Below are 57,671 nucleotides of genomic sequence, written 5' to 3'. Positions count from 1 at the left end.
CCGACGAAGTGGTCGCCCGCCTGCACGACGCGTCAGCGCTGCTGGGCATCGATGTGGTGAGTGACGCGGTGTTGGTGGCGCGGCACGATATCGAAGACGCACTGGTGCCAGGGGCGCGGATTTGTTTCACCGGAACGGCTTTGGATCCGTCCGGGCGTGTGGTGGAGCGCGAGGAGATCGAGCGGCTGGCCGAGAGGGCCGGCCTGAAGCCGGTGCGGTCGGTGACCAAGACGCGGTGTGAGGTGCTGGTGACGGCCGAGGCGGGCACCCAGTCGGGTAAGGCGCGCAAGGCGCAGGAGTACGGCAAGCCGGTGTTCACCGCCGAGGAGTTCTTCACGTGGCTTGCTGATCGTTGACCGCACAAGTCTCCGTCGCACCATGCCCGCAACTGCACGGCGATCTCGTGCGCGTCGTCTATCGCGCCGGAGGCGGTGGCGATCATGAAGTCGAACCGGGCATCCTCGCCGGCGATGGCCGACAGTGCCACAGCTTGCATGGAACGCCCCTCGGTTTCAGCCTGTCGACGCACGCCTCGGCCTGCTGTTCGCTGGTACGGAGTGTCATACCCATGCAGGTGGTGATACCGCGCTGATACCAGAGTCGAACCCGTCGTGTCGGACCATCGACGTACGGTCGGCGCATGGTGGGCGGAGACGCACGAGTCAGACGTGCCGAGCAGGTACCGGATGCCACGAAGTGCTCCGAATGCGACGTCGCGGGTGAGGTTCTGCTCAGAACCAAGTCCGGCGCGGTGTGCCTCGACTGCGCCGGGCTTGGTCATTTGGAGTTCCTGCCCGCGGGCAGCGCCGCGCTCACCCGGCGCGCTGTGAAGTTCAGCCGATCGCCGGTCGTCGTGATGCAGAAGAGCCTTCGGCGCTTCCCCTATCGGGGGCAGAGCATGTACGAGAGGCAGGGCATCCTGGCCGAACCGGCCGCGATCGAGGCGGCCGCGCTGGCCAGCCTGGCTGACGCCGGTGTACCCGGCACTGACGGCATCGCTGAGCTGATTCGGGAACTGTTCCCCGGCTGTCCGACCGATCGCGCCGCCGCCATCGCGCTGCACACCGCCGCCAGTTTGCGTGGTCGAGGCCGCCAACGCTTGACGGCGCTCGAGATCGGAGCGGGCGCGGTCTGCCAGGCGGTTACGGCGTCGGTGCTCCACGTCGACACCGAGTACGACGAGTTGGTGGCGTCGGGCCTCGACCGCGAGACCGCGCGGGCGCGCGTGTTCAACCGTGTCAAGGAGGTGCTTCGCGCTTGGCGCGACGGCGTCTCACTGCTCGACACCTGATCATGACCGTCGACCCTGCGTTGAGGGCGCTCCAAACCGCGAATCCCGCGCCCTGACCGCAGGATCAACGGCGTCACGGGCTCAGGGTTCGACGGCGTCCCTGCGGTGGAAGTGCCGCCACAACCGCGCGCCGCCCGAAAGCGCCACCAGCACCCCGATGCCGCCGATCACGATGCCGGTGAACAGCGACAGGAACATCGGATCGACCGACTCCCCCACCGTCCCGGCTCCGATCATGCCGCCGACCAGAAAACCGAACAATGGCGCCAGGACGGCGACCGCCCCTCCCAGCAGCGCCCGCCACAGGCCGGGCGGGGTGGGCTCCAGGATCACGGGACGGCCATCGTCGACGGCACCGGCTTCGTCGACGGTCGCGGGTTCAGGTGTGTTGCTACTCATCGGATTTGACCCTCCTGATGTGCGGAATAGCGCCGCCGGGAACCGTCGAATCGTCGCGCGAACCCTCGAGGAATGGGCGCACAATGTCCATGGGAATCGGGAACACGACGGTCGAGTTCTGGTCGGCGCCGAGCTCGAGCAGCGTCTGCAGATAGCGCAGCTGCAACGAGGCGGGGCTCTCGCTGAGCGTGATCGCCGCGTCCCGCAGTTCCGTCGACGCCTGCAGCTCACCGCGCGCGCTGATCACCTTCGCCCGCCGCTCCCGTTCCGCCTCGGCCTCGCGGGCCATCGCGCGCTGCATCATCTCGGGGATCTCGACGTCCTTGATCTCGACGACCTCCACGACGATGCCCCACGGTTCGGTCTGTTTGGCGATCGAGGCCGCGAGATCCTCGTTGAGATCGGCGCGATGGGCGAGCAGGGTGTCCAGGTCCGCACGCCCGACGACCGAACGCAGCGTGGTCTGTGCGATCTGCGATGTCGCAATGGCGAAGTTCTCTACGGTCATCACCGATTTCGTCGGATCGGTCACCCTAAACAGCACGACGGCGTTGACCCGCGCGGTGACGTTGTCGCGGGTGATGACCTCCTGCGGCGGGATGGTCAGCGTCATTGTCCGCAGGTCGACCCGCACGAGCTTGTCGACACCGGGCACCACGACCACGATGCCCGGCCCAAGCGGCCCACGCAGCCTGCCGAGACGAAACGCCACACCCCGCTCGTACTCCTTGACCACCCGGATCGAGGCGACCGCCAATGCCGCCAGCACGATGGCCAAGAAGATGAGGACCACGATCCAGGGACTCATCAGCGCACCTCCCGGTGTTCGGTTCGCCGGTCGGAGGCATAGGAGCTTCGACGGCGAATCTCTGCCTCGGCCAACTGCTTCCGCTGTTCGATGTTGTCGTCGAGCGTCTGGAACACCACACCGTCCGGCACGGCTTGGGTGCGGCGCAGGTGCGACCACAGCGGCAGCGTCGCCAACCCGACCACGACGGCGGAGCCCAGAAGCAGCAGCGCCTCCGGCGCGGTGTCGGCCGCCAACGCCGTCGCCACCGGCAGGACGACGGCGATAACGCCGACGGCACAGGCGATTCCGCGGTGAAAACGGGCCGCCTCCGATGCCGGCCAACTGTCGATCGCCCGGCTCACCTCGCGGCCGTCGCGCGACGAGGTACAGGTGTGTTTGACCGGGCAGGCGTTGCAGATCGACGGGGTGCCCCGGTAGCGCATGACCCGGTTGTCGGGGTCAAACGACGTGGGCCACAACCATTGATCTTCCGGGCACTGCCAGGCGTCGTGGTCGTCGTGATATACGAATCCGCCCATCCGGTGTCCCTCGACCTTGGCCGCGGCCCGGCGGGCGAAGGTGTCGATGCCGTATGCCACCGCGACGAGTGCAACGGCATACCCGATGGTCAGCCATGCGGCGATGCCGATGCCGGCGATCACGGGCCCTCACCGCTCTCGTCGGGAGCCACCCTGCGGTCGGAGGCGTAGCGGCTGCGGCCGGGTACCGCCATCCCGGTGCGGTCCTCCTCCGCGTGCGCATGCTCCTCGACGAACAAGGTCTCGGCGGGCAGCGTGTGCGTGGTCGCCTTGATGCCGTGTCGCACGCCCAGCCATGCAATCCAGAGGAACGGGAGGACGCCGCCGATGATGAACAGGAAGTCGCCGGGCATGCGCAACCACTCCAGCACAGCGTTACTCGACTGCGTGATGTAGTTCAATGTCCGCGCCTCGTAGTAGCCGTCGTTCACCGAGTGCCACAACTGCAGGACACCGAGCGGGAGCAGGGTGGCGAACACCATCCACGCCAGGCCGATGTTGAGTGACCAGAACGACAGCTTGGCCAGCTTCTCCGGCCAGCGCTGCGGCGGGATGATGTAGCGCAAGGCGAACAGCGCCAGGCCGACGGCGAGCATTCCGTAGACGCCCATCATCGCCCCGTGCGCATGGTTGGCGGTTAGCGCGGTGCCGATCTGGTAGTACGACACGATCGGCAGGTTGATCAAGAAGCCGAAAATGCCTGCGCCGACGAAGTTCCAGAACCCGACAGAGACGAGGAACATCACCGCCCACCGGTGGGGGAACGGCGCGCTGCTGCGGGATTGTTGCCGCGAACCGAGTTGCAGGAACGTCCACGCCTCGACGGTCAGGAACGTCAGCGGGATCACTTCGAGAGCGGAGAAGAACGCACCAAGAGCCATGTGCTCCACCGGTGTTCCTGAGAAGTACAGGTGGTGCATCGTTCCGATGACGCCGCCCATCGAGTAGAGGATGACGTCGAGGAAGATCAATTGGATGGCGATCTTGCGCCGCACGACGCCCAGCATCACGAAGATGTAGGCGACCATGACCGTGGTGAACAGTTCGAGGAAGTCCTCCACCCACAGATGCACCACCCAGAATCGCCAGAACTCGGCGACGGTCAGATGCGTCTCCGTGCCGGCGAGCATGCCGACGGCGTAAAACGCGGGGATGGCAAGGCCGGCGTAGAAGAACAGCCACGGCATGTTGAGCTTGCTCTCGGTCTTCAGCCGCGACCTGATGGCGCGGAAGATGATCGCCATCCACAGGAACAGCCCGATGACGAGCAACGCCTGCCAGAACCTCGGCAGGTCGAGGTACTCCCACTGCTGGTCGAAGAAGATCGAGCCTTTTGCCCAGTCGACGCCGAACGTGCTCAGCGCAGTGCCCACCAGCGTGCCGGCGACGACGACGAACAGCGCGCCGAGCAGACCGTAGGTCAGCCACGACTGCCTGCGTGGTTCACGGCCGGAGATGATCGGCGCCAGGAAGATTCCGGCGGCGAGGAAGGATGCGGCCGTCCACAGCAGCGACAGCTGCACGTGCCAGGTCCGCGCCAGGTTGAACGGGAGGATCTGCGCCAGGTCGAGGCCGAAGAAGTCGCTCAATTCGGCACGGTAGTGCTCGATGGCGCCGCCCAATATCGCCTGGGCGAGGAAGAGCACCGCGACAACGAGAAAGAACCAGGCGGTCGCCTTTTGCGACGGGGTGATCGCCACCTCACCGGGTTGGCGGAACTTCAGCGATGGCGTTTCGGTTGCGTGCCAACCGATTTTGCGGCTCCATCGGCCGTAGAGGGCGAACAGCGCGCCGAGCCCGGCGAGCAGCGCGATGAGCGACATCGCCGACCAGACCAGGATGTCGGCGGTAGGCGTGTTGTTGACGCGCTCTTCCGGTGGCCAGTTGTTGGTGTAGGAGTAAGAGTGGCCGTCACGTTGCGCCGCACTGGCCCAGGCGGTCCAGCTGAAAAACGCTGTCAGCTCCTTGATTTCCTGCGGGTGGGTGATGACCTGCGGGATGAGGCCGTATTCGGTGGAGTCGGTGCCGAAGAGGTCGGCGTAGTAGTTACGGATCTCTTCGAATGCGCTTACCTGCTCGGCAGTGAACTGCAGGGTTCCTGTGGCCTCGTCGTAACGGTTGGTCCGCATCATCTCGACGACGGCGGCGGTCGGATCCTGCACTCCGGCGTCGCGCAGCTCCTGTCCGACATGGTCGGCGGACAGGCGAAGGTATTCGGCGGTGTAGTCCGGTCCGAGATAGCCGCCGTGGCCCATCACGGACCCGTACTGCTGCAGCCCGCGGCGCAGGAAGATCTGCTGGCCGGCGGTGATGTCCTGCGCGGTGAAGAGTGTCTGGCCGTCGGGGCCGACAACGCGCTGCGGCTGCGGCATCGAGTCGGAGTAGGTCCTGGCGGCCAGCATGCCCATGATCAGGAAGCCGAAGACCATGACCAGGGCGACGCCTTGGACCCAGCCCTTCGATATGGCGAGTTCGGCTTTGCTCGGAGCGGGCTCCAAGAACTGCTCGGTCATTGCCATGCCCTCCGACGAGATCGGGTTCATATTCGAAGCGTGTTGCCAAGGTAGCGAAACGCGGCTTCAAATTGGTGGAGGTTCGAAATTCCGCGTCGGCGTTCGTAGTTGAGTGAAGCCTTTCCAAACTTCCGGGACGACTCGGGCGTAGGGTGCGACTGTGCATGTCGACGTGATGACCACCCCGCAACCGCTGCAAGACATCGGTGACCTGGCCAGGCGTACTCAGGCGGCCGGATTCGACGGGTTGTTGTTCACCGAGACCGGCCGCACGCCGTACCTGAACGCGGCGGTGGCGGCGCAGGCCGCGCCGGGGCTGGAGTTGTCGACGGGTGTGGCGGTGGCTTTCCCGCGTAGCCCGTTCGTGACGGCGGCGACGGCGTGGGAGTTGCAGGAGGCCTCGGGCGGCCGGTTTCGTCTGGGCCTGGGTACGCAGGTGCGCACGCATGTGGTGCGCCGCTACGGGATGGAGTTCGAGCGTCCGGGTCCGCGGCTGCGCGATTATGTGCTGGCGGTGAAGGCGTGCTTCCATGCGTTTCGGACGGGCAAGCTGGAACACCGCGGGGACTTCTACAGCCTGGACTTCATCACCCCGCAGTGGAGCGCGGGACCGATCGACGCGCCGGATCCGATGGTGGATGTGGCCGCGGTGAACCCGTGGATGCTGAGGATGGCTGGCGAGGTGGCCGACGGGATCCATGTGCATCCGCTGGGCGAGCCGGGATATATCGCGCGACATGTGCTGCCGAATGTGACTGAGGGAGCTGCGAAGTCGAGTCGATCACCGGATGATGTGGCGGTAATCGTGCCGGTGATGACCATCGTCGGCGACACCGACGAGGAGCGTCACCGCGAGCGGGAGCTGGTGCGCACCAGCATGAGCTTCTACGGCAGCACGCCGAACTACGCGTTCATCTGGGACGAGGCGGGTTTCGAGGGCACGACGGCGCGCATCCGCGAAAAGCAGAAGGCTGGTGACCTCAAGGGCATGGCGGAGTGCATCACCGACGAGCACATCGCGACGTTCGCGACCGAGTCGACGTGGGATGGGTTGGCGGACACGCTCATCGAGAAGTACGGCCCGGTAGCGTCACGCGTCGTGCTGTACAACGCGCTGGCCGATCCGGAGCGATTCGAGCGTTACGGCGAGGTGGCGCAGCGCATTCGGGCCCGGTAGCGGATCACCACTCGCCGCCGCATTCGGTACAGGTCCAATCGTCGTTGAGACGGCGGGTACAGCCGCGGTAGTCGTCCCACGGCGGGAAGTCCAGATGGAAGACGTGCCCGAACTGCGCGCTCTGTGTCCGTTGGGCGCCGCAGTAGGGGCACCGCGGATGCTGGGAGAACAGGTAGTCGATCAGGCTCGTGAAGCCGCCGTCACGCATGGCGGTGTCGCAGCGCAGGCACAGTACGCCGGGCCAATCGGCGGGAAGCTCAGGCAGCCAACACTTGTCGGGTATCGGCCCGTAGAAGTAGGTCGGCACGTTGGTGGCTTCCATGATCACCGGCTGAGGTTGCGGGCGTTCGGGGAAGTCGACGGTGCGGATGCGGAAGGCGTCGCGGGCATGCTGGCCGAGCAGGTCGAGAACGGCGCCACATCCGGTGCACCTGCCGCGGCAATGGAGCAGGACGGCCGCCGCGGCCAAGGTGGAGTGGCCGAACCGGGTCGACCGCTTGGCCCCGGCGTCACAGTCGGTCAATGCGAGGGTCATGCGGGTGGCCGCGTCGCCGCGAAGCTGCCACACCTTGCGCGGGTCCTCGTCGTCGGCGAACCTCACGAGCCGTGCCACGGTGTCGAGATCCACCAGACCAGGGCTCGGCAGGCCCCAGGTGATTTCGGCGCGGTCGAAGCGGCCGTCGGGACCGATGCGGCCGAGGCGCGTCATGACCGACGGCGGATCGGTGTTCAAGACGATGGCCACAGGGTCGCCGACGTGGGCTTCGCCGAAGCCGTAGCGCCACGGCCGGTAGGGCGAGCGATCCTCCAGCAGAGTGATCACCGCGTCCTTCCAGTCGGCTCCTTCGATGATGTGCAGGCGTTCGGTTGCAGTTTGCGTCACTACACCATTATTCCAGGTGGGTATGACAATTCACTGTTTCGATAGTTTGCTGTCTGTGTTAGGTCACCACAGGACGGCGATGGCAGCGGCGGTGAACGACAGCACGCCGATCGACCAGAACATCGGGCGCGGGATCGGGTTGCCGGTGCGCTTCTGACGGGCGCTGCCCATGCCGAGCAGTCCGCCGAGGACCACCAGAATGACGAGCTTGATGCCGATCTTCGGATAGTTGAGCTCGATGCCGGCGGGCCACGGCGCGGCGAGGGCCAACCCGGTGAGAAGCGAGAGCAGCAAGCCGTAGTCCATGGCGCGGGTGGTTCGGAAGCGCTGGGCGAGGGCTTCGGCAACCCACCCGCCGAACGTGATCGCGAAGCCGACGATGTGCGACAGTACAACTACGTTGCGTAGTAGCTCCATGGGGAGAGCTTATCTTGGATGGCTTCGATAGCGCAGAATCGACGCAATGAGGCTGAGCGGCATCAGTCGCCAATCTCTGCACTCGAGAGAGTGACTGACGGCCCGGCTGGCCGACCAGAGCCGTCGAGCCGTCGCTCAGAGCCATCGCTCAGAGCCATCGCTCAGAGCCATCGCTCAGAGCCATCGACCGAATCAACGTTTTGCCCCGACTTCACCAATCCAGACGGCAGTCTCATCTATCCCGACGACAGCCTGCCCAGTAAGCCCTATGCGATCCCGGGCACTGTCGTGCCTGAGGTCGAACTCCCCGCAGGCACTGAGCTCGGACGCTTCGGCTACCCCGGGGGTACCTATTTGGCCCCAGAAGGAACGCCCTTCGCCGAACTGTCACTCCCACCAGACAGCGCCACGAAGCCATACTTCAGAAATGTCGTAGACGACCCCACCGCACTTCCGCCTGGCTGGCGCATTGAACAATCACAAGCAGCACCCTGGTTCAATCAACCCGGCGGCGGAACGCAGTACCGAGTCATCGCTCCACCAGGCATAGAGCCATCAGTAGAAGCTCTACGTCGATCGGGCTACCTGAAGGGATTAGGTGAATAGATGCCAGACTTCTCACGCCTCTCGAAGAACTGGACTGAATGGTCCGCCAAGATGGGGATGGCTAACGTCTCGGTCTCTCCATCCCTGGACCACACCGAGATTGGGTTCACATCCGATGATCAATCGTTCTACCTCCGGCAGGAGGACGGTTGGTGGACCGTCGACGTAGTAAACGACCGAGGCAGACGATATAACGACATCGCCAAACTATCCACGTTCGATCTCGCTGAAATATTCCTCGTTTGGAGATGGGGCTCGACGATGCGCGATGTGCTTGGCCGCAAGATGTTTGATCCCGAATTGTATTCGCTAGGCCGCAGCGAAGACGTCGTCGTTCTACCAACCGCTAACGAGTGGATATTCGAGCTACAGTCTGGCGCAGGCCGAGCTCATCTCGCCGAGCCAGATGCGACAATCTTCAGTCATTTGATGTCGAAGTCCGTCGATGAGGTTGAGCAGATGGTCGAGGAAGGTATCACGTAGTGCGCTCTGTCCAAAAGCTTTTCGCCGGGATTGTGATCATGACGAATAGCCACAACTGAGACTCGTGAGAGGAGGATTCGTGAGCCTATTTCGGAAGAAGAAGCAGTCCGAGTCACCTGCTCCCCCCGATGACCGGGTCTACTACTCCACTCCGTTCGGTGACACACCGGACGGAAGGACGATGTTGTTCTTGCTGGAGCGCGAGGGTGTTCGTTACATGCCCGCTTTTCGGAGCGTGGAGTCGATGAAAGAGTTCTACGGGCGCATGAACCGCGCCGCGTACATGGTCCTTGAGGGTGACGTACAGACTTTGATGGACTCGAACCGCTCAATTGAGCTGATGCGGGATGTCGGTCTCGTGATTGAACCTTTGAGTGACAATCCGGTCATCATCCCTCCCGACAATGACTGACGTTGAGACTGAACAGGGTTGGGGTGGTACGGCGACCACACGCCTAGGGTCGCGGGTCTAGAGTCGTCAGATCCGCACCGCTTTTCTCGCCAGCAGCCACGCTTCGCCGTCGCCTTCGCCCGCGGCGATAACCGTGAGTCCGGCGAACGCGGTGGCCAATTCCCCCGGCGCGACTCGAAACGCTCCCGGCTCCGCGCCGACAACGCTCAGCGCCGAGATCGCCAGTAGCCCACCGGGTGCCAGCCGCTCGATGATCGGTTGGTCAAGCCGAGAGTCTCGGAATCGGTGGCAGACAACGGCATCGGCGGACGGACCTGCGGGTAAACCCAGATCGAGATCGACGACGTCGAACCGGCATCGATCGCTAACACCGCTACGAACGGCGAGGTCCCGTGCACGCCGGATGGCCGTCGCCGAGATGTCCACTCCCCAAACATCCATGCCGCGGCGCGCGAGCCACAAGCTCGCTGAGCCCAACCCGCACGCCAAGTCCAGTGCACGTCCCTCGGTCGGAAACTCGTTCGCAAACGGAGCGAACACGGCAGGGAGCTCGGCCGCAACCGCTCGCGGTGCCTCGCGGTTCTGATACCGCTCCTCCCAGCGAATGCGGTCCTGCTCACTCACGCAGTTCAGCGTACGCAACGTCCCCACTTGAGGACGTGAAGCCCAATCGTCAATCCACGAAAGCTTGACGGCGTCATCCGATGTTGAGCCGACGCGCCAGATCCGGCCCACCGACGTCGCGGACGAACTCTGGGTCGCCGCACACGACAAGTCGGTCGCGTGCCCGCGATAATCCGACATAGAGCCGTTCGCGGGAGCGCTCGAATTGGCCAGAATCATTGACCACCAACACCACCGCGCGCCGCTCGAGACCCTTGAATCCGAGTACATGGCCGTAGAACACCTGGTCTGCATCCCAGAAGCTGTCCCAGTACGCCTTATGGCCGGCCTTCTGTCGTTCCGCCTGTTCGGGGTGTCGGCTGCCGGTCGTCAGCAACGCGAGATCCTCGGGCCGCCAACCTTCTTCGAGGAGCGCCTCGACCTGATCGTCGCCGACGCTCATCGCGTCGTCCCGGCTGCAGGCGACGAATTCGACGGCGGGCCCCTCTCCACCGAGAAACCGCATCGGGTGATCGACCAAGGGTTGGAACGCCTTGGCGATCTGGCGGGTGTTGCGCAAATTGTGGTCGAGGATCAGCGGCACCAACGGCACCGGAGGTGACCCGTACCGATTGAAGACGCGCTGGCCCTCGTCGGTGAACACGTACAGCCCACCCTCGTCGGGATCTCTCAGCGCGATCAGCAGCGGTTCCCACCACGAGTCCGCGAAGTCCTGCGCCTCGTCGACGACGATGGAATCGAATCGGTGTCCAGCTTCGAGTTGCATTGCCAGCTCGGCCATTTGCACGGGAAGGTCGTGCTCCCAGAACTTGACGGTCTCCTCGGTGCGCAGCGATTCGTCCGGGCCCGCGGGGGCGCCCCACAGCACGCCGAGGGCATGGAACTCGCCGACATAGCCGGGTCGCTGGCGCCGCGGCCAAGTGGCGGTGATGCGCTCCAGATACGACGCGAGTCCGTGCGAATAGCAGACGAGTGCGACGCGCTGGCCGCGCTGCGCCAGGCGACGAGCCTGTTCCATCGCAAGGAAGGTCTTGCCGCTGCCGGCGCCGCCGCGTACCTCGATGCGGTGGAGTAACCGTGTGGCGTCGAGAATGACCGCCTGGTGTTCGGTGAGCGCATCAGCGGCATCCTCGTTGGCCAGCGCTCGGGCGACGACGTCGCGCTGGGGCAGTCCCCGCCCGCTGAGCGCGGTGACGATCTGTTCGATGCCGTCTTGGTTGAGCAGCGGACGGACGAGTTCCTGGCTGATCAACACGTGCCGAAGTTTGCCGTCGATGTCCTTGAGGTCGTTGCGGTCGATCACCTTCCAGCGCGGGCAATCCGACAGCGCGAAGTCATCGGGTAGTTCGGTGTTGGGCAGCACGACGGCGTGATCCCAGCGCAGTCGGCCCTGTGTCCAGCGGGGGTCCTTCTCGATGTAGTCGCGCAGGGCGTAGCAGGCTTCGCGGGCCTGGCGGACGGGCTCGATGGTGCATTCGCGCCCACCGCGTTTCTGGCGCCACTGCTCGCCGTCGTGCCAGACTTCACCGCCCTTGACTTCCAGGCAGACGATGCCTGCGCCCTCGATGGCGACAACGAAGTCGACCTCATGGTCCTTGAGGTGGTCGGTGACGCGTTGGCCGGCGACGACGAGGTCGTTGGGTTGCAGTTGCTCGACGAGCGCCTGGTAGACGCGGCGCTCGGCGCGGTTGGCCAGCCGCGGGGTGTCGGTCGGCGTGATGGTCATCGGGCCATCAGCTCCACACTTCGATGCAACCACCGCATGTCATGCCCTCCCCCAGGAACCTCGTCTCGATGTTAGCCACAGGCTCCGTCACTCCGGTCAGACCCGTGCGGCGGATTTGTCGGTGGTGAGGTTTACCGTCAATCTCGAGCGCTAATTGAGGGGGAATCATGAGCGCACGTGGGGGAATTGCAGTCGCGCTCGCGGTGTGCGGGGCGGTGGCGTTGTCGAGTCCGGCACGCGCCGATCAGTACGACTTCATCGCGCAGCTCGACAGCATGGGGGTCTACTACAGCTCGATGCTCGACATGATCGACATCGGCAAGGAGTTGTGCCACGAACTGCGGTTCGGCGTGCCGCCACCGGCGGTGCTCGACAAGCTGCAACGGACGGGGTTCGCGCCCGCGGAGTCGGCGATCGTCCTGTTGTCGGCGGTCAACACGATGTGTCTGGACGCCAAGCCGGCGGTCGTCGAATGGGCGCGCGGCCTGGGTTATACCCAGCCGTTGTAGGGCACGAGATGTTCGCCATCGGACGAGGGCAGCCATGATGGCAAGCCGTGGCCCGGATTCCGGTGGTGCGGCCGGCGTCCTCGGCCTCTTGATCCTGATCTCAGTGGTCATCACCTACTACTGGGTCTTCATCGGGATAGGCGTGGCGATCGGATTGTCTTTCGCTGTCCGGGCGCTCGTACGTCGAGAACGAGAACGCCGGCTCGCCGCGGCCCGCGAAGCCGAGATCTTGGCGCACCGCGCCGACCGGCAGCATCGATGGGCTCGACGCGGCGACAACCGAGGCATCTACGGCGTCGAGGGGGCCGACCTGATGTGGTCGATCTCAGTTCCACCCGCGGCACCACCGACCGAGACCCCCGACGACGGACGTGTCGCTGCAATCGCCTACACCGCAGGGGACCTCGACATTCTGCTGAGGGAAAGGCCTACGGAGTGGCGGTTGGCGGCGTTCGTGTCGGTGTTGGTTCAACGCCTCGAAGAGGTGACACCGCGCATCCGCGATTGCCGGCTGCACTACCCGGCCGCGCGGGGCCACTATGCGCGAAACGGTAGGGAGGTAGCTTCTTTCGTCGAGGACTGTCTCGACGACCTGTCCGAACTCGGTGCCCGGCTGGGCGCTTTCATGGCGGCACCGGCCCTCATGGACGTGCTCGACGACAACGATGCCGACGCCGACGCCGTCGTGCACGTGGCCAACCGACTGATGGACTTCCACGAGCGGTTCCTCGAACTGGCCGAGCGATGTCGGGACGCCAGCGTGCCCTCGGCGTACACCGGGCTGCTCACGGACTGCGCTCAGCTGATGGCCATTCCGCTGGAGGGTTACCGGGTGTTCATCGACGAACTCGTGGAAATCGTCGACGAGATGCCTGCGGTCGTTCGTTATGCACCGGGGGATGTCGATTGGGGAACGGTGACACTCGAGATCGTTACCGACAACGCCCTTTTCAAGCGAATCGAGAAGCAGGTGCGCTCGGCCGCGAAAAGCTGGCGCCCGGGCGGCAGTTCGCGCGGACCACGATGTCCGCGGAGCTCACGCGCGCCTTCGCCGGTGAGTTCGCCGCGACCCTCGCCTCTCGTCACTGCGGATGCGTGTTCCGCACCGCCGCCGATCCGGCCATAGTGGTGTTCGTGATCGTCGTCTCGGACGGTCGTCGCCCATGCAGCGCCTGCCGCATCGGAAGCACCTTCGTCCACAACTTCTTCCATGTGGGTACTCACCTTGCGGGTGCGGCGCATCGAGAAGTGAATCTCCTCGGTCTCCTCGAGGATGTGCCGCACACCCCGCAGCGGCTTGGTGGTGGTGTCGATGGCGTTGGCGATGATCGGCGGCACCAGTGGACGAATCCAGCGCGCGGCGGCGCGGGTGACATCCGGGATAGCGGGAATCAGTGAGCGCCCGCCCTCGCCGGTGGGCTCCACCGAACGGTCGTCGTCGACCGGCGCGGGCAGGTTCTGGGGTGTGACAACCTCAGGCGTCTCGATGGAAGGCGCCTCGGCCGCGACGAGACTCGCCGCTTCGGCCTCCGCGGCGATCGGCAAGTACACATCCTGAGGCTCAATGATGCGCTCGGCGCGTGCGGAAACAGCCGGCTCGATCGCCTCGATCACCCGTCGGCGCTGCTGCTCCCGGTCGATCTCCAGTTGCGCCTCGACGGCCATCCGCGCACTGGCCAGCTGCTGCTCGGCCCACAAGTTCTCGATCGCGGCCCGGACCTCGGCCCGTTTCACCGCGACTGACGTGTCGGCCTGCAGCTCGGCGCGATCGCGCTCGACATCGGCGGCGATCCCCCGATCCTGCGACGTCTCGCCCCGCCACAGCCGCAGGATCAGCGGCAGCACGGCGAGCAGGACGAAGAACCCGTCCACGAGCAGCCGCAGCATCAGCGCACCAGCCTCGCCCAGCGTGTGGTCGTTCATGGCGACCCATCGCGCGCCCAGCCCGCGATCCGCTTCGCCCGCGGCGGCCTGCCGGGCGTGCGACAGCGCCTGCTCGCTGTCGGCGACCTGGGCGTCGAGCTCGGGAGCGCGACGGTCCCGCTCGGCCAGCGCGGCGTCGAGCGCGCGCTGAGCGTCGGCGAGGAAGTCGTTGGCCGTCCGGTTCTCGGGCCCGGCGCCGGGCACACCGGTGATGAACGTCTGGGGGCAGTCGGGCCTCGGGTTGAACTCACAGCGCGCCACGACGAGCGCTTCCTGACGGTGTTGCACGGCCCGCTCCACCGCCGCGTCGAGCTCATCGCGCGCCGCGCGGCTGCGGTCCAGGTCGGACGCGGCCCGCGTTACCGCCGACGTTCCGTCGGCCGCCATCGCCGCCCGCTCGTCCAGCAGCCGATCGACCGATCCGGAGAACACGACGACGGCCGCGAGTTCACCCACGACGATCCCGACGGCCACCGCCACGGCCGCACGTCCGACTACACCGGCACCCCGGACCGCCCCGGCCGCCAGCGCACGGCTCACCGCTCCGACCAGCAGCCCGAACGTCGAGGTCACCGCGGCGACGGCCGCCAGCGGCCAGGTGGTCGACGAGGCCAGTGCGGCGGCCGCCACCAGCCACGCCAGCAAGGCCGCGACCAGCACCACCACACCTGCGCTGACCAGCGTCGACTGCTCATGGCGGGCGCTCAGGTCACGCCGATCGCCTCCGGCGAGCCAAACGAGCGCAGACGCGACCGGTGAGACATCGTGATTCTGCCGAGAAACTCTGTGGGCGGACATGGAAACTCCAACATCTTCCGTGCTCTACCAGGCGTGATGAGGCGCAGACCGACGACCATGTCGGTGCTGTGCACCAGGCGGAACCCCCCGCGGATCGCACCATCACGCCGATGCGAATGCCGAAAGTCTCCCATACGCCACCGGCGCCTGTCCGTTCCGGAGGACGCCGCGTCGGCATCGCCTCGTATCGTGACCGAATGCGCAAGGATCGATTCCTCCACATCGCCAGGCAGGTCGCGGCGCTGGTGGTCACGGCGGTGACGGCGGCCTCGACGCTCAACGGCTACCGACCGTTGGCGCGTAAGGGCTACCCGTCGATCTTCTCGTTCGGCTTCGGTCTGGTGGTCAGCGAGTTCCCGCTGCAGACGCTGGTGAGCCAGCTCGGCGGACTGGCGTTGACGGCTCGGCGGCTGACCCGTCCGGTGCAGATCATCGCCTGGGTAACGGCCGCCATCTCGGCGGCTGGACTGCTGAACTTCAGCCGCGCGGGTCACAAGGCCGCCGCCCCGCTGACCGCGGCTCTCGACAAGGGCCTGGGGACGCGTCGCCGCACCGACTCCACAGGCCTGTGGCGCCGGCCGGCCGGCGGCGGCACCGCCAAGACGCCGGGCGCTGTGCGGATGCTGCGGATCTACCGCGACTACGCCCACGACGGCGACATCAGCTACGGCGAATACGGCGGCGCCAATAAACTCGACATCTGGCGGCGTTCCGATCTCGACCGAAACGGCAAGGCGCCGGTGCTGTTCCAGATCCCCGGCGGCGCGTGGGTCACCGGAAACAAACGCGGACAAGCGCATCCGTTGATGAGCCACCTCGCCGAGCTCGGCTGGATCTGCGTGGCAGTCAACTACCGGCACAGCCCGCGCAACACGTGGCCCGACCACATCGTCGACGTCAAGCGCGCGCTGGCGTGGGTCAAGACGCATATCGCCGAGTACGGGGGCGACCCGGAGTTCATCGCGATCACCGGCGGCTCGGCGGGCGGGCATCTGTCGTCGCTGGCGGCGCTGACGCCCAACGACTCGCGGTACCAGCCGGGCTTCGAAGACGTCGACACGCGGGTGCAGGCCGCCGTCCCGTTCTACGGGGTTTACGACTTCACCCGTTTTGAGGATGCAATGCACCCGTCGATGCCGGAGTTGCTCGAGCAGATGGTCATCAAGCAACCGCAGAAGACAAGCTTGGAGACGTATGCCGACGCGTCGCCGGTCAACCACGTCGCCGCCGACGCTCCGCCGTTCTTCATCCTGCACGGCACCAACGACTCGCTGGTTCCCGTCGAGCAGGCGCGGGCGTTCGTGTCGAAGCTGCGCGACGTCAGCACCCAGCCGGTCGTGTACGCGGAATTACCGTTCGCGCAGCACGCTTTCGACATGTTCGGTTCGGCGCGTGCCGCTCACGCCGCGGTGGCCGTCGAGCACTTCCTGGCCGAGATCTACGCGAACTGGCAGCAGACGACGCAGCCGGCGAGCCTCCGCTCGTCGTGAGGCAGGGGCCGCTGCTATTGCGCGGCGCGGACGACGAATGCGCGACGGCCACGATTCATGCGTCAAACAGGGCTGGGCCGGCGGTAGGCTCGCGAGCGTGGAGCCTGACAACCTCGAAGCCCGCGTGGAGGCGCTGGAAACCCAGGTCCGTGGGCTTGCGCAGCGGGTACAGGCCAGTGAGCAGGACGCCGCAGCTGCCCGCGTCCTCGCCGGCGCGGCCGACCGCGACGTCACCGAATTCCACAACGAGCTTCGCGACTTTCGTCGGGCCACTGTCTCCGGCTTCAACGCCTTGCGCGACGACATGACTGATTTGCGCAGCGAAATGCGCGGAAAACTCGACGTAGCGGCCGCAGGCCAACAGCACATCGTTGACCTCCTGGGAAGGCTCATCGCCGATCAGGGCTGAGGCTCGGCGAGTCGGCCGATCATGACGTCGCCATACAGCGTCCGATTACTGGTTTGTGCTGCGGAGCCAATACCATCGCTGACGCTATGACCGAGATTGCCGTGACGGCTGCTCCGAGTGCCGACGCCTCCCCACCTGGCCGTATCTCCGCCGAAGCGGGCCGGCGCAGGACCTTCGCCGTCATCAGCCACCCCGACGCCGGCAAGTCCACGCTGACCGAGGCGTTGGCGCTGCACGCCCGGGTGATCACCGAGGCGGGGGCGGTGCACGGCAAGGCGGGGCGTCGCGCGACGGTGTCAGACTGGATGGAGATGGAGAAGTCCAGGGGCATTTCGATCACGTCGACGGTGCTGCAGTTCCCGTACCGCGACTGCGTCATCAACCTGCTCGACACTCCCGGTCACGCCGACTTCTCCGAAGACACCTACCGGGTGCTGACGGCGGTCGACTGCGCGGTGATGCTCATCGACGCCGCCAAAGGCCTTGAGCCACAGACGCTGAAGCTGTTCCAGGTCTGTAAGCACCGCGGCATCCCGATCATCACGGTCATCAACAAGTGGGACCGCCCGGGCAGGCACGCCCTCGAGCTCGTCGACGAGATCCAGACCCGGATCGGGCTGCGCCCCACTCCCCTGACCTGGCCGGTCGGTATCGCTGGCGACTTCAAGGGCGTGCTGGATCGCCGTGGCGGCCAGTTCATCCGGTTCACCCGCACCGCGGGCGGTGCGACCGCTGCGCCCGAGGAGCACATCGCAGCCGACGATGCGCACGCGGTCGCCGGCGACGACTGGGACACCGCGGTCGAGGAGTCCGAGCTGCTGAGCGCCGACGGTGGCGACTACGACCGCGAGGAGTTTCTCGCCGGGACCGCCTCGCCGACGCTGTTCACCTCGGCGGCGTTGAACTTCGGCGTGAACCAACTCCTCGATGTGCTGGTCGAACTCGCACCGTCGCCGAGCGGAGCGGTCGATGTCAACGGGACTCGTCGTGCAGTCGAATCACCGTTCAGCGCTTTTGTTTTCAAGGTGCAGGCCGGTATGGACTCCGCGCACCGCGACCGCATCGCCTACGCGCGCGTCGTCTCGGGAACATTCGAGCGCGGCGACGTGCTTACCCACGCCGCCACCGGTAAGCCGTTCGTCACCAAGTACGCGCAGTCGGTGTTCGGCCAGCAGCGCGCCACGCTCGACGATGCCTGGCCCGGCGATGTGATCGGACTGGCCAACGCCGCCGCACTGCGACCCGGCGACACGCTGTATCGCGATGTGCCCGTGCAGTTCCCGCCGATCCCGAGCTTCTCCCCCGAGCACTTCGCTGTCGCGCGTGGCACCGATCCGAGCAAGCACAAGCAGTTCCGGCGCGGTATCGAACAGCTCGAGCAGGAGGGCGTGGTACAGGTGCTGCGTTCGGACAAGCGCGGCGAGCAGGCGCCGGTGTTCGCGGCGGTGGGCCCGATGCAGTTCGAGGTGGCGGTACACCGGATGGCCGCCGAGTTCAGCACGCCGATCGCGTTGGAGCCGCTGCCGTATCAGGTGGCGCGCGTCGTTGACCCCGCCGATGCGGAGTTCATGGACAGGCAGGTCTCGGCCGAGGTGCTCACCCGCAGTGACGGAGTCATGCTGGTGTTGTTCTCCACCCCGTGGCGGCTGGAGGGCTTCCAGCGGGACAACCCCGACGTCAAGCTCGGGTCGCTGGTGGCGGCGTAGGGATTCGGAGGGTCGCCTACGGGCTAGGGGTCAGACGCGGATTATCACGAGGCCGGCGATGCCCTCGAGGGCATCGAAGTCGCTGTCCTGCGTGACGACCGGCAAGTGCTTGGCAGCTGCGATGGCAGCGATCCATAGATCATTGACTCGGACGCGTCGCCCCGCCTCGGCCAAGCGGACACGTAGCAGCGCCCAAAGTTGGGCCGCCTCCTCGTCGACCGGCAACGCGGTCATATCAGCGATCGCATCCAACGTTCGGAGGCGACGCGCCCGGATCTCAGAGGTCTTCGCCGCGAGCACGCCTGCGTTCAGTTCGGCTAGTGTCACGACAGTCGTGGCGAGTTCATCAGGAATCAGCGACGTCTTCAGTTGATGCCCGCTCTCGTCGGCGATGAAGACCGAGGTGTCGAGGATGCCGGCCGGCGGCCGATCTGTTGTCACAACTCGTCGAGTTCGTCGGTCGTTTCGCCGGCGAGCTCCGCGAGGTCGTCACGCAAACCGGGGTCCGCCTGGCTGGCCTCGAGCCGTTTGACCAACTCTGTCTTTGATATCCAACGTCGACGCGTCGGCTGCACGGCGGCGATCACCGCGACGGCTCGCCCGTTCACCGTGATGGTCACCTCCTCGCCCCCCTGGACTCGACGAAGCACGCCTGCTGTGTCGTTTCGCAGTTCGCGAGACGCAACAGTGGACATGCTACGAGCGTAGCACAAATGTAGCACACCGTCGCCGCGCAATTTCGGTGCGCTCAAGCCGGCTGGAGTTATGCCGCTGAGCGGTCGTAACGGCCTTCGGGCACCCGGTTCTTTAGCAGCCGCTTGGGAGTTGGCCGTCGCTGTTCAGGAGACCGCTGCACCGAGCTCGGCGTAGACCGCGGCTTCGAAGCCGAGAATCGTCTCGACCATCTTGGCGTCGAAGAACGGCAGCACCTGCGTCGCAATCACGGCGCCGATCCCCGCTTTGCGATCGATCCAGAAGAAGCTGTTGAACAACCCGGACCAGTCGGCGGATCCAGCGCTGCGCATGCCGGGCAGATCGACCAGATACAAATGGAAGCCCAGACCCCATCCCTGCGGGACATCGAGCAGCTGAACAGGATTCGACAATTCGGGGACGGTCGGTTCCATCGACATCGGTAGGGGTGCTCCGTCGAGGTGGTCCCGCAATGCGAGCTGCACCGTCTCTTCCTTGAGGATGCGCGCACCATCGAGCTCGCCGCCGTTGAGCCAGGCGCGCACGAAGCGACCGTAGTCGATGATGGTCCCGTAGGAGCCGTGGCCGGCGGCGTCCCACTCCGGTTCGGCCGGCAGGTCCAGCTCAGTCTCCGAAAGGCTGCCGTCCGGCGCGCGGAAGCGGATCGGCAGCAACCGCGCGCGCTGCTCGTCGCTGGGAGCAAAGGTCGAGTCCGTCATCTTGAGTGGGCCGTAGACGTGCTCGGCCAGGTAGTCGGCCAGGGTCTGGCCGCTGACTGCCTCGACGACCAGACCGAGCCAGTCGGTGCTCACGCCGTACTCCCAGACCGTGCCGGGATCGTTGACCAGCGGCACGCGCAGGCCCTGCTTGACCCCGTCGAGCGGCGTGGGGAGGCCTTGCTCGGTGCAGTAGGTGTAGAGCTTGTCGTTGAGGAAGTGGTAGCCGCAGCCGGCTGTGTGGTTCATCAGCTGGCGGACGGTCGCCTGCGCCTTGGGTGCGCGCAGGACCGGCTCGCGGCCGTCGAAGCTGTCGAGGACCTGGAGTTCGCCGAACTCGGGCAGGATCGAGGCGACCGGCGCGTCGAGCTCGATGCGGCCTTGTTCGACGAGCTGCAGCGCCGCGGTGGTGGCGACAGCCTTGGTCATAGACGCATTGCGAAACATGCTGTCAGGCTTGGCATCTCCGGCGGCGCTCTGGTACAGGACGCCGTCGCGGCCGACCACTGTCGCGGCGACGCCGTGCAGTGACCCGTCGGCGGTCACACCGTTCAGCAACTCGTCGATTCGCTCGAACCCCATCTCAAGCTCCTTTGCTTTCGAGATATGCGAGCCATCATTGCACGGCTCGCGGGGTGTGCCGACGGGGCTGAACTGCTGCAGTCAGTCCGAGGCAAAGGCTTGCAACTTCTGTGCGAGTTCTGCGAGCTGCAGATCTCCCTCGGTCGCAACGGAATTCAAGAAGTTCTCCGCGTCGTCGACATCGAAGTCAGGGTCCAACTCGACGCCATTGAGGTACAGGAACGTCCATGCAGCGGCCCATGCCGTGCGCTTGTTGCCATCGACCAGCGCACGGTTGCGCGCGAGGGACCCTGAGCTCCACTCCTACGGCGGCAGCCCCGGCGACGAGAACATCGTCGCGGTCGAGGTATTCGGTCACGCCAGACGGTGATTGAGCTCTGCGCTGCGTTCGGCGACGATCCGCGCGCCTTCACGCACGCGGCGCTTGTGATCGCTCGCGGCATCAAGGGCCGCACGGTGCACGAACGCGCGCAGCGACAGCTCGCCCGCCGACGCCGCGGTACGTAGCTGCTCCATCTCCTCGTCACTGAAGGTGACGTTCAAGGCAGGCATAGTCCGAAGGTACCGGCATCAGTACCGACTTTGGTACCAACGCGTCTTTGCCTGCGTGACGAGATGGAATAGGGCACCGCCTCAACGCGGTGGGTCGAATGTGACGACCTCGCCGCGGTTGATCGAGACCCAGTCCCGAGCCTCGAGGTAGGGGCGGAACGTCTCGGTGATCGCCTGCTGGTCGGCGGGCGTCTTGGGGCGTTGCAGTTCGTAGAGGTGCGGGAACTCCGTCCAGGCGGCGACGGCGTCCCACAGCCGCAGCGCCGCCTCCCCGGTCGGCGGGTCGATGAGTACCGGCCCGAACAGGCACTGCCCGTCGGGGAAGAAAAGTGTCGGCACGCCGTAGCCGCCGGCGTCGACGACGCGCTGATGGTCGGCCATCACCTCGTCGTTGGTGGCCGGGTCGGCGATGGCCTGGTCGACGAGTCCGGGGTCGAAGCCGAGTTCCTCCAAAAGGGCTCGGGCGACGGCCTTTTCGTGCGGCTTCTGTCCGTCGACGTGCAGGGCCCGCGCTGCTCTTTCGTACCAGGCATCGAGGTCGGCCATCGAGTGCCGGCGCAGCAGGGCGCCGATGCGCATCATCGACCACCCGTAAGACCACTCCCGCTCCCACGGGTGCTTCTTGCCGTCCTGACGGTTGATCTCCTCGAGGCTGAAGAAGCGCCAATTCACCTCGAGGCCGGTCAGGTCCCGGACCTCGCGCATCCATCGCGACGTCTGATACGCGAACGGGCACATGACGTCGAAGTGGAAGTCAACGGAGACAGGACGATTGATCACATCGAAACCCCAGACTAGGCGTGAACGTGAGCGTCATCCTGCCAGTTGATACCACCGAAGTCGATGACCGTCACCGACCATCACCGATCCGGGGCGGAAGTTCCCGCGCGGTGGCGACCCGCGGCGGCGTTAGGGTTGATTCGCCACGGTCGTAGCTGTACGAGCCACTAAGAGGGGGACTCTTGCTTGTCGATCCTGAAGTACTTCGTGCCTTCGCAGGAGAGGTAAGTACAGCGTCTGAGGCCATCAAAAGCGCCGACGTGGGCTTCAAGGCGACGACATCAGCCGACGGTCTTGCCGGGTCCACTACACAGTGGGCAATGCGCCTCGTGGGCGAGCACTTGACGAAGAAGGCAGATGCGATCGCCAAGAATGTCGAGGACATGGGGGGCGCGGTTCGTGGGGCCGGAGATCGATACGAGGTAACCGACTGCTCCCTTGCGGGGACGTTCGACGGGCTCTTTTGATCCGTGCTGCCCTCACGCCCCCACTTACGAGGGTGGGATCCCGATTCACTGAATCCCGCCGCGTCGGCTCTAGCGACGGCGGGTCAGTCCGTTTACACATCGGTGCGCGATCTTGACGATGGAATCGACCGGATGTCAGCGGAGCAGACATGGTCGGGTCAGGCGCATGACGCGGCGACGGCGATGTTTCGCCGCGCGACCGATACGACTTCCGAGTTCGCTCACTACACCGAAGCGGTCGCGACAGCGCTGAGGAAGGGCAGCGGATCGATTGGAGGTGCCCGGGCAGCCTTGCTGGATCACGCGGAAGCAGTAGATGCCGGTGAGCTCCAAGTCACGGATATGTGGGTAGTGCTCATCAAGCCTGCCCGCGTCTCGGCCGAAAAGGCAGCCAGGCTATTGGCACAGGCCCGAGCAGAGCAGAAGGAGATCAACCGCCTACTGACCGCAGTCGGCGACGCGGACAACGCGACCGCAGAGTCGGTGCACGCTGCTGCTCAGAATCTCGGCTTCGCTCTGCCCGGGCCGAGTGAGCTTCCGGGTCTGGATCCCGCCTCGGGTGCTGCCCGACCCGCTGACGAAGTCCCGGATCCAATGACGCTCAACGGGCTTATCCAACAGGGGGTCGTTCGAGACAACGATACGGCCCAGACGGTTCGTGAGAGCCGCGAGTGGGTGACAGAAGACGGCCAGGTGCGAAAGACGCTAACGATGATGGACGGTAGCCGGCACGAGATATATGAGTGGAACGATTTCGCCCCGTGCGTCGAGGACACCTACTACGACAAGCACGGCAACGAAGTGTCCAGCACGTTCTCACAGGACCGGACCAACTACGACGGCACGAAGTACACATCGATCAGTTTCGCCGACGGCACCGAAGTCACCATGACGCAGACTCCGGATGGCAAGACCACGGGGGGCGTGACGGCGGCCGACGGCCGCCATGGCGTCCTACCCGACGAATTCTTCACCCACCCGATGCTCACGACTGTCGGGGGTGCACTCACGGGACTGGAAGAACAAGCCAAGCGCGGAATCCCCATGCTCTCACCGCAGTCGGTCGAAAACCTCGGCAAGGCGGCCAAGTACGGCGGTCCGACGCTGGGTATAGCCACAGCTCTTTACGACACGGTGACGGCGAAGACGTTTCACGACGCGTGTGTCGCTGCTATTTCAGGCAGCGCCGGCATTGTCGGTGGCTACGGGAGTGGCGCGGCAGGGGCTACAGCAATTTCGGCGCTTGGGCTTCCGCAGTTCGCACCCATTGTCGCCGCAGGCGGAAGCGTTGCCGGTACATGGGCCTTCGGCTATGTCGGGGGCGTCATCGGCAATATCGTGTGTCCCAAATGAAGGTTCTCCCTATCGCGTTGCTCTGCACGCTGCTCTTCGGACCCGTGGGCGTTATCGGCGCGGTTTGGGCAGTCATCAACGTTGCGCGCGGCGAGTACCTGACTGCCGTCGTATCGCTTGGGTTCGCAATGTTCTGTCTGGGCCTCATCATCCCGTTCGCCAAGGCCGTCCCTGGGAACCTGTCCCCCAGCGGTGAGTTCGACGACGAGGGGACGACCATTCGGCCGGATCGAGGCGTTGACATACCTGTCCAGATCTCGCTGCTTGGGCTAACGGTGTCCAGTGGCCTGTTCGCGGTATTCGGACCCGCTGGGATACTGGACATTCCAGTGCCCGAGCAGATGCGCCTATACCTTCCGTTCGTCAGCGGGGCAATCGCAATCATGGGTGCGCCAATCATGTGGCGAACGTTCCGCCGCGGCAGCTTGCAGTACCTGCGCTTGACTCCAAAAGGATTTTCTTTCGTGCAAGGGTGGAGACCGCAAAGTGGTGACTGGGCGCAGATCGTCGACGTCACTGACGCCTCACCGAATCAGTCGGCACCAACACCCAACTCGGTAATCGTAGTGATGTGCGACGAGGACGTGTTGACGATCCCAGGGGCCTCCTTCACTCCAGAGGGCCGAGCTCTGCGCGAGCTGGTCCGGTTCTATTGGCAGAATCCGAATTGCCGCGATGAACTGACCGATGGCCGGGCGCTGAAGCGCCTCGCGGAAAGCTCGCGGCGACACTGAGCTTGAGCAGTCTCACCGTCACACGGTCGGCGGTGTACGGATCCCCAGCCAACTGGGCGTGACTCAGCGACTCACTTCTCGATAGCGCTTGGGCGGGGCCATCAGGCCACGACGACGCAGCGACGGTGCTCACGCCCGCACGGTCGGCCAGAAGAGGTCGAACAATCGCGCTTCCCAGTCTTTGGCGACGCGGCCCGCGCGTGCACGCTCGGCGATGATCGTTCCGACCACGGCGTCGATGAGGGCGGCGTCGTTGATGTCGGCGCGAAACGATCCGTCGGCCTTAGCCGCGTCGATCACCGATTCCAGTTCGGTCCGCTGCTTGGCGAGGATGCGTCGGAAGAGCTTGGTGAAGTCGGGGTCCTCGTCGGTCAGCATGGCAGCGAGGCCGCCGAAGCCGATGCCGACGTCGATGGCCTTGACCGCTTCTCCGATGAGCCAGCGGAGCCGGTCCGGCGCTGGGGCATGCGCGCCGAGAGGTTCAGGAGAGGTCACCCGCGACAGCGCGGCGGAGAGCATGTCGCGGCGGTCGCGGTGACGGCGGTAGATGGTGGTCTTCGCGATGCCCGAACGCGCCGCCACCGCCTCGACGGTCACGGACTTGGGCCCTCTGATGCGCAGGAGCGCCAGGGTGGCCTCGGTAATGCCGTCGTCGACGTCGCTTCGCTGTGCCATAGCACCTCCCGTGCGCCGGGGAATATCGCCGGCCGGTAAAACGCTACACTAGACGTAGCGCTACGCTACGCGTATCGTAGTAGTCGAGCTTATGAGAGGTGGTAGCTATGTTGAAGGCATTAGGACGGATCCCGCCGACGTTGGTTGCGTACATCTGTCTGCTGCTGAGTTTCGCGGCATTGGGAACGTTCGTGTACGCGCTGGCCGCTCAGAGTGCGGTGGCCGGAATCATCGGGGCCGGCATGGTCGTCCTGATGGTGACGGCGGTGGCGGGCTTCCGCGTTGGTGCCCGAAAGCGCGCAGAGTCCAACGACAGTGGAATCGAGATCCCCAGCGAGAACATCTGGGCGCGACCGCTGCGCCGCGAGCAGATCGACCACTATCTGTCGACGTACCGCGGTGTGCGTGACAATCACGAGCAGTTGCTGGACGCCGCCACAGAGGTGCCCGCCGAGGCGAGGGAGATGGAGCGCCAAGCCGCGTGACGCGCGGCTTGCGCCTCACCGGTGCTGGCATATCGAGCAGATCCTCAAGGCGTGACCCAGCAGTGAAGCAGCGGCACGCCCTCCCAAGCGCCACCGCGGGCGACCGCGACGACGGCATGGGGCCGGTCGAAGGTGACCTCTACGCGGTGGATGGTGCGCTCGACGAGCTGCGGGGCGCCTGTGGCCATCGCGAGGGCTGTGATGGCGGCGGCCTCGAACCCGTACTCGTTGTATGCGGCCGTGGGCCCCTGCACGCATTCCAGTGACCCGTCCAGATTGGGGACCACCTCTCGCAGTGACGCGACGAGCTCCGCCACCCCGGGGGCGCCCGTCAGTGCGCTTTGCACGGTGGCGTCCCAGCGCGGCAGATGGCTGCGCCAGAGGTAGTCGCCGTCGTCGGGCGCATCCCACTCGAGAAAAGTCTCGGTTGTTTCGCGAACGGTCCAAGGTGACCGCTGGCGGGTAATTCACCGTGCCACAGTGCACCCTCGTTGAGCTTGGCGATGACCTCGTCGACGGCCCGCCACGCGTCGGTCGGCGGAACATCCGGTGCGGCAATGACACTGGCCACATCGACACCATACTCGCTGAAGGGCTTGGCGACGGCGACGAGTCCCGCGGTGCCTGTCGATGATTGTCTCAACACGCTCCCATTTTTCGTGGGCCACCGCGGCTGAAAAATTAGCGCGGTAGCCAGAACGAGCTCGGTCAACATGTCAACCTAGAGCGAGAACTGTTCGATGAGGCCACGGGTGTGCTCGGATGACCAGTAGTCCAGCCCGGTCTGGTCGGGCAGCTCTCGAGTGAGGCCGGCGGTGTAGCCGTCGACAGAGAGCGCGACCACGCGCGAGCGCCGAGGACGCGGTCAGGTGCGGCGCATCGAGCGATCCGGCGGCGTCCTCTCAGGACGCGCCTCTTCACGTGCGCGACCCGGCCGGAAGCGGAGGTCAACTTAGGAATCTTGTCGCAAAGGAGATTGCCCACCGCTTCCCCTGGTGGCTCGCAATAATGGCGCAGTGCACTTGTACCGCGATGGGGTGACACGGAATAGCCGCCATGTCAGATGACACCGTGGATCCGCTACTGCTTGGTCAGCGCGTCATTGCAATCCTGGAAACCGGACTACGTACCGCTACCTACAAGTTGGCGACGTTAATGGCGCTCCTCGAACACTGCATCGAGAATCTTCCTGATCGGCCCGCCGAGGCGCTCAAGGTGCCTCTGCCAGAACTTGCTCACCGGGTCTTTGACATCTATTGGCGGCAGGTACGGCCCTTCGATGGGCACGAACTACGTCAGTCGACGCAGCCACGCGCGCGGATCTTGATCGCCGTGAACACGTTGCGTGCTGCTTCCAGTCGTTCGACAGGGTCGGTGGATGTCGCGAGACTGCATGCGCCGTCCGCATACGAGGCTGCGATCGACGAGGTCGTCATGTGCCTTGCACAGCAGCCGTTGCATCGGCTTCAGAGACTGCCCGGCTCATCGACCAGCGACCCATTCTTGTATGACGACTCGTTCCTTCATGACCACGTATCGCGGTCGACGCTCCGCAGACACGACGATTCGATCGAGCTGAAGCCCGGAGTGGCGCACTCCCTGGCTCGTCTTGCCGGGCTGCTCAAACCGGCACTGGAGATCATGTGGGTCGAAGACGTGCGACGGATGAACAAGTTTCTCGACGCCGAGGTCCCAGATGTCGCTGGTCATCTATTTGGACGGGAGCGCACAGCTCTGGCTGCGGTACGAGAACCATTCAAAAAATCGTTCGGACCGCATTGTTTCTATTGCGGCGTCCATCTGCCGGCAAACAATCCGATCGACCACGTTTTGCCCTGGTCGCTCGTGGGGATCGATGGTTTATCGAATCTCGTCCTCGCATGCGCGCGGTGCAACGGTGACAAGAGCGGTGCATTACCAGCAGTGCGCTTCGTCGACCAAGTGCTGCAACGGGATAGGCAGGTTCTCGAGCAGATAGCCGCCGACCTCCAGTGGCCGACGCAGCACGACCGTGTCGTCGCCGCGGCGCGCGGGATCTATCGTGGTCAACCTGCCGGAGTGCCGACGTGGTCGGGGTTCAAAGCTGTTGAGCGGTTGGACATCAGCTTCCCACCGCCGTGGATTAATTCATGACCGCCCGCCGCAACTGTTTGAGCCGCCGACGGATTGGTGTCGGTGTCATGTGTTGCAAGTTCAGCGGTGGGTCAAGCTCAGCCAGCACATCGCGTTCGAGCCTTCCGAGCGAGTCCCTGTCGTCGTAGGGAATGGTGACGAGCCGTAGATGGCTGTGCATCCATCGAGTGAGGCCCTCTTCGTCGATCTGCGTGACGCCGTTGGAGTGCGCGACGATCGCACCAAGTGTGCGCCGGAATGTGGAGAACTCGTGGTTTCCTCCGAGGTGCATCGTCATGACGCGCAGCCACAGTGTGTTGTTGGAGCGCACACCGCTTGGCCAGCGGGTCGCGCCTGCAAGCCCTGCGTAGATGAGTCCCGGCCTAACCTCTAGGCCGAGACCACGGCTTAGGTCGTCGGCACCCTCCTTGTCGACCCACCAGCTGTATAGGCCGGGCGAGTCGCTTGACGTTCGGCCTCGATCAATGAACTGTTGCGGCGATAGTGCTGCGGTCACGTCGCTCAGCGCCTGCACGCACCGCTCGACATCGTCGGCGGCTCTATCTAGCTCGGTAGCGGTATTGCCGTACCAGGCAAGGCGCGGCCCCATCTGCAGACCGTCGAGCGGGTCGACGACGTGCGCCCCGCGATTCTCCAGCTCTGGTCGAACCACGTCGAGGTACGCTGACCCGGCATGGATCTCGATGATCTTGTCCTGCAGCGGTCCAGCGAGCAGCTCAAGTCTGGCCGCCACCCATATACCCCACGCCTTGCGGTAGGACGCTGGAGTTTCGGGTAGGTACCGCTCGTATGGCGCCAACCACTCGTCGGGCGCGACGAGTCCGTGTTCGGCGGAGAGTATGAACCACGGGACGCTTGCCTTCTCGGCGTATGCCCGCTGCTTCTTGAACAACGGCGAGGTGTAGAGATTCTTTGCAGTGGAAGGTCGAGGCGCCTTAGTTTTTACGCACGTGACCAGGATGATGTCCGCGACCGGGTTGTTGTCGATCATGCGACGGCAATCGTCGACGCTTGAAAGACCTCTGTTGGCATCGACCGATGCAACTGCCAGGTAATGGCCATCGGTCGGTCGCCTTCGTGAGATACGTAATCGGCGGGCCCGAGAAAAATGTAGGGCGATGCGCCCAAGGCATTCGTTTTGGCTTCACGGACGAATAGAAGGACGTGGGATCCTCGCTCGCGATGGTGAATATAGCGCTGTCCGGTCGGCGATGTGGACGAGGTTGTCGATTGCGACTCCCAATGAAACAGCTCTGGGCTCAACGCGAAGTCGCGGTACATCGTTGTCGGAGAGTAATCCCGATCGGATTTCTTCAAGGTGATGAGGAATGCGTCGGCATTAACAGACTGACACCAAGCCACACCCTCCCGCATCGTGCTTGGTGTCCGCTGCAGAGAAGCAAACCCCAGAGCGGCGAGAATTTCCTCACGAGAGTAGGTCGCGTGCACTTCTAGAGGCACATTTTCCAGCTCGGGCGCCAAGCTTCCTAGGTCGTACGTGGTTCGCCGCGCGGCGTCGAAAGCGATGTCGACGACTTGTCGCATCTCATCAGCTACCGGCTCATTCCGAAGGATGTCGAGACCCGTTGAAAAATTGTCGAATCCTCCGCCATTCGGGAACAGCGAGAAGAACAGCATCTCGGCTAGCCGCTTTTCACCGGGGCTTGAGGTGTCGAGGCGCCCGTCAAGCATCGACTTATAAGCCGCCCATCTTCGTCGATCGTCTACGTGTGCAAGCGCACGCACCCGCTTGACGAGGTCAGGTTCGCGCGCGCCGGTTGAGCGATCGATCTTGCCCGCTTCTCTGCAGAGAGTGGTCCAGGAGCGGTTGTTGCGCAGTATGTCTTCTAAGGATCGGGCAGATAAATTGAGGTAAGACGCCAATCTGTTGTCCGGATGAGCACGCACCTCCGAAATCAGCGCAGCCCATCTTGGCGCCACCTGCTGGCGGATGTTCTCAAGCACCAGTGTTTGCGCGACTCGATCTAAAATGATCTGGCTGCCTGACGGCAGGAATGGAAAGCCCTCTTCGACTTGACGCTGCAGTGCCTTTCCGCCCACGCCGCTCATGGCCCGGAACCGCTGGTCGAATCGGAATTCGCGGCGTTGATGACCAACGAAATCCAGTGCGGTCAGCACTGTCTTACCTCGGGTCAATCGAAGGCCGCGCCCCAACTGCTGCAGAAAGACGGTCGCGCTTTCGGTCGGGCGAAGGAAGAGGACGGTGTCGACCTCTGGGATATCGAGACCTTCGTTGAAGAGATCAACCGCGAACACAATGTTGATCTCGCGATTTCTCAGAGCTTGCAGCGCTTCTCGGCGATCAGTCGCTGAGGTCTCGGCTGAAATCGCCCGCGCAGATATACCGGCTTCCACGAAGCGTTGCGCCATATATCGCGCATGGCCGACGCTGACGCAAAAGCCCAAAGCGCGCATTTCTCCTATGTCGGACACCTTGTCGCGAAGCTCTTTGACGACGATCCGCGTGCGCGCATCATTGCCGGTGTACAGACTGTTCAGGTCTGAGAGGTCGTATCCTCCGCGCTTCCATTGGATGCCTTTGAGATCCGTCCCGTCGTGGATGCCGAAGTAGTGAAACGGACAGAGGAGGTTCTGTTCGAGGGCCTCCCATAGCCGCAGCTCTGCGGCGACACGCCCGCCGAAGAACTCCCGAACGTCGACACCGTCAGCTCTCTCCGGTGTTGCAGTGAGACCGAGGAGCTCCAAGGGCGCGACATGGTCTAACAAGCGCCTATAAGAGATCGCCTCGGCGTGATGAAACTCGTCGACCACGACCACATCGAAGTGCTCGGGTTCAATCTCTGAAAGCCGACGTGCAGAAAGCGATTGGATGCTCGCGAACACATGACGCCAGCGTGCCGGCTCCTGCCCATCGACCAACATCTCACCAAACGTCGCGTCGTTAATGACCTCCTGATACATCCGCCGTGCTTGCTGAAGAATCTCCTTACGGTGCGCGACGAAGAGCAGCTTCAAGTCACGGTTGTGAACATCACGAACCAGGCGTCGGTAGTCGAGGGCAGCGATGACGGTCTTGCCAGTACCCGTCGCGGCAACGATGAGATTGCGATGCCGATCGTGGATGGTCCGTTCGGCATCAAGCTGCTCTAGCATCTCGGCTTGATAGGCCTTCGGGTGTACCTCCAACCCCGAGAGCGTGATGGTCACACGATCGCTACTGCGGATCCCGGATGCTGTCTCAAGCGCCACGCGGAGGCGTTCGCCATCACTGCTCGGCGAATAAGGCTCGAATTCCCGGTTTTCCCAATAGGAATCGAATGTAGCGCGGAACTTTTCGAGAAGGTGTGGTGTTGAGATGGCGGACAACCGCACGTTCCATTCGAGGCCGTCGACGAGCGCGGCATGCGATAAGTTACTCGAGCCGACGTACGCAGTGTGGAATCCGGTCCTACGTCGAAGCAACCATGCTTTCGCGTGCAGGCGAGTGCGGTCGGTCTCGTAGTTGACCCGAACGTCGGCGCCGAACTCGTTCACCAGGGCGTCTAGCGCGCGTGCGTCCGTCGCGCCGAGGTAGGTCGTTGTGATAACCCGTAGCGGCACACCGCGTAGCTGTAATTCAAGGAGCTGATCTTCCAGTAGTCGGAGCCCCTGCCATTTCACGAAAGCGCACAGGAGGTCCACTTCATCGGCGCTGCCCATTTCGGCACGCAGTTCCGCCGCCAAGGTGGGCTCGTCGCGCGCATTCGTCATGAGGGCGGCGTCGGAGAAGGGCGTCGCGGGACGGGGTAAGCGAAGAGTGTCCCGTGCCGTTGCGGCGGCGACTTCATCGAGCCGGGTGATTTTTCCCGATTCAACGCCCTGAAGCGCTTCACCTTCCGCGAAGGTTTCTGAAAGCACATCGAGGACTCGACGAGCGATATCTGATCGATCCTCTGCCGTACGGGCTGCGCGCAGCGAACGTTCAATAATCGGGAAAAGATGGCGTGCGATCGCCAGGCTCTGTTCCGCGTCCTCCACGTTGCTGTACTCAGCGCGGGCGGCATCCTCCAGTGCCAGCTGCCGAACAAGGCGCTCTGTCAGCAGCGATTCATAAACCCCCAAGTCCACGGGGCGGAGGGTAGTCGACTCTCGCGCGAAATCGCGTCAGAACCATACGCACAGGAGCCGCGATGCATCAGAACTTCGCTTCGCGGATAACGGTCAGATGAACAGCCCTTTTGCTGGATTCACCGACGTCGGTGAACACAATTGAAGAACACTTTCGTCGATGAGATCCGCCACCCCTACAGCTTGAGCCCCGACCGCACCAACTGCACGCCCTCGGCGACGATCTGCCCGAGATCGCCAACGCAACCGTCCCGCCCCCAGTTCTCCACGGCCACAACTAAAGCCGCGGCCAGCACCGCGCCCGCCACCTCGGCCTTCAGCGAGATGCCGGGAACCTCCGCATAGCGCGTCCGCACGAAGTCGGTGATCACCGCCGCGAACGACGTCTGCACCACCCGCAGGTGACCGGCCGCCCGCTCACCGATCAGACTCGCCCGCAGCAGTGCCGCCTGGCGCACCACCTCCAGGTCGTGCGGGAAGCTCTCGACGCTCGCCATCACCGCATCGAACAGCGACTCCGACGCCGGTCGCCGCGCCAGCGCCTCGGCCAACCACTCCAAGTGCGTCTCGTAGTCCGCGAACAGCACCGCTTCCTTCGTGGGGAAGTGGCGGAAGAACGTCCGCTCGGTGACCCCGGCCTCCTCGGCCAGCTGCGACACCGTCACATTCGCGAACCCGTCCTTCGCGAACCGCGCCAACCCCACCCGCCGCAGCGCCTCTTTCGTCGCCTGACTGCGCTGCTGATGCAGGTTCACGGGCATGGCCATAGTCCCGCGATCGTATCGCAAAGATTCTGTCAGTACCGCCACAATTATGTCAGTACTGCCATACCCTGCGCGCATGAATAACTATGACGCGATCGTCGTCGGCGCCGGCCATAACGGCCTGACCGCCGCCGCGCTCCTCCAACGCGCCGGCCTGCGCACCCTGTGCCTCGAGGCCAACACCTACGCCGGCGGCATGGCCGCCACGGTCGAACTCATCGACGGCTTTCGCTACGAGATCGCCGGGTCCGTCCAGTTCCCCACCCCCAGCGAGATCACCAAGGACCTCGGCCTCGACACCCTGCCCACCGTCGACTCCGACGTCATGTCGGTCAACATCGGCGAGGCCGGCGAAGAAGCCATGGTCTTCTACCGCGACCCCATGCAACTGATGACCCACCTCGCCGACAAGCACGGCACCGACGCCGTCACCGGCATGGCCGAACTCATCGCCTGGAGCCAAGGTCCCGCCCGCGCGCTCGGCCGCTTCGACGTCCGCAAACCACCCAAGACCATCGACGAGATGTACGCCTGCGCCACAAACGAATCCGAGCGACGCGCCATCCATGAGACCCTGTTCGGCTCCGCGATGGACGTCATCGACCGCTACCTACCCGACCGCAAGCGCCACGCCGTCATGCGCGGCATGCTCGCCTTCCTCGCCATCAACTCCACCTACCGCGGGCCCTACACCCCCGGCAGCGCAACCTGTCTAGCCTTCGCCCTCGCCGTCCCCGACGAAGGCACCGCGATGATGACCAAACTCGAAGGCGGTATCGGCGCGCTGACCGAGCACTTGCGCGAGATGTTTGAAAGCCGCGGCGGCGAGATCCGCTACCGCACCAAGGTCGAGCAGATCCTCGTCGACAACGGCAAGGTCACCGGCGTCCGCTGCAAGGACGGCCACACCATCACCGCCCCGGTCGTCGTCTCTAATCTCTCCCCCGACACCACCCTCACCGAACTCGTTGAGCCCGAGCATCTCTCGGCCCAACTACTCGAACGGCTCCAGGGCCGCGACCACCGCGCCTCCTTCGTCCAGATGCACTTCGCCCTCGACGGCCTGCCCGAGTTCGCCCCGCCGTACGACCTGCTGAACGAACCCGGCATGCAACCCTCGGTCGGCATCTTCGGCTCACCCGAAGAACAGCAGCGGCAATGGGAGAACGCCTGCCGCGGCATCGTTCCCGACAACCCGTCACTCGGCATCCAGATCCCGTCCGGACACGACCCCAACATGGCGCCGCCCGGCAAGCATGCCGCCAGCGCCTACGCCTACGCGTTCCCCGTCGAGACGCCCCGCGAAAAACACGGCCAGCTGAAAAACGAGATGGCCCAACGCGTCATCGACAAGATCACCCGCTACGCACCGAACTTCAAAGACATCCAGATCCGGCACATCACCTTCGCGCCGTACCACATGAACACGATGTTCGGCGCTCCCGCCGGCGACTTCTGCCACGGCCTGCTGCACCCCGACCTCATGGGCCCGAACCGGCCCGGCCCGAAGGGTTTTCGCGATCTGCCAATCGGCATCGACGGCCTATACCTCGGCGGCGCCGGCTGCCACGGCGGGCCCGGCATCACCTTCATCCCCGGATACAACGGGGGTTACCAAGTCCTCGACGACCTCAGCGGTCAGGATCAGCGAAGATAGACCTGACCCTCTTGCGGAAATCCGCCGCCCGCCGTAGCGATGTGCACGTGGTCGTAATGGTTGGCCGTGTCCGAGCCGCGGTCCGACATGACATTCTTCGAGCCGTTGGAACGGTAGATGGTCTGCCGCCAGATGGCGTGCTCGAGTCCGAAGCGTTCCGCATTCGCCAGGACGTAGGCGAGGACCTTGTCCCCGAGTTCCCTCCCCGCCGCCGAACGGGCATCCGGGATCATCACATCGATCGCCAACCCATGCGGATGCCATTTCAAGGAGTCGGAGCGGACGCCGCCGATGGTGAGGATCTCGGGAAACGTCGCACTGACGGCACGGGCCACCAAGATGGTGTCCACCTGCAGCCCGTTTTCCGGCGCCTTGCCGTGCGGCAACGTGGGCGGGGGAATCGGAGCGCCCGGCGGGGCGGGCTCGTGCCCGGCCATCATGACCACCGGCGCGGGCGGGGCGCCCGGGACCATCGGCTGCTCAGGCGGCACCGGCAGGAACATGTGGTTGGTGAACTGGTCCTGGTAGGCGCCGCCGCCCCCGATCTTCACGCCGCCGCCCTCACCGGACGAGACGGGAGTGCCGTCGGGCAGGGTGGCCGCCGTGTGGCCGCTGTTCCAGCCGACGACCAGCGCGCCCGGCTGGGTGCCGTACTGGAACCCACGCTCGAGCAGCGCGCTTTCGATGTTTCCCGTGTTGAACCGGTCCCCGTACACGGGCCGACCGGTCGCTGCATTCGTCACCCAAGACACCAGGCCCGAGCAGTCCGTACCGGCAGGCGAGTCGCCGCCGGTGACGTACGGCGTGCCGGACACCTGGTTTACAAGCGTCAAAAGCGTGGCAATAGCAAACACGCGGTCGGACGCTACAAGTTTCCGGACAACGCCACCAAATTCTGTGATGGCCTTCACAGCCTGCGGTTTCTATTGCCTACTTCACGAATAGCATTGCGGAGTCACCCTTTTGACGTCGACATAGCAACGCCGAATACCACCGGTCGAATTTCGCCGTGCAGCAATCGAATTGCCGCTGCAATGCCGCATCACGATCTGAATCACGTTGGACTCCAGTCGATCTGCCGTGCACCGCGAGGGTTGCGACGAGAACTCAGCCGAGCGCCAGCAGCAGCGGAACCGTCTGTTCAGCGAAGGTGAGCGACCCGTGATGCCCGATCAGTGACGATTCCAGCGGCTCGGCGGTGCGCCGCACGATCGCCGCGGTGTCGCGGGCGGCGGCCACGATATCGCCGATGCGGGGCCGGACCTCGTCGCTGACCTGGGGTCCGAACCAGGCGGCCTCGATGGCTTCCTCCTGGGAGAGCACCCACGCGCGCTCACCCAGCACGGTCCGCCAGGCGTCGAGCACATCGCCCTGCGAACCGTCCTCTATATAGACGTGCCGGGCCCGCGCCTCACCGGCGACCGCCTCCACGCCGTCGAGCAGCGCCGGGGTGGCGTCGACGTCGACCGTGCGACCAGGGGAGACCTCGACCATTCCGTGGTCGGCCACCACGGCCAGCAACCCGCCCGGCGGCAACGCTTCGACCACCGATTCGATGAGCGTGTCGATCTGTCGCAGCTGCATGCGCCATTGCGTCGACCCCGGGCCGTACAGGTGGCCCAGCATGTCGAGCTCGGCGTGGTACCCGTAGCAGAATCCGCCGTCGGACAGCGTGGTCTGCACCGCCGCCGCGAGATCGCCGAGTGCATGAACACCCACGTAGCGTCCGCCGCGAAGCACGGCGCGGGTGAGGCCGGAGCCGGTGAACTCGGCCCCGGAGATGACGCTGACGGCGACGCCCACCGAGGTGGCCCGCTCGAAAGTGGTGGGCAGTGGCTGCATCTGTTCAGGGATGACGGTGCCGCGAAGGTCCTGGCCCCAGGGGTGCGGGCGCCATCGCAGGGCGTTGATGACACCGGCGTCCGGCACTCGGAAGGAGTAGCCGACGAACCCGTGCTCGCCGGAGTGGCGGCCGGTGCCGACGGCCGCCAGCCCCGCGGCGGTGGTCGACGGGAAGCCGACGGTCACCGTCCTGCCCCGGAGCGACGCCATAGTGGGTGCATCGGCGGCGTACCGGTCGAGAAGTTCGGCGCCCAAACCGTCGATCAGCAGGACACAGGCGCCTCCGAGGTCATCGACGAGCCCGAGGGAGTTCTCGAAACCGCGGGCGCCCATCGCCGACAGGATCGACGGCACCACATCGGCCAGATGGGGCAGGGCGGGATCCGGTGTGGGCAGCTCCACGAGCTGAGCCTGCCACACCCGGGGACCGGGTTTCGTTGCCAGCGCAAAGACCCAGCTCACAGGGTTCTTTACCGGTTCTTGACCGCATGTTGAATCGGCCCTCAGACGATCGCGATGTGATTACGCTCCAAGAGGTGGAACTGGGGGTTCTGGGACCTCTGCAGGTCCGGCAGTACGGGTTGCCGGTCGCCATCCCCGGTGCCAAGCCCCGGGCCATCCTCACCATGCTCGGGCTGCACGGCGGTTCGGTCGTGTCGGCCGACACTCTCGTCGCGCTGCTCTGGGGCGACGAGCCGCCGCGGACAGCCACCAAGGCGTTGCAGACCCACGTCTCGTCGCTGCGTCGCGCCCTGGGGGACGGCTTTGTGTTGACGGAGGGCACCGGCTGGACCCTGAGCACCACCGAAATCGACGCCGTCGGCTACAAGACCGCCGCGAAACTCGGCCGTAAGGCCCTTGCCGCGGGCGACCCGACCCGCGCGGTGAGCCTGTTCGACCAGGCGCTGGCCCTGTGGCGTGGCATTCCTGAACTTCCGGACAGCTCGCGGGGATCGTCGGAGAAGACGCGCTGGCTCGAAGGTCACGCCGCCCTGGTGGAGGACCGGGCCGACGCCCTGCTCGCGACGGGTCGCGCCGCCGAGATCGTAGGGGAACTCGAGTCCGCGATCGCCGAAGCGCCTCTGCGCGAACGTCGTTGGGGTCACCTGATGCTCGCGCTGTACCGGGCGGGACGTCAGGGCGAGGCATTGGGCGCATACAGGCGGGCGCGGTCGCTGTTGGCCGAGGAGCTGGGTGTCGATCCCGGACCGGAGTTGCGGAGGCTGGAGGCGGCGATCGTCGCGCAGGATGCCGCGTTGGAAATGCCTCAGTCGCAGCAGCTTTCGACGGTCACCCGCGCGGTGACGTTCCTGCTGACCGATATCGAGGGATCGACGGCGGCGTGGGAGGCCGATGCCGACGCGATGGGGAGGGCGCTCGCCCGGCACGACGAGATCGTTGAGCAGGTCGTCACGTCGCGCGGCGGTCGGCTCATCAAGACCCGCGGCGAAGGGGATGCGACGTTCTCGGTGTTCGACCGGCCGTCGGCGGCCGCGGCGGCCGCGATCGAACTGCAGGGAGCCATCGGTCACGAGGATTGGCGGCTCGCGCACCCGATGCGGATCCGGGTGGCGCTCCACACCGGAGAAGTGGAGTTTCGGGACGGTGACTACTTCGGCCGGGCAGTCAACCGCGCTGCGCGTCTGCGTTCCCTGGCCACGGGTGGTCAGATCCTGTGTTCCGGCGCGACCGCCGAGCTTGTCATCGACTCGCTGCCGGATGACGTCGTTCTCGCTGACCTGGGCACGCGCCGGTTGCGCAACCTTCCTCGACCGGAGCACGTGTTCGAACTGCGCATGGAGACCGCGGACGATCCCGCTCCGCCCACGACCGAGGCACCGATGGTGCGGCCTGCGCTGCCCGGCGTCCTCGTCGGCCCGGGACCGTTCGTCGGACGTGGGCATGAACTGGAACGACTGGTGTCGGCATGGCAGTCGACCCTTGCGGCGGGCACCCGGGCGGTGCTGATCGCCGGCGAACCGGGCGTGGGCAAGACGCGGTTGGCCGGAGAATGGTCGCGTCACGCGTACGAACAGGGCGCCGTCGTCTTGTACGGCCGCTGCGATGAAGACCTCGGCGCGCCGTATCAGCCGTTCGCCGAGGCATTGCGCTCGCTGGTGTCGTGCGTCGACTCCAACCGGCTGCGGAGCGTGCGAGGTGTCGAGTCGCTGTTGCCGTTGGTGCCGGGACTGGGCGATGCGCTGCCCGACGTGACCGTGCCGCCGCGTGCCGATCCGGACACCGAGCGCTACGCGATGTTCGACGCGGTGGTCGCTCTCCTGGGTACAGCCTCCGCGACCGCCCCCGTCGTGCTGATCCTCGACGACCTTCACTGGGCGGCCAAACCGACGCTGTTGTTGTTGCGGCACCTGCTGCGTTTCGGGGATGAAGCTCGAGTCCAGATCATCGGCACGTACCGCAGCACCGATCTCGACCGCTCCCATCCGCTGGCCGCGATGCTCGCCGACCTTCACCGCGACGGTACCGCGACTCGGCTGCAGCTCAGTGGCCTCGAAGAAGGCGACGTCACCGCCTATGTCGCTGAAGTCGGTTACCACGACGAAGAACTGGGCCGGGCGCTGGCGACGGTGACAGGTGGCAATCCGTTCTTTCTGATCGAGGCCCTGCGCCACGTGGAGGAAAGCGGGGGTCGTTGGGATCCGAGCACGCTGCCGCAGGGTGTCCGAGAGGCGGTGAGCCGCAGGCTGTCCCGACTCACGGCCGAGACGAACAAGGCGCTGGCGGCGGCCGCGGTCGTGGGGAGCCGGTTCGCGTTGACACTCGTCGAGCAGGTGGTGGGTGAAGACCTTGTGGATGCGTTCGACGAGGCCGCTAAGTCGGGCATCGTCATCGAGGAGCCCGGGGGCCGTTACCGGTTCAATCACGCCCTGGTGCGGCAGTCGCTGCTTGCCGAGCTTCCCTCCGTGCGACGCATGCGGTTGCATCAGCGCATCGCGGGGACGCTCGAAGGCGAAGCCGGCGCCGATGACGAGCTGCTGGCCGAGTTGGCCTATCACTACTTCGAATGTGCTTGGGCCGGAAACGCGGTCAAGGCGGTCGAATACTGCCGGCGTGCGGCGGATCAGGCGATGTCGCGGGTGGCTTACGAAGGCGCGGCCGACCTCTATGACCGTGCGCTCCATGCGCTCGAGGAACTGGACGACGAACTACCCGACCGCGACGCGTTGCAAGCCGAGTTGCTGATCGCCCACTGCGAGGCGTTGCTCGCCGCCGGCGATGTGACATCAGCCAAAGATGCGGTAACGCAATTACGCGCGACTGCTGGCGATTCGGGCAGGCTCGGGGCATGGGGGATCTGTTTTGACGGTGAGCTTTCGATGCTCACCGATCCCGAGCGGCTCGACGATATCGAGTCGGCGGTGAACGTGGCCGCCGAACGACTGGCGGCGTTGGACGACGCCGCGGGGGAGGCCAAGGCGCACACCGTCCGCGCCGGATGCCTGGCGCGTCTGGGCCGCATCGGTGACTGCGAAACGGCTTTGGACCAGGCACTGACGGCGGCACGACGGGCCCGTGACCACAGCCGGGTCAACGCAGTACTCGCGGGTGCGCCGCTGGCGGCGCTATGGGGACCCAATCCGGTTCCGCGTGCGGGCGGTCGGTGTCTGGATGTGGTGCGCCTTCTACGCATCACGACCGGGTCACCGCTGGTGGAGGCGACGTCGACGCGGTGTCAAGCGGTGCTCGACGCGCTCCGGGGACGGGCCGCCGAGGGACGTCGCCTGATCGAGTCGGCGAGACGGACGCTGACCGAACTCGGCCTGCGTCACGCGCTTCTGGAGGTCGACCAGTTCGCGGGCATCATCGAGTTGGTGGCCGACGACGCGGCAGCCGCCGAACCGTACTTGCGTCGGGCCTATGAGGGTTTCCACCGTATGGGTCTCGACATCGACACGGCGGACACGGCGGCGTTGTTGGCGCGGGCCTGCCTCGCTTTGGATCGAGCCGACGAGGCGGACGAATTATGTTCAGTGAGCGAACGTCTCGCCGGACATGGGTCGAAGGCGTCGATCGCGTGGCGCTCGGTCAGGGCACATCTGCTCGCCCGCGCCGGTGCCCACGGTCGGGCCAGGGAGGTTGCGGAAGAGGCGGTGAGCCTGGCGGGCGCGACGGATGCCCTGGTCGATCACGGCGATGCCTGCCTGGCGTTGGCGACGGTTCTGCATATTGCTGGTGATGCAGCTGGAATGCGCGTCGCGGCAGAGCAGGCGGTCACGCTGTACGACCGGAAAGGTGCTGCTGCTCTTACGGAGAAGGCACGGAAGCTTCTGGGGACGTTTGCGGCACCCGAGCCGAGCGCCGCCAAGCAACCGGTTGTCGAGTTGTCCAATGCGTGCGTCGAGGTGGGGCAGCGCGTGATCAATGCCATCAACCGACAGGCGTGGGACGAGTTCGAACGGCTTTTCGCTGCAGAGGATGTCGTCGAGAGTCGACGGAGGATCATCGGGTTCACACAAGCCGATCTGCAGCAAGGCAACTGGGTGCACCAGAACAGAACCATCTTCGAGACGAGCGGTAACGTACGGATCAGCCAATCGGTTGTCGCGGTGCGAGGCGACCACTTGGCGCTCTCCCGATTGTTCGTGGGCAGCACCGACATGAGTCCAGGTGCGCCGCAGGACGAATTTTTGCAGATCTACGGCATCGACGACGACGGTCACATCTCGTTGCAGGTTTGGTTCGACGCCGACGACCTGGGCGCCGCGCATGCAGAGTTGGATGCCCTGCATGCGCGCCTCAACGAGCGTCGTCAGCAGGGTCCGCTCGAGAATGCTGCGACTCGAGCTGATGACCGAGCGAACGGGCTCTACGTCGAGAACCGTATGGATGAGATTGGTGCGCTCCTGGTTGAGAACTATCTCACCGAAGACCGGCGACAGGGACTTCGCCGCGTGAGCAACGATCGTGCCACAGCGCTCGAGAACATCCGAGCAATTGCGTCTGTCGGTCCACGGATCACAATCACCCCCATTGCGTTACGAGGCGACCGTCTCTGTCTCAGCCACACCCTGTTTGAAAACCGTAGGACGACGTCAGACGGGTTCACAGCCGAGACGCTGGATGTGGTGGAGATCGACGACGACGGTCGGATGACAGCCAGAATCGTGTTCGACCTCGAGGCCTTCGACGCCGCGATAGCCGAACTCGACGCACGATACTCGGCCGGCGAGGCTGAGCCGTTTGCGCAGACGTGGTCGACAGTCACACAGCTCACGGCAGCCTTCAACCGACCCGAATACGAAGGGGTGGATTGTCCGAGCGTTGATCACCGCCGGCTGACCCGGTATGCGCCAGATGACCTGACGCCCGCCGTAATCACCCAACGGGACTTCACGCCGGATCTACGGACGTACATCGAGGTAGTTAATCGGATCAGCGAACGCGGTGTGGTCGTCACCACCCGGTCTCGCGGCGTAACGAAAGGCGGTTTCGAAGCCGAGTGGCGGGTGGTCAACATCCTGCTGATCGATGGCGACCAGATCGAACGGTACGAACTCTTTGACGAAACGGATGTCGACACCGCACTCGCCCGATTCGACGAGCTCAGCCGTCCGGTGCATCGGCTCGAGAACACAGCGACCAGAGTAAGTGACCGCTTGTACTTGTGCTTCAGGGCGCGAGATTGGGCCGCCTTGGCCGACCTGGTGGGCGACGGCTTCGAGGGCTATGACCGACGCCAGGTGGTCAATGTCGATCTGCATGGCTCCGATGCTGTGGTCGAAAGCTTCCGAGCTGTCACGAATTTCGGCGATCCGGATGCGACCACAGCCGTTCTTGCTACCCGGGGCTCACGCCTGGCCCTGACATCTGTCCGGTACGCCGTCAGCGCCGACGGAGTGTCCGATGCGTTCCAGGTCGACCTGCTTCAACTGGTCGAGATCGACTCCGACGAGCGGATAGCATCGCTCGTCACATTCGATCTCGACGACGCCGGGGGCGCCCATGAGGAACTCGACACCAGGTACATGTCCGGCGAGGGCTCCGCATACGCACAGACGTGGACGGTCATCGCCAGAGGCTATGCGGCACTGAATCGCAACGAACTGGCGCCGACGACGTCCGACTGGGTGAATGTCGATCACAGACGGTTGGCGCCGGTCACAGCCGGCCGACTCGGTGCCTACATTCGCACCTCCCAGGCTGAGACACCCGATCTCGACATCCGCGTCGCGGCGGTCCACAGGATCTCTGAGCTGGGAGCAGTCGTGACTCGAGCGGTGACCGGTACCTCGCGAGAAGGCTTCTACGCGGAGTGGCGAGAGATCGACCTTGTGATGGTCGAGGGCGAGCTGGTAAGTCGCTGTGAGATATTCGACGAAGTCGATCTTGATGCCGCGTTGACGGAGTTCGATGAGCTGAGTCGGCGGGAACCCCGAGTCGTAAACGCAGCCAGCCGAGTGGCTGACCGATTTCGCGCTCTGTTTGCGGAGCGAAATTGGGATGCCCTAGGTGAAGTCTTCACCGAGGACATCATCATGGATGACCGCCGTCATACCGTGAGCGCTGCGGTCATAACCGGCAAGAATGCACAAATCGCAAATCTGCAGGCCCTGGCTCAAATCGGGGTCACCATTCGATCGTCAGATGTCATCGCCACCCGCGGGGAGCGACTCGTCCTCAAACAGACCCGGTATTCGGGCGAACGTGGTTTCCACGCCGATACAATCGAAATCATCGAAGTCGACGCCAACAACCGGTTCGCATCGTACGCCGCGTTCGACCCCGACAGTCTCGAAGCGGCATTCGCAGAACTCGAAACTCGCTACATCGCAGGCGAAGCCGCGAGTCACGCCCAGACGTGGACGGTTGTTGTGGATGTCTTCGCCAGCCTCGCTCGCCACGAAATTCCGCCGTCGACGGCAGACTGGTCAAACGTCGATCACCGTCGGGGGACACCGCTTGCCACCAGTGATCTTCGGGAAGTGACCGCCGCCCTCTGGGAACTCACTCCAGATCTTCACAACTACATCGAGACAGTGCACCGGCTAGGCGACAAAGTAGCGCTCGTCACGCAGGTCTCCCGCGGAACGACAGCTGAGGGGTTTCCGGCCGAATGGCGGATGCTCAACTTGATGACCACCGACGGTCCACTGGTCAGCGGCTGCGAGCTCTTCGACGAAACCGACCTTGAAGCCGCCACCGCGAGATTCAAGGAGCTCAGCCGGCCCGAATCGCGGTGCGAAAATGCCGCCAGCAGAGCGGGAGTGCGATTCCGCACGCACCTGGCGGCGAAGGACTGGGAGACCATAGCAAGCCTGTTCACCGATGATTATTACTACGATGATCGACGTCGAATCGTGAACTCAGGAGTGCGACATGGTCGAGCCCACGCGATTGAAGACATTCGGTCGGCTGTCGATATTGGGCTGTGGGGGAACCTGTCATCAGAAGTCGTCGCCGTCCGCGGTGAGCGGCTCGCGCTCACACGTTTTCGCGCTGCGGGTCGGGATCCGGGGGCGAGTCAACTCGATGTCATACAGGCTATCGAGATCAACGCCGACGGACTGTTCTCAGCGGTGGTTGTGTGGGACATCGTCGACATCGATGCTGCGTTCGAGGAACTCGAAACACGTTACCTCGCCGGAGAAGCAGCCGCTCACGCACACGCGTGGTCGGTCATCGCCGGCGCCTACGCCGCCGTGCTTCGGCATGAGTTGCCGCAGACGACGCCGGACTGGATCAACGTCGACCATCGGCGAGTGACGTCGTTCGCCCCGAACGAGCTTGAGCCATTCTTAAAGGCCACCTGGGATGTTCTCGATCCAGACATCAGCATCTACATCGAAGCGGTACACCGCCTCACCGACATTGGAGCCCTGGTCACCCGCGTCATTCAAGGTACGTCGCGCGAAGGTTTCACTGCCGAGTGGCGCGAGATCGGATTGACGACGGTTCGAGGCGATCGAATCAACCGGTCAGAACTTTTCGACGAGGATGACTTCGACAACGCGCTTGCTCGCTTCGACGAGCTCAACCGATCTCCGCAACGACCAGAAAACTCTGCGAGCCGGACGGCCGACCGATTCTGCGAGTGCTTCGGCGCCCGTGACTGGGCCGGTATGGCGGACACGCTCGCCGGAAACGTCCGCACGGACGACAGGCGACCGGTAGTCGGAGTGGGGGAACGGCGAGGACCCAAACTCAACGTCGCCGACTGGCAGGCCGTCGCCGACGTCGGAACCCGGACGCTGACCTCGACGGTGCTCGCTACCCGAGGTCATCGCCTCGCGCTGAGTCGGTTTCGCACCTCCGGCCGAGACCAGCGGCCCGAGGCGTTTCACACCGAGATTCTCGCGGTCATCGAAACAAACGTCGACGACCGGATCGTGGCATGCGTGATGTTCGACCGCGATGGTATGGATGCCGCCTTCGCGGAACTGGACGCACGATACGGAGCCGGCGACGGCGCAGCCCACCTCCATACGTGGACTGCCCTCTCGAACGCCATCGCCGCGTTCAACCGCCGCGAACTGCCTGCAACGACACCCGACTGGATCAACATCGATCACAGGAAGGTGACGACATTTACACCAGGACAACTGTTTCCGTACGTCCATACATCGTGGGAGTTAGCACCAAACATCTCCAATTACATCGAGGCGGTGCACCGGCTGAGCGATCTCGGGGCGGTCGTCACACGGGTGGCGACCGGAACGTCACCCCAGGGCTTCTCCGCCGAGTGGCGCGTGATCACGCTCGCGATGTTCGATGGTGGCCTGCTGAGCCGTGTCGAGTTGTTCGACGAAACCGACGCTGACGCTGCGCTCGCGAAGTTCGAAGAACTAAACCGCCCAGCACCACAGCTCGAAAACAGCGCAACACGGATGTATGACCGTCTCCTTGAGCACCATGCAGCCCACGACTATGACGCCTCGGCCAAAATGCTGGCAGAGAGGTATTGGGTGGACGACCGTCGCCGTGTGGTGAACGCGGGTATCCGGCACGGTCGCGATGCCGCGATGGCCGATGCGCGCACAGTCACGGAGCTCGGCGGTACACATATAACCTCCGACGTCATTGCGACTCGCGGCGACCGGCTGTTCCTAACTCGTAGCCGAGTGTTCATCCGCGACGAGGGGCCGGAGGCGTTCGATAACCAGTCGGTCGTCATCGTCGAGATCGGCGCCGACGAACGCGCTACGTCAATGGTGGTCTTCGATCTCGACGACACCGACGCCGCCTTCGCGGAACTCGACGCCCGATACCTAGCGGGTGAAGCAGCCCCGTATGCCGAGGTGTGGTCGGGCATCGCAGAGGCCTACGCCATGTTCAACAGGCACGAAGTTCCGCGCATATTGAGTTGGGAGACTGTCGACCACCGAGTACGCGAAACCTTCGCCGCGGAAGATCTTGCCGCCTATATCCGATCCGCTTGGGACGTCACACCGGACAACAAGATGTATATCGAGTGCGTTCATCGGTTGAACGATCGCGGTGCCGTCCTCACGCACACGGCGTATGGCCGTTCGCCAGAAGGCTTTCATGCCGAATGGCGGATGATCGCCCTGCTGACGATTGACCGCACCGCCACGAATCGCTGCGACCTGTTCGAAGAAGCCGATCTGGACATTGCGATCTCCAAGTTCGACGAGCTGAGCGCTCGCCCGCGTCAGCCGGAGAACGCAGCCACCCGTGCGTTGACACGCGCGTTGGCGTGCTTTGAGGCGCGGGACTGGGAGACATTGCAACAGGTTATGGCCGAGGACTTCACCTCCTACGATCACCGCCGGGTCGTCAATGCCGGCGTTCGGCGCGGTCGCGCAATCCATGTCGAGAACATGCAGTCCGTTGCTGACGTTGGCTTGAAGTACATGGGGTCGCCCGTCATCGCGACTCGCGGGGAGCGCCTCGCGTTGTGCCGCAGCCGATTCGCGGCTCGCGCACTGCCAAGCGATGAGGTCGCTGCAGAAGCACTCCTGATCGTCGAAACCGATGCTGCCAACCGGCTGGTCGCGAACACGGTGTTCGACCTTGAGGATTTCACGCTTGCGTTCGCAGATCTCGACGCCAGGTACGCCGTGGGGGAGGCGCTGGTCCACGCGCAAACGTGGTCGGTTGTGACACAGGCATATACGGCGTTGAATCGCCATGAGCATTTCGACCGGGACTGGACCTTTTTCGACCACCGGCGGGGCACACCGTTCGCATCCGACGTCTCCGCCGCGTCGAAGCATCCGGCCGTCTGGGATGTGACTCCCGACTTGAGCGCCCACATCGAAGTGGTGCACCGCCTAAGCGACGCGGCGGTGCTCATCACGGCTGTAACCCGCGGTACGTCGCCGGAGGGCTTCGATGCCGAATGGCGATTTGTTCAGCTCCTCACCGTCAAGGGAGATTCGATCGAGCGGTGTGAGTTGTTCGACGAGGCCGACCTTGATGCCGCACTCGCTCGATTCGATGAACTCAATAGGCCGCGGCCACGAATCGAGAACACCGTAACGAGAAAGTGGGCGTCGGTAGTGGATGCATTCAACCGACGCGACCTCGACGCTTACCTTGAGCTCGTCACCGCCGACCGCCAGGTCGACGATCGCCGCAAAGGTCTACAGGCTCTGATCTCCGGTCCAGACCAACGAGCACATGCCGGCCTGATGTTCGAACTTGCACCCCACGGCTGGCAAATGGAAGCCGACCCCATCGCCGTGAGAGGTGCACGTCTCTCACTGATTCGTACTTTCTGGGTCGACGAGAACATTCCTGAGCGACCAGTGACGAACGAGCTGGTGGGTGTCGTCGAACTGGGTTCGAACGGATTGATAAACCGCGTTGTAGCGTTCGATCCTGACGACATCGCCTCCGCGCTAGAAGATCTCGACATGCGCTACCTTGCCGGGGAAGCCGCATCCTTCGCGCACACCTGGTCACTCGTCATCCGGACCTATGACGCCTTCAACCGGCACGAACTGTCCGCGACCACTGACGACTGGGTGAACATCGACCACCGCCAAGTGATCGCTTCTGCGCCTGGCGATGTGCACGCCTACGTTCGCGAATCGTGGAAGCTCGCGTCCGACATCAGCACACGCATCGAAGCCGTGCATCGGCTGAGCGAGACGGGGGCTGTCTTCACGCACACCGAGAGCGGCACTTCACGCAAGGGCTTCCTCGCCGAGTGGCGTGAGGTGACCCTCCTGACGTTTGACGGTGAGGCGATAAACCGCTGTGAGATCTTTGACGAAGCGGACCTCGATACCGCAGTAGCGCGATTCGACGAACTCAGCCGGCCGGCACCTCGGCTCGAGAACGCTGCGACGGAGGCCTGGACTCGCGCCGCAGAAGCGTTCAACAACCGCAACCAGAGTGCATTTCTCGCACTTGTCGCCCCAGCCGGGCGAGTAGATGACCGCCGAAAAGGCCTGAATGCCATCCACTCCGGAGTCGAACGCACAAAAGCTGCGCAGGCCGTGTTCGAAGTCCCCGAAAGCTGGCGGACCGACATCGAAGCCGTAGCGATCAGAGGTTCGCACCTTTCATTGATTCACCAGACCTACCGCGACATCGCGGATATAGAACGACCGATCACTGTAGAACTACTATCCGTGTTGGAGGTCGACGACGATGACCTGGTGGTCGACATCGTCAACTTCGACAGCGACGACATCGATGCCGCCTTCGACGAACTCGAAGCCCGATACCTCGCAGGCGAGGCCGCCCCACACGCCCGCACATGGTCGGCTGTCGCCGATGGCTACGCCGCGTTCAACCGGCGCGAGCTCTTCAAGACCACCCCGGACTGGGTGAACATCGACCACCGGCGTGGCGGCGCCTCCTTCGCGCCGGGTGAACAGATCCCGTTGGTCAGCGCCACGTGGGACGTCGTTCCGAAGATCCGCGCCTACGCTGAGGTCGTCCATCGGCTCGACACCCTGGGAGCTGTCGTCACCCAGGTGGTGAAGGCCACGTCTCAAGAGGGATTCGACGGTGAATGGCGCGAACTGATCTTGCTTACGGTCGACGGTCATGCGCTGAGCCGCTGCGAGGTGTTCGACGAAGTCGATCTGGACGCTGCGCTCGCGCGGTTCGACGACCTCAATCGGCCGGCACATCGGCTCGAAAACACCGCAGCGCTGGTCCGGACACAGCTACTCGATGCTTTCAACAACCGTGACCTCGATGTCTTCCGCAGCCTTATCACCCCCGATGGGCGCTACGACGACCGACGGAAAGGCTTGCGCAGCGAGGGTTTACTTCGCCATGAGTTCGTTCCCAGCATGATCTCCGAAGCGCCCGATAGTTGGCGGTGGACTGACGAGCCAGTCGCCATCCGCGGACACCGTCTAGTGCTGTGCCGTGACTGGTTCCGCGACACCGACGCGCCCGGTCAGCCGACCACGGTGGAGGACTTGTCGATCACGGAAGTCATGGAAGCCGGATTGGTATGTCACTGTGTGATTTTCGACAGCGATCACCTTGATGCTGCGATGAGAGAACTCGACGCGCGTTGGATTGCCTCGGGGGAGGTGAAGTATCCGGGAGTTATCGAGGCCTTGCTGGGACTACTGGAGGCGGCGAACCGCCGCGACTGGGATGCCGTCCTCGCCGCCCACGCCGCGGATGCGCTTTTTGTCAATCACCGACAGCTTGCGACTGGGCGCGACACGATCGCGGATTACTGGACGTCGATTCGCGCGTTTGCGGACCTCGTTCCAGACATGCGCTTCGACCTCGCCGATGTTCTTTCGCATTCGGCCACGGGCATCGTGTGCGACGTAGTCGTGAGGGGCACGTCACCCGACGGCGTCGCGGTTGAGGTTGAACTCGTCACAGTGCTGCTCGTCGAGACGGGGCAGGTGACACACATCGAGAACTTCGAACCCGATGACCGCGACTGGGCAGTGGCACGCTTCGAGGAACTCAACGCCTCCTCCTAACCGCGCGGAATGTGCGCTGGCTGCGAAGTTCGGGGCCATTCTCGCGACGAGCGCACGCTCGGCGGGGTATAGATCAAGCCTCACCATTGACACGCAGCCATCTGGCTGCCTATCGTCAGAAATGCAACCAACTGGCTGCATATACCGGGTGGCAGGGATGGACGACGTTTTCAAGGCGCTGGCCGACCCGAATCGGCGCTTGCTTCTCGACAGCCTCAACGACCGCAACGGCCAGACGCTGCGCGATCTGTGCTCGGGGTTGTCGATGGCCCGCCAGTCGGTGAGCAAGCACCTCGCCGTGTTGGAAGCGGCCAATCTGATCACCACCGTGTGGCGGGGGCGGGAGAAGTTGCACTACCTCAACGCGGAACCGATCAACGCGATAGCCGACCGCTGGATCCATCAGTACGACCGCCGCGGGTGCAGACGCTCGCGGACCTCAAGACAGCATTGGAGACCCACCCGATGAGCAGCAGCGAATTCGTCTATGTCACCTATATCCGCACCACACCCGAACGCCTGTGGCAGGCCATCACCGACCCGGCCTTCTCCAACAGGTATATGGGTCACGCCTTGGTGTCGGACTTCAAGAAGGGCTCGTCGTATGTGTGGTCCGACTGCACCGGGCTGGAGATCACGGATCCGGAGCAGGTGATTCTCGAGTCGGAGCCGTATCGGCGGCTCGCGTTCACCTTCCACACCTTCGTGCCCGAACTGGTGACGCTGGGCCTCGATGAGGACGTCGTGGAAAAGGCGGCGGCCGAGAGGCGGTCGAAGGTCACCTTCGAGATCGAACCAGTGGAGGACGGCCAGGTGAAGCTGACCGTCGTCCACGACGAGTTTCCACCGGAAAGCACTGTGCGCGGCCTGATCTCCGGCGGATGGCCATGGAAACTGGCCAACCTCAAGAGTGAACTGGAAGCAGCGTCATGACCTCGATGCCTGAGGTCGCCGACCGCGAGACGTGGCAGGCGGCGATCGATGCCTTACGGGTTCGGGAGGCCCACACCCGCGAAGGCGACGCGATCGCCGCGGCCCGCCGGCGTCTGCCGATGGTCGAGATCGCCTCCACTACAACGCTGCTCGGCCCGCCAGGGCCGGTCACCCTGCTCGATACGTTCGAGGGGCGCTCGCAACTGATCGCGTACTACTTCATGTGGCATGCCGGCCACCCGGCGCCCGCACAGTGTGAAGGCTGCACATGGTGCGCCAGCCAGGTCACCGAACTGTCGTACCTTCACTCTCGGGGCATCACCTACGCGGTGTTCTGCCAGGGCCCCTACGACGAAAGCCGCCGCTACCGCGATTTCATGGGATGGGAGATGCCGTGGTACTCGGCGCAGGACTCGCTCGAGACGCTGCTCGTCGGACGCCAGAAGAATCTCATGCACCTGATTTGCTATTTGCGCGACGGCGACCGTGTCTTCGAGACCTACTGGACGACCCGCCGCGGGGTCGAAGCCATGGATTTCAGCCTGGCGCTGATGGACCTGACCGCGTACGGACGCCAGGAAGAGTGGGAGGACTCACCACTGGGCTGGCCGATATATCCGCTCGCGGAGGATCGCCAACCTATGCGCAGCAAGGGGCGACCGATCGCGCACTGGTCGCGCCTTCAGGCAGGGCGCTCTGACGACCTCGCCACGGAATCACGAGGGAGGGGATACAAATGAAGCCACCACCAATCGTCGCCGCACAAGAGTGGGAGGCTGCGTGGCAGGAGATGCTCGTCAAGGAGAAGGAGCTGATGCGGGCTCGCGATGCGCTGGCGGCCCAACGCCGGCGGATGCCGTGGATGGCCGTCGACAACACCTACACCTTTGAGGGTCCCCAGGGCAGGGTCAGCCTGCTGGACCTGTTTGATGGCCGACGCCAGCTGCTCGTGTACCGCGCGTTCATCGAACCCGGCACCGGCGACGGTGATGTTCCCGGGCTTCCGGGTTGGCCCGACCACGGTTGCGTCGGCTGCTCCTTGATGGCTGACCACGTTCCGAACCTTGCCCATCTCAATGCCCGCGACACCGCGCTTGTATACGTCTCGCGCGCAACGCAACCCGAGCTGCAGCGGATGAAGGCGAAAATGGGCTGGGACCATATCCCGTGGTACACGATCCTCCCCGGCAAGGACGCAGCCTTCGACGAGGATTTCGGCGTCAAGGACTGGCACGGCACCAACGTCTTCATCCGCGACGACGAGAACCGCGTCTACCGCACGTATCTCGTGAACGGGCGCGGGGACGAGGTGTTCGTCAACACCTGGAACCTGCTCGACGTGACGCCGCTCGGTCGGCAGGAAGATTGGGAGGATTCACCGGAGGGCTATCCGCAGGGCCCTCCGTACGAGTGGTGGCGATGGCATGACACCTACGACCAGCGCACGCCCTAGCGCGACCCCGTTTGTGAATCCACCGACGCAACGACGGTGAAAACCGTCGTTGCTTTCACAAACGAGGGCCACGGATACCGCAGAGAACATGCACGCCGGGTGCCGGCCGGCATGCCCGGCAAACCGGATCTACGACGGCACGGTCGCCAGCGCTTGCGCCACGCATTCGGCCCACTGTCGCGGGTCGACGGTCATCCAGGCCGTCTCGCCACCGAAGGCACTCGAGATCACCAGGTCCGGCGCGACAGTGCCCAGCAGTTTCACACTCTCGCGCAGCTGGCCGGCGTCGCCGCGACCCGGAACCAGGAAGGTCGCCCAGGTCCCCGACGCGGTCGGGAACATGGTGTCACCGGTGAACAGATAGCGCTCACCCGTCACGCCGGTCACGAGATAGCTTGTGCTACCTGGGGAGTGGCCCGGCGTGGGAAGCACCTCGACACCGCTGCCATCGACGTGGCGCACACTACCGACCGCCACGTCGACGCGCGCGTGCTCTGCAATGGCGTCGATCTCTGGCTCCGGCGCGTGCAGTCGGCGACCGAAGCGTTCTTCGATCCTTTCAGGTTCGGGCCGGCCTCATCGAGATGCGACAGATACTGCGCGCTGACGCCACCCAGCGCGTCGAGCGCGTCGAAATCCGCCTCCGTGGCGGGGCTGTAGAACAGCACGTTGCCACGTGGTCCTCGCCACAGATACGCGTGTGTGGTGAGGCCCGGGAAGGGCGTGTCCGTCCGGGTCTGCCAGAGATCGTCCCGAATGCGGGTCAACTGCGTCGTCGAAGTAGTCATGTATTCGACTCTGCGACCTGAACCATTGTTGAGGTCAAGTGATTTTGCACCGAACTTCGTATTCGAGTGTCACCATCGAGAGATGGCGAGCTCACACATCGCGGCGCTGACGGCGGCCCTGACGTGCGCCGCCGCCTCGATCACTCTTGCTCCCCACGCGTCGGCGGTGTGCTATTCCGCCGACTGCGTTCCCAATGTCCCGCGCAATGTCGTCGAGGGGACGCCCTGCAAGCCCGGCAAGTATTTCAACTACGGACTCGGTCCCACCGGTGCGACCTTCGTCTGCAACAGGGTGGGTGTATGGACGCCGGCTGGGCCCCTGGTCGGCATCCACAACGTCGCGATGGACTGCCCCGAACAGAACTTGTCCGCCCAGGGCTCTGACGGGGTGGCGTTCGTGTGTACCGACATGGGCGGCGGGCACCTGCGGTGGGCCCACCGCATCGACACCGCGGAGTAGATCAGAACGTGGCAGCGATTCGCGCCGCCACATCCGTCGCCACCGATAGCGACGCCGGATCCGAGGCTTCCGAGTAGCGGTCGGCGACAGGGTCGTAGGTCGCGCCGGCGATGGACCCGTGATCGGCCTCCAGCACGACGCACGAGACGGGCCAGCCGTTGCGCTCGAGCGTCTCGCCGAATCTCTGGCTCGCCTCGACGGGGACGACATCGTCGCGCGCGCCGTGCAACAGCGTGAACGGAACAGGGTCGCCCTCCAGCTCGCCGGGCAACGGCGATCCGCTGATGGGATCGGCGACCATGAATGCCCCTGCGAGGCAGACGGTGTGGGCGACATCGAACTCACGGGCGTGGACCGTGAGACCGGCCGCGGCCAGGCCACCCATCGACCAGCCGACGACAACGAGCGGCCGATCGCCGGCGTGCTCACGCGAAAACGCCGCCGATGCCAACAGGTCGCTGCGCCCACGATCGTCGGCGTGTGAGTCCCAGTCGGCCAGCACGGCCGCGAGCTCGTGCGCATGCACCCGTTCGGCCAGCGGCCGCATCGCAGTGCGCGAATCGGTCTGGGCACCGTGCCACATCAGGACTGTCGGTTGCGCCGGATCGCCGTAGACATCTGCGGACCGGCCGGGGGAGTACTCGACGGTGTGCATCACCGTGGAGTGCCCCGGCAGCAGGAAGACCAACCGTCAGCGCGCATACCGGTCCACGAACCGGCGCAGAATGGTCTGCGGATACCGCACTTTCCATTGCCGCGCTTCGAGTTTCAACTGCTCCGCTGACTCCGGTGCGAAGTAACCATGGTTCTTGTAGGCATCAAGGCGGACGTCGAGGCCGTCCAGGTCGAGCTCGGGATGGAATTGTGTGGCGTAGACGTTCTGTCTGACCCGAAACGCCTGAACCGGGCATTGCGGTGAGGTCGCCAGGCACAGTGCCTCGGGTGGCAGCACCGCCGCGGCTTCCTTGTGTCCGCCGTAGGCATCGAAGACATCGGGCAGCTCGGTGAAGAGTGGATCGTCGCGTCCCGCGTCGGTGACCGTGACCTTCATGCCGCCGACGGGTTCCGGGTACGTACGGTCGATGACCGCCCCGACAACGGTGCCCAATGTGCCCACGCCGTAACAGCAGCCGAGAAACGGGAAGTCGCGGTCCACGATGCGCCCGATGAGTTCCAGCAGCTCCGATTCGACCCGCTGCTGAGTGGCCGACTTCACCTCCGCGGGATCGCTCATGTTGTAGGGCCCGCCGCCGAGGATGATTCCGGACCAGTCGTCGAGGTCGATGTGCCCGAGCGCTTCGTGCGTCAACCGGATGCGCCGCATGCCGGTGGTATCGAGCCCGGCGAACCGCATCATCGCCAGGTATTCGTCCTCGGCGGCTTCGTCCTCACCGCGGATGGAGAGCAACAGGAAGGGCGCCGGACGCGCGACACCCCGCGAGCCCGATGAGCCCGCGGGGTGCCGCATTTCGTTATCGACGATCAGACTCGGGTGTTAATCCAAGTCGAAGCGATCGTTGTTCATGACCTTCACCCAGGCAGCGACGAAGTCCTCGACGAACTTGTCCTTGCTGTCTTCCTGGGCGTAGACCTCGGCGATGCCGCGCAGCACCGAGTTCGAGCCGAACACCAGGTCGTTGACGGTGGCCGTCCATTTGAGCTGTCCCGTCGCGCGGTCCACACCCTCGTAGACGTTCTCCGCCGCACCCGACTTCCACTCGGTGCTCATGTCGAGCAGGTTCGTGAAGAAGTCGTTGCTCAGCACACCCGGCTTGTCGGTGAACACGCCGTGCTTGCTGCCGCCGTGGTTGACGTTCAGCACCCGCAGACCACCGATCAGCACCGCGAACTCTGGAGCGGTCAGGTCGAGCATGTAGGCCCGCTCGACCAGCAGCTGCTCCAGCGGAGCCTTCTCACCCGCCCGCGCGAAGTTACGGAAGCCGTCCGCCCGCGGTTCGAGCACCGCGAAGGACTCCACGTCGGTGTCCTCCTGCGTGGCGTCGGTGCGCCCCGGCGCGAAGTGCACGTTGATCTCGAAACCGCCGTCACGCGCAGCCTTCTCGACCGCAGCCGAGCCGCCCAGCACGATGATGTCGGCCAGCGAGATCTTTTTGCCGCCGGTCGCCGAGCTGTTGAACTCCTGCTGGATGCGCTCGAGCACCGGAAGCACCTGCGCCAACTCGGCGGGCTCGTTCGCCTCCCAGTCCTTCTGCGGCTCAAGGCGAATCCGCGCGCCGTTGGCGCCGCCGCGCTTGTCCGTGCCACGGAAGCTCGACGCCGACGACCATGCGGTCTTGATCAGCTGTTGCACGGTCAGGCCCGAGTCGAGCAGCTTGCTCTTGAGCTGGGCGATGTCCTGTTCGTCGACCAGCTCGTGGTCCACCGCGGGCACCGGGTCCTGCCAGATCTCCTGCTCGGGAATCCAGGGCCCGAGGTAGCGGCTCACGGGACCCATGTCGCGGTGCATCAGCTTGAACCACGCCTTGGCGAAGGCCTCGTCCATCTCCTCGGGATGTTCCAGCCAACGGCGGGTGATCGCGCCGTAGATCGGATCTTCCCGCATCGAGATGTCGGTGACGAGCATCGTCGGCTTACGCGGCGGGCCCCCGAACGGATCGGGAATGATCGCCTCAGCGTCCTTGGCCTCGAATTGCCAAGCGCCGCCGGGACTCTTGGTCAACTCGTACTCGTAGCCGTACAGGGTCTGCAGGTAGCCGTTGCCCCACTCCGTGGGGGTCGGCGTCCACACGACCTCGAGGCCGCTGGTGATGGTGTCACTGCCCTTACCGGAGGCGAACGCACATTTCCAACCCAGCCCCTGCTGCTCGATGGGGGCGCCCTCCGGCTCGGGTCCGACCAGGTCGCCGTCGCCGGCGCCGTGCGTCTTACCCAGAGTGTGGCCACCGACGATCAGCGCCGCGGTCTCCTCGTCGTTCATCGCCATCCGGCCGAACGTCTCGCGGATGTCGTGCGCAGCCGCCAGCGGATCCGGCTTGCCCTCAGGGCCTTCCGGGTTGACGTAGATCAGGCCCATGGTGGTCGCACCGAATGGCTCAGCCAGCTTGCGATCGCTGTCGTTGGTGCCGCCGTAGCGCTCGTCGGTGCCCAGCCAGGTGTCCTCCTGGCCCCACAGCATCTCCTCGGGCTCCCAGATGTCCTCGCGACCGAACGCGAAGCCCTTGGTCTTGAAGCCCGACACTTCGAGTGCGGCGTTTCCGGCGTACGCGATGAGGTCGGCCCAGGAGATCTTGTTGCCGTACTTCTGCTTGATCGGCCACAGCAGACGGCGCGCCTTGTCCAGATTCGCGTTGTCCGGCCAGCTGTTGAGCGGGGCGAAACGCTGGGCACCCTGGCCCGCGCCGCCGCGGCCGTCGAAGATGCGGTAGGTGCCTGCGGCGTGCCAGCTCATGCGGATGAACAAGCCCGCGTAGCTGCCGTAGTCGGCGGGCCACCAGTCCTGCGAGGTGGTGATCAGCTTGTGGACGTCGGCCTTGAACGCCTCGAGGTCGAGCTTTTTGAATTCCTCGGCGTAGTTGAAGTCCTGGCCGAGCGGGTTGCCCTTCTCGTTCTGCTTGTGCAGCACCGACACGTCGACCTGGTTGGGCCACCAGTCCCGGTTCGTCAGAGGAGCGTGCGACTTCGGCTTCGGCGAATCGATAGCCGGGTTCTCGCTCTCGCTGTGGCTGGCTGTCTTGGAATCATCATGAGGCGGGCGAGCGTCGGACGTATCAGATGACACAGCGTTCCTTCCGGTGGGTTATTTGGGCTGTGATCACGGTTGTGATCGGGAAACCTGCGATACCAAGCACTCTGGGCACAAGCCCCAGTAGATGACCTCGGCCTCGTCGAGCACGAAGCCGTCCAACGCGCCCTTCGGGTCAAACGGCGTCAGACAGGGCGCTTCGCCGACGGCGCAGTCGATGTCGGCGATGACGCCACACGACCGGCATACGACGTGATGGTGGTTGTCGCCGACACGCGACTCGTAGCGGGCGACTGACCCGGAGGGCTGGATCTTGCGCACCAGCCCCGCGGTGGTGAGCGCGGCGAGCACGTCGTAGACGGCCTGCCGGGAGACGTCGGGGAGGGCGCGACGCACTGCGCCGAAGATCGACTCCGTATCGGCGTGGGGGTTGCCGTAGACCGCCTCGAGCACCGCAAGCCGCGGGCGGGTCACGCGAAGATCGGCGGCGCGTAGCCGATCCGCGTAGTCAGGCGTGGGGGACACGCTGCCAATATGCTCTGTTTTCTGGAATCAGTCAAGAGTGTGTTCAGAGTCGGTTCATCGGCGTGTCGGACAACTTTTCACCGATGTTGCTCTCGTCGCCGAAGTGCCTTGTTACCAACGGTTTCGAACGTCGCACGCCGCCTGCGCGCACTTTTCGGGCCTGAACCGCGGCGAGCCCCGCTGCTACCCTTCGGTGGCTGCCGGGGTCTGTGGTCAGGGGAGCGGACCAACCCGGTGTGGTTATCAGGCAGGACCCCGAACGAAAACGCTACGGACTTCCGCGAAGAGAGTGTTGTGCGCACCGGAGAAATCAAGGCCCTTTCCGGCCTGCGCATCGTCGCCGCCGTATGGGTGGTGCTCTTTCACTTCCGACCCCTGCTAGAGCAGTCCGTGCCGGGGTTCCGATCGGCGTTCGCGCCGCTGCTCAACTGCGGTGCCCAAGGTGTCGACCTGTTCTTCATGCTCAGTGGGTTCGTGCTGGCATGGAACTATCTCGACCGCATGGGACCGTCGTTCGAGTGGCGAGCCACGCTGCGCTTCCTGTGGCTTCGGCTGGCCCGCGTGTGGCCGGTCTACCTGGTGACGATGCATCTGGCGGCCCTGTGGATCATCTTCACCCTGCAGGTCGGCCGGGTGCCGTCACCGGCAGCCGAGACATTGACGGCGACGAACTATCTGCGCCAGGCGCTGATGGTCCAA

Annotated in this window: 45 protein-coding genes and 5 pseudogenes (2 of these 50 cut by a window edge); 22 read left to right on the top strand and 28 right to left on the bottom strand. The window is 64.6% G+C overall.

Features of this window, described 5'->3' with window-relative positions; genetic code table 11:
* Both A5790_RS00655 and A5790_RS00650 read left to right on the top strand, forming a co-directional pair.
* Window positions 1–356, top strand: partial view of an AAA family ATPase gene (locus A5790_RS00655; protein WP_082961510.1) — the 3' end only. It extends 1,981 nt beyond the left edge of the window; 356 of the gene's 2,337 nt are visible here — the last part of the coding sequence; its start codon lies off the left edge, out of view; its stop codon occupies window positions 354–356.
* 284 nt (window positions 357–640) lie between these two features.
* Window positions 641–1,291, top strand: coding sequence for a DUF2293 domain-containing protein (locus A5790_RS00650; RefSeq protein ID WP_066840555.1), 651 nt, complete (start codon window positions 641–643; stop codon window positions 1,289–1,291).
* An 81-nt stretch (window positions 1,292–1,372) separates the two neighbouring features.
* Here A5790_RS00650 and A5790_RS00645 read toward each other — a convergent pair whose 3' ends face one another.
* From A5790_RS00645 to A5790_RS00630, 4 genes are read right to left on the bottom strand one after another with little or no spacing between them, the layout of a single operon-like run.
* Window positions 1,373–1,690, bottom strand: a complete 318-nt coding sequence (locus A5790_RS00645) for a hypothetical protein (protein WP_066840554.1) — start codon at window positions 1,688–1,690, stop codon at window positions 1,373–1,375.
* Entirely contained in the window at window positions 1,683–2,498 is an 816-nt protein-coding gene (locus A5790_RS00640) for an SPFH domain-containing protein (RefSeq protein WP_066840552.1), read from the bottom strand. Before A5790_RS00640 ends, A5790_RS00645 begins: the two co-directional genes overlap by 8 nt.
* Window positions 2,498–3,142: a hypothetical protein gene (locus A5790_RS00635; protein WP_082961509.1), complete on the bottom strand. Its 645-nt coding sequence runs from the start codon at window positions 3,140–3,142 to the stop codon at window positions 2,498–2,500. The genes A5790_RS00640 and A5790_RS00635 overlap by 1 nt, the downstream gene beginning before the upstream one ends.
* Entirely contained in the window at window positions 3,139–5,532 is a 2,394-nt protein-coding gene (locus A5790_RS00630; RefSeq protein WP_082961517.1) for a nitric-oxide reductase large subunit, read from the bottom strand. Before A5790_RS00630 ends, A5790_RS00635 begins: the two co-directional genes overlap by 4 nt.
* 160 nt (window positions 5,533–5,692) lie before the next feature.
* On the opposite strand from A5790_RS00630, the gene A5790_RS00625 reads away from it, so the two are divergent.
* Window positions 5,693–6,709, top strand: coding sequence for a TIGR03617 family F420-dependent LLM class oxidoreductase (locus tag A5790_RS00625; RefSeq protein WP_066840550.1), 1,017 nt, complete (start codon window positions 5,693–5,695; stop codon window positions 6,707–6,709).
* A gap of 4 nt (window positions 6,710–6,713) precedes the next feature.
* Here A5790_RS00625 and A5790_RS00620 read toward each other — a convergent pair whose 3' ends face one another.
* Window positions 6,714–7,592 (bottom strand): hypothetical protein, encoded by an 879-nt coding sequence (locus A5790_RS00620; RefSeq protein ID WP_066840548.1) that lies wholly within the window; start codon window positions 7,590–7,592, stop codon window positions 6,714–6,716.
* A 63-nt stretch (window positions 7,593–7,655) separates the two neighbouring features.
* Window positions 7,656–8,009 (bottom strand): Fe-S protein, encoded by a 354-nt coding sequence (locus A5790_RS00615; protein WP_066840546.1) that lies wholly within the window; start codon window positions 8,007–8,009, stop codon window positions 7,656–7,658.
* 204 nt (window positions 8,010–8,213) lie between these two features.
* On the opposite strand from A5790_RS00615, the pseudogene A5790_RS25270 reads away from it, so the two are divergent.
* From A5790_RS25270 to A5790_RS00605, 3 genes and pseudogenes are all read left to right on the top strand, one after another.
* A pseudogene (locus tag A5790_RS25270) lies at window positions 8,214–8,615 on the top strand (TNT domain-containing protein); the annotation flags it as partial.
* On the top strand, window positions 8,616–9,098 hold the full coding sequence (locus A5790_RS00610; protein WP_066840544.1) for a hypothetical protein: 483 nt from the start codon (window positions 8,616–8,618) through the stop codon (window positions 9,096–9,098).
* Window positions 9,099–9,177: 79 nt separating this feature from the next.
* Window positions 9,178–9,510, top strand: a complete 333-nt coding sequence (locus tag A5790_RS00605; protein WP_066840543.1) for a hypothetical protein — start codon at window positions 9,178–9,180, stop codon at window positions 9,508–9,510.
* 66 nt (window positions 9,511–9,576) lie between these two features.
* Here the strand turns inward: A5790_RS00605 and A5790_RS00600 are convergent, their stop codons facing one another.
* Complete coding sequence (locus A5790_RS00600; RefSeq protein WP_066840595.1) at window positions 9,577–10,134, bottom strand: bifunctional 2-polyprenyl-6-hydroxyphenol methylase/3-demethylubiquinol 3-O-methyltransferase UbiG; 558 nt, start codon at window positions 10,132–10,134, stop codon at window positions 9,577–9,579.
* A 73-nt stretch (window positions 10,135–10,207) separates the two neighbouring features.
* The gene (locus A5790_RS00595; RefSeq protein ID WP_066840542.1) at window positions 10,208–11,860 is read right to left on the bottom strand and encodes an NERD domain-containing protein; all 1,653 of its coding nucleotides are present in this window, start codon (window positions 11,858–11,860) and stop codon (window positions 10,208–10,210) included.
* Window positions 11,861–12,027: 167 nt separating this feature from the next.
* Between A5790_RS00595 and A5790_RS00590 the strand changes: the two genes are divergently transcribed.
* On the top strand, window positions 12,028–12,369 hold the full coding sequence (locus A5790_RS00590; RefSeq protein WP_066840541.1) for a DUF732 domain-containing protein: 342 nt from the start codon (window positions 12,028–12,030) through the stop codon (window positions 12,367–12,369).
* Window positions 12,370–13,254: 885 nt separating this feature from the next.
* Here A5790_RS00590 and A5790_RS00580 read toward each other — a convergent pair.
* Window positions 13,255–15,090: a DUF4407 domain-containing protein gene (locus A5790_RS00580; protein ID WP_082961507.1), complete on the bottom strand. Its 1,836-nt coding sequence runs from the start codon at window positions 15,088–15,090 to the stop codon at window positions 13,255–13,257.
* A gap of 197 nt (window positions 15,091–15,287) precedes the next feature.
* Between A5790_RS00580 and A5790_RS00575 the strand changes: the two genes are divergently transcribed.
* The 3 genes from A5790_RS00575 to A5790_RS00565 all read left to right on the top strand — a co-directional run bounded on the left by A5790_RS00575 (window position 15,288) and on the right by A5790_RS00565 (window position 18,695).
* Window positions 15,288–16,580 (top strand): alpha/beta hydrolase, encoded by a 1,293-nt coding sequence (locus A5790_RS00575; RefSeq protein ID WP_066840535.1) that lies wholly within the window; start codon window positions 15,288–15,290, stop codon window positions 16,578–16,580.
* Between the two features lie 97 nt (window positions 16,581–16,677).
* Entirely contained in the window at window positions 16,678–16,989 is a 312-nt protein-coding gene (locus tag A5790_RS00570) for a hypothetical protein (RefSeq protein ID WP_066840593.1), read from the top strand.
* Window positions 16,990–17,075: 86 nt separating this feature from the next.
* Window positions 17,076–18,695 (top strand): peptide chain release factor 3, encoded by a 1,620-nt coding sequence (locus tag A5790_RS00565; protein ID WP_066840533.1) that lies wholly within the window; start codon window positions 17,076–17,078, stop codon window positions 18,693–18,695.
* A gap of 30 nt (window positions 18,696–18,725) precedes the next feature.
* On the opposite strand, the gene A5790_RS00560 is transcribed toward A5790_RS00565, so the two are convergent.
* The 6 genes and pseudogenes from A5790_RS00560 to A5790_RS00535 all read right to left on the bottom strand — a co-directional run bounded on the left by A5790_RS00560 (window position 18,726) and on the right by A5790_RS00535 (window position 22,018).
* On the bottom strand, window positions 18,726–19,136 hold the full coding sequence (locus A5790_RS00560; RefSeq protein ID WP_156656258.1) for a type II toxin-antitoxin system VapC family toxin: 411 nt from the start codon (window positions 19,134–19,136) through the stop codon (window positions 18,726–18,728).
* Window positions 19,133–19,390: a type II toxin-antitoxin system Phd/YefM family antitoxin gene (locus tag A5790_RS00555; protein ID WP_066840531.1), complete on the bottom strand. Its 258-nt coding sequence runs from the start codon at window positions 19,388–19,390 to the stop codon at window positions 19,133–19,135. Before A5790_RS00555 ends, A5790_RS00560 begins: the two co-directional genes overlap by 4 nt.
* A gap of 144 nt (window positions 19,391–19,534) precedes the next feature.
* A complete protein-coding gene (locus A5790_RS00550) occupies window positions 19,535–20,686 on the bottom strand; it encodes a serine hydrolase (protein ID WP_066840529.1) in 1,152 nt (383 codons plus the stop codon).
* An 81-nt stretch (window positions 20,687–20,767) separates the two neighbouring features.
* A pseudogene (locus A5790_RS25900) lies at window positions 20,768–21,044 on the bottom strand (type II toxin-antitoxin system death-on-curing family toxin).
* Window positions 21,041–21,238, bottom strand: a complete 198-nt coding sequence (locus A5790_RS00540; protein WP_066840525.1) for an antitoxin Phd — start codon at window positions 21,236–21,238, stop codon at window positions 21,041–21,043. The pseudogene A5790_RS25900 and the gene A5790_RS00540 overlap by 4 nt, the downstream one beginning before the upstream one ends.
* A gap of 81 nt (window positions 21,239–21,319) precedes the next feature.
* A complete protein-coding gene (locus A5790_RS00535) occupies window positions 21,320–22,018 on the bottom strand; it encodes a DsbA family protein (protein ID WP_066840523.1) in 699 nt (232 codons plus the stop codon).
* Between the two features lie 182 nt (window positions 22,019–22,200).
* Between A5790_RS00535 and A5790_RS00530 the strand changes: the two genes are divergently transcribed.
* The 3 genes from A5790_RS00530 (at window position 22,201) to A5790_RS00520 (ending at window position 24,572) form a co-directional block, all read left to right on the top strand.
* Window positions 22,201–22,485 (top strand): type VII secretion target, encoded by a 285-nt coding sequence (locus A5790_RS00530; RefSeq protein ID WP_066840521.1) that lies wholly within the window; start codon window positions 22,201–22,203, stop codon window positions 22,483–22,485.
* A 102-nt stretch (window positions 22,486–22,587) separates the two neighbouring features.
* Complete coding sequence (locus A5790_RS00525) at window positions 22,588–23,838, top strand: hypothetical protein (RefSeq protein WP_231987559.1); 1,251 nt, start codon at window positions 22,588–22,590, stop codon at window positions 23,836–23,838.
* Window positions 23,835–24,572, top strand: coding sequence for a hypothetical protein (locus tag A5790_RS00520; RefSeq protein ID WP_066840518.1), 738 nt, complete (start codon window positions 23,835–23,837; stop codon window positions 24,570–24,572). Before A5790_RS00525 ends, A5790_RS00520 begins: the two co-directional genes overlap by 4 nt.
* A gap of 129 nt (window positions 24,573–24,701) precedes the next feature.
* On the opposite strand, the gene A5790_RS00515 is transcribed toward A5790_RS00520, so the two are convergent.
* Window positions 24,702–25,247 carry a TetR/AcrR family transcriptional regulator gene (locus A5790_RS00515; protein WP_066840517.1) on the bottom strand — a complete coding sequence of 182 codons (546 nt, stop codon included), beginning with the start codon at window positions 25,245–25,247 and terminating at the stop codon, window positions 24,702–24,704.
* Between the two features lie 107 nt (window positions 25,248–25,354).
* On the opposite strand from A5790_RS00515, the gene A5790_RS00510 reads away from it, so the two are divergent.
* Window positions 25,355–25,732, top strand: coding sequence for a hypothetical protein (locus tag A5790_RS00510; protein ID WP_066840515.1), 378 nt, complete (start codon window positions 25,355–25,357; stop codon window positions 25,730–25,732).
* Between the two features lie 44 nt (window positions 25,733–25,776).
* Here A5790_RS00510 and A5790_RS00505 read toward each other — a convergent pair whose 3' ends face one another.
* Together A5790_RS00505 and A5790_RS26350 are read right to left on the bottom strand one after the other, a co-directional pair.
* Complete coding sequence (locus A5790_RS00505) at window positions 25,777–26,079, bottom strand: hypothetical protein (protein WP_156656256.1); 303 nt, start codon at window positions 26,077–26,079, stop codon at window positions 25,777–25,779.
* Window positions 26,080–26,453: 374 nt separating this feature from the next.
* Window positions 26,454–26,576, bottom strand: a complete 123-nt coding sequence (locus A5790_RS26350) for a hypothetical protein (RefSeq protein ID WP_255361449.1) — start codon at window positions 26,574–26,576, stop codon at window positions 26,454–26,456.
* Between the two features lie 212 nt (window positions 26,577–26,788).
* Here A5790_RS26350 and A5790_RS00500 point away from each other — a divergent pair, with 212 nt between their 5' ends.
* Window positions 26,789–27,865: an HNH endonuclease gene (locus tag A5790_RS00500; RefSeq protein WP_066840512.1), complete on the top strand. Its 1,077-nt coding sequence runs from the start codon at window positions 26,789–26,791 to the stop codon at window positions 27,863–27,865.
* Here the strand turns inward: A5790_RS00500 and A5790_RS00495 are convergent.
* From A5790_RS00495 to A5790_RS00485, 3 genes are all read right to left on the bottom strand, one after another.
* Window positions 27,855–28,856 (bottom strand): DUF6884 domain-containing protein, encoded by a 1,002-nt coding sequence (locus tag A5790_RS00495; RefSeq protein WP_066840510.1) that lies wholly within the window; start codon window positions 28,854–28,856, stop codon window positions 27,855–27,857. The genes A5790_RS00500 and A5790_RS00495 overlap by 11 nt on opposite strands.
* Window positions 28,853–31,954: a DUF3427 domain-containing protein gene (locus tag A5790_RS00490; protein ID WP_066840508.1), complete on the bottom strand. Its 3,102-nt coding sequence runs from the start codon at window positions 31,952–31,954 to the stop codon at window positions 28,853–28,855. The genes A5790_RS00495 and A5790_RS00490 overlap by 4 nt, the downstream gene beginning before the upstream one ends.
* 176 nt (window positions 31,955–32,130) lie before the next feature.
* Window positions 32,131–32,721, bottom strand: coding sequence for a TetR/AcrR family transcriptional regulator (locus tag A5790_RS00485; RefSeq protein ID WP_066840506.1), 591 nt, complete (start codon window positions 32,719–32,721; stop codon window positions 32,131–32,133).
* A 73-nt stretch (window positions 32,722–32,794) separates the two neighbouring features.
* On the opposite strand from A5790_RS00485, the gene A5790_RS00480 reads away from it, so the two are divergent.
* Window positions 32,795–34,375: an NAD(P)/FAD-dependent oxidoreductase gene (locus A5790_RS00480; RefSeq protein WP_066840504.1), complete on the top strand. Its 1,581-nt coding sequence runs from the start codon at window positions 32,795–32,797 to the stop codon at window positions 34,373–34,375.
* A 490-nt stretch (window positions 34,376–34,865) separates the two neighbouring features.
* Here A5790_RS00480 and A5790_RS00475 read toward each other — a convergent pair.
* Window positions 34,866–35,277: pseudogene (locus A5790_RS00475) on the bottom strand (NlpC/P60 family protein); the annotation flags it as partial.
* 205 nt (window positions 35,278–35,482) lie between these two features.
* Window positions 35,483–36,619, bottom strand: coding sequence for an alkaline phosphatase family protein (locus tag A5790_RS00470; RefSeq protein ID WP_066840589.1), 1,137 nt, complete (start codon window positions 36,617–36,619; stop codon window positions 35,483–35,485).
* Between the two features lie 224 nt (window positions 36,620–36,843).
* Here A5790_RS00470 and A5790_RS00465 point away from each other — a divergent pair, with 224 nt between their 5' ends.
* The 4 genes and pseudogenes from A5790_RS00465 to A5790_RS00450 all read left to right on the top strand — a co-directional run bounded on the left by A5790_RS00465 (window position 36,844) and on the right by A5790_RS00450 (window position 51,496).
* Complete coding sequence (locus tag A5790_RS00465; protein WP_231987561.1) at window positions 36,844–49,110, top strand: BTAD domain-containing putative transcriptional regulator; 12,267 nt, start codon at window positions 36,844–36,846, stop codon at window positions 49,108–49,110.
* A gap of 157 nt (window positions 49,111–49,267) precedes the next feature.
* Window positions 49,268–50,043: pseudogene (locus A5790_RS00460) on the top strand (ArsR/SmtB family transcription factor).
* On the top strand, window positions 50,040–50,783 hold the full coding sequence (locus A5790_RS00455) for a DUF899 family protein (RefSeq protein ID WP_066840500.1): 744 nt from the start codon (window positions 50,040–50,042) through the stop codon (window positions 50,781–50,783). Before A5790_RS00460 ends, A5790_RS00455 begins: the two are co-directional and overlap by 4 nt.
* Window positions 50,780–51,496: a DUF899 domain-containing protein gene (locus A5790_RS00450; protein WP_066840498.1), complete on the top strand. Its 717-nt coding sequence runs from the start codon at window positions 50,780–50,782 to the stop codon at window positions 51,494–51,496. The genes A5790_RS00455 and A5790_RS00450 overlap by 4 nt, the downstream gene beginning before the upstream one ends.
* 129 nt (window positions 51,497–51,625) lie before the next feature.
* Here A5790_RS00450 and A5790_RS00445 read toward each other — a convergent pair.
* Window positions 51,626–52,284: pseudogene (locus A5790_RS00445) on the bottom strand (MBL fold metallo-hydrolase).
* Window positions 52,285–52,366: 82 nt separating this feature from the next.
* Between A5790_RS00445 and A5790_RS00440 the strand changes: the two are divergent.
* A complete protein-coding gene (locus tag A5790_RS00440) occupies window positions 52,367–52,744 on the top strand; it encodes a hypothetical protein (RefSeq protein ID WP_066840496.1) in 378 nt (125 codons plus the stop codon).
* A 1-nt stretch (window position 52,745) separates the two neighbouring features.
* On the opposite strand, the gene A5790_RS00435 is transcribed toward A5790_RS00440, so the two are convergent.
* The 4 genes from A5790_RS00435 to A5790_RS00420 are packed head-to-tail and all read right to left on the bottom strand — an operon-like array spanning window position 52,746 to window position 56,972.
* Window positions 52,746–53,399: a S9 family peptidase gene (locus A5790_RS00435; protein ID WP_066840588.1), complete on the bottom strand. Its 654-nt coding sequence runs from the start codon at window positions 53,397–53,399 to the stop codon at window positions 52,746–52,748.
* A gap of 36 nt (window positions 53,400–53,435) precedes the next feature.
* The gene (locus A5790_RS00430; RefSeq protein ID WP_066840492.1) at window positions 53,436–54,212 is read right to left on the bottom strand and encodes a glutamine amidotransferase; all 777 of its coding nucleotides are present in this window, start codon (window positions 54,210–54,212) and stop codon (window positions 53,436–53,438) included.
* A 27-nt stretch (window positions 54,213–54,239) separates the two neighbouring features.
* The gene (gene katG / locus A5790_RS00425) at window positions 54,240–56,483 is read right to left on the bottom strand and encodes a catalase/peroxidase HPI (protein ID WP_066840489.1); all 2,244 of its coding nucleotides are present in this window, start codon (window positions 56,481–56,483) and stop codon (window positions 54,240–54,242) included.
* Between the two features lie 33 nt (window positions 56,484–56,516).
* Window positions 56,517–56,972 (bottom strand): Fur family transcriptional regulator, encoded by a 456-nt coding sequence (locus A5790_RS00420; RefSeq protein WP_126315859.1) that lies wholly within the window; start codon window positions 56,970–56,972, stop codon window positions 56,517–56,519.
* A gap of 294 nt (window positions 56,973–57,266) precedes the next feature.
* Between A5790_RS00420 and A5790_RS00415 the strand changes: the two genes are divergently transcribed.
* Window positions 57,267–57,671: the beginning of an acyltransferase gene (locus A5790_RS00415; protein ID WP_064418580.1), read on the top strand. It continues 813 nt past the right edge of the window; only the first 405 of its 1,218 coding nucleotides appear in the window; it begins with the start codon at window positions 57,267–57,269; the stop codon falls past the right edge of the window.

Source organism: Mycobacterium sp. 852002-51152_SCH6134967 (assembly GCF_001667105.1).
GTDB classification, from domain to species: Bacteria; Actinomycetota; Actinomycetes; order Mycobacteriales; family Mycobacteriaceae; genus Mycobacterium; species Mycobacterium neumannii_A.
Note: the sequence above shows the minus strand (reverse complement) of the source record. Positions and strands in the feature narration are given on the sequence as shown.

Bases quoted from the DNA above. Each gene is read 5' to 3' on its own strand.
- A5790_RS00450 (WP_066840498.1), top strand. From the start codon at position 50,780: ATGAAGCCACCACCAATCGTCGCCGCACAAGAGTGGGAGGCTGCGTGG.
- A5790_RS00565 (WP_066840533.1), top strand. From the start codon at position 17,076: ATGACCGAGATTGCCGTGACGGCTGCTCCGAGTGCCGACGCCTCCCCA.
- A5790_RS00430 (WP_066840492.1), bottom strand. From the start codon at position 54,212: ATGCGGCACCCCGCGGGCTCATCGGGCTCGCGGGGTGTCGCGCGTCCG.
- A5790_RS00555 (WP_066840531.1), bottom strand. From the start codon at position 19,390: ATGTCCACTGTTGCGTCTCGCGAACTGCGAAACGACACAGCAGGCGTG.
- A5790_RS00610 (WP_066840544.1), top strand. From the start codon at position 8,616: ATGCCAGACTTCTCACGCCTCTCGAAGAACTGGACTGAATGGTCCGCC.
- A5790_RS00515 (WP_066840517.1), bottom strand. From the start codon at position 25,247: ATGGCACAGCGAAGCGACGTCGACGACGGCATTACCGAGGCCACCCTG.
- A5790_RS00435 (WP_066840588.1), bottom strand. From the start codon at position 53,399: ATGCACACCGTCGAGTACTCCCCCGGCCGGTCCGCAGATGTCTACGGC.
- A5790_RS00500 (WP_066840512.1), top strand. From the start codon at position 26,789: ATGTCAGATGACACCGTGGATCCGCTACTGCTTGGTCAGCGCGTCATT.
- A5790_RS00645 (WP_066840554.1), bottom strand. From the start codon at position 1,690: ATGAGTAGCAACACACCTGAACCCGCGACCGTCGACGAAGCCGGTGCC.
- A5790_RS00630 (WP_082961517.1), bottom strand. From the start codon at position 5,532: ATGACCGAGCAGTTCTTGGAGCCCGCTCCGAGCAAAGCCGAACTCGCC.
- A5790_RS00455 (WP_066840500.1), top strand. From the start codon at position 50,040: ATGACCTCGATGCCTGAGGTCGCCGACCGCGAGACGTGGCAGGCGGCG.
- A5790_RS00595 (WP_066840542.1), bottom strand. From the start codon at position 11,860: ATGACCATCACGCCGACCGACACCCCGCGGCTGGCCAACCGCGCCGAG.
- A5790_RS00480 (WP_066840504.1), top strand. From the start codon at position 32,795: ATGAATAACTATGACGCGATCGTCGTCGGCGCCGGCCATAACGGCCTG.
- A5790_RS00540 (WP_066840525.1), bottom strand. From the start codon at position 21,238: ATGCCTGCCTTGAACGTCACCTTCAGTGACGAGGAGATGGAGCAGCTA.
- A5790_RS00580 (WP_082961507.1), bottom strand. From the start codon at position 15,090: ATGTCCGCCCACAGAGTTTCTCGGCAGAATCACGATGTCTCACCGGTC.
- A5790_RS00650 (WP_066840555.1), top strand. From the start codon at position 641: ATGGTGGGCGGAGACGCACGAGTCAGACGTGCCGAGCAGGTACCGGAT.
- A5790_RS00465 (WP_231987561.1), top strand. From the start codon at position 36,844: ATGCTCGGGCTGCACGGCGGTTCGGTCGTGTCGGCCGACACTCTCGTC.
- A5790_RS00590 (WP_066840541.1), top strand. From the start codon at position 12,028: ATGAGCGCACGTGGGGGAATTGCAGTCGCGCTCGCGGTGTGCGGGGCG.
- A5790_RS00485 (WP_066840506.1), bottom strand. From the start codon at position 32,721: ATGGCCATGCCCGTGAACCTGCATCAGCAGCGCAGTCAGGCGACGAAA.
- A5790_RS00440 (WP_066840496.1), top strand. From the start codon at position 52,367: ATGGCGAGCTCACACATCGCGGCGCTGACGGCGGCCCTGACGTGCGCC.
- A5790_RS00575 (WP_066840535.1), top strand. From the start codon at position 15,288: ATGCGCAAGGATCGATTCCTCCACATCGCCAGGCAGGTCGCGGCGCTG.
- A5790_RS00495 (WP_066840510.1), bottom strand. From the start codon at position 28,856: ATGATCGACAACAACCCGGTCGCGGACATCATCCTGGTCACGTGCGTA.
- A5790_RS00615 (WP_066840546.1), bottom strand. From the start codon at position 8,009: ATGGAGCTACTACGCAACGTAGTTGTACTGTCGCACATCGTCGGCTTC.
- A5790_RS00510 (WP_066840515.1), top strand. From the start codon at position 25,355: ATGTTGAAGGCATTAGGACGGATCCCGCCGACGTTGGTTGCGTACATC.
- A5790_RS00640 (WP_066840552.1), bottom strand. From the start codon at position 2,498: ATGAGTCCCTGGATCGTGGTCCTCATCTTCTTGGCCATCGTGCTGGCG.
- A5790_RS00520 (WP_066840518.1), top strand. From the start codon at position 23,835: ATGAAGGTTCTCCCTATCGCGTTGCTCTGCACGCTGCTCTTCGGACCC.
- A5790_RS00550 (WP_066840529.1), bottom strand. From the start codon at position 20,686: ATGGGGTTCGAGCGAATCGACGAGTTGCTGAACGGTGTGACCGCCGAC.